This window comes from Mesorhizobium comanense (assembly GCF_005503535.1).
Classification (GTDB): domain Bacteria; phylum Pseudomonadota; class Alphaproteobacteria; order Rhizobiales; family Rhizobiaceae; genus Mesorhizobium; species Mesorhizobium comanense.
In genome coordinates, this window is sequence record NZ_SCNN01000019.1 from 56,090 (window position 1) to 108,743 (window position 52,654).

Annotated in this window: 63 protein-coding genes and 1 tRNA gene (1 of these 64 only partly in view); 30 read left to right on the forward strand and 34 right to left on the reverse strand. The window is 65.0% G+C overall.

Annotation, left to right across the window (positions count from 1 at the left end):
* Window positions 1–90: 90 nt before the first annotated feature.
* Window positions 91–507, reverse strand: a complete 417-nt coding sequence (locus FFS37_RS26380; RefSeq protein WP_137933902.1) for a winged helix-turn-helix transcriptional regulator — start codon at window positions 505–507, stop codon at window positions 91–93.
* 151 nt (window positions 508–658) lie between these two features.
* Here FFS37_RS26380 and FFS37_RS26385 point away from each other — a divergent pair, with 151 nt between their 5' ends.
* From FFS37_RS26385 to FFS37_RS26395, 3 genes are all read left to right on the forward strand, one after another.
* Window positions 659–1,246: a dihydrofolate reductase family protein gene (locus tag FFS37_RS26385; RefSeq protein ID WP_137933903.1), complete on the forward strand. Its 588-nt coding sequence runs from the start codon at window positions 659–661 to the stop codon at window positions 1,244–1,246.
* A 133-nt stretch (window positions 1,247–1,379) separates the two neighbouring features.
* Window positions 1,380–2,324 carry an alpha/beta hydrolase gene (locus FFS37_RS26390; protein WP_137933904.1) on the forward strand — a complete coding sequence of 315 codons (945 nt, stop codon included), beginning with the start codon at window positions 1,380–1,382 and terminating at the stop codon, window positions 2,322–2,324.
* Between the two features lie 88 nt (window positions 2,325–2,412).
* Window positions 2,413–3,348 (forward strand): sigma-70 family RNA polymerase sigma factor, encoded by a 936-nt coding sequence (locus FFS37_RS26395; protein WP_137933905.1) that lies wholly within the window; start codon window positions 2,413–2,415, stop codon window positions 3,346–3,348.
* Between the two features lie 174 nt (window positions 3,349–3,522).
* Here FFS37_RS26395 and FFS37_RS26400 read toward each other — a convergent pair whose 3' ends face one another.
* The 8 genes from FFS37_RS26400 to FFS37_RS26440 all read right to left on the reverse strand — a co-directional run bounded on the left by FFS37_RS26400 (window position 3,523) and on the right by FFS37_RS26440 (window position 9,599).
* Window positions 3,523–4,266 carry a 2OG-Fe(II) oxygenase gene (locus tag FFS37_RS26400; RefSeq protein ID WP_137933906.1) on the reverse strand — a complete coding sequence of 248 codons (744 nt, stop codon included), beginning with the start codon at window positions 4,264–4,266 and terminating at the stop codon, window positions 3,523–3,525.
* On the reverse strand, window positions 4,263–4,814 hold the full coding sequence (locus tag FFS37_RS26405) for a methylated-DNA--[protein]-cysteine S-methyltransferase (RefSeq protein WP_137933907.1): 552 nt from the start codon (window positions 4,812–4,814) through the stop codon (window positions 4,263–4,265). Before FFS37_RS26405 ends, FFS37_RS26400 begins: the two co-directional genes overlap by 4 nt.
* Window positions 4,815–5,117: 303 nt before the next feature.
* Entirely contained in the window at window positions 5,118–5,336 is a 219-nt protein-coding gene (locus tag FFS37_RS26415) for a hypothetical protein (protein WP_232375773.1), read from the reverse strand.
* 21 nt (window positions 5,337–5,357) lie between these two features.
* Complete coding sequence (gene ada / locus FFS37_RS26420) at window positions 5,358–6,485, reverse strand: bifunctional DNA-binding transcriptional regulator/O6-methylguanine-DNA methyltransferase Ada (protein ID WP_137933973.1); 1,128 nt, start codon at window positions 6,483–6,485, stop codon at window positions 5,358–5,360.
* Between the two features lie 88 nt (window positions 6,486–6,573).
* Entirely contained in the window at window positions 6,574–7,644 is a 1,071-nt protein-coding gene (locus FFS37_RS26425; RefSeq protein ID WP_137933909.1) for a phosphatase PAP2 family protein, read from the reverse strand.
* A 303-nt stretch (window positions 7,645–7,947) separates the two neighbouring features.
* Window positions 7,948–8,562: a hypothetical protein gene (locus FFS37_RS26430; RefSeq protein ID WP_137933910.1), complete on the reverse strand. Its 615-nt coding sequence runs from the start codon at window positions 8,560–8,562 to the stop codon at window positions 7,948–7,950.
* A gap of 80 nt (window positions 8,563–8,642) precedes the next feature.
* A complete protein-coding gene (locus tag FFS37_RS26435) occupies window positions 8,643–8,825 on the reverse strand; it encodes a hypothetical protein (protein ID WP_137933911.1) in 183 nt (60 codons plus the stop codon).
* A gap of 324 nt (window positions 8,826–9,149) precedes the next feature.
* Window positions 9,150–9,599: an ester cyclase gene (locus tag FFS37_RS26440; protein ID WP_137933912.1), complete on the reverse strand. Its 450-nt coding sequence runs from the start codon at window positions 9,597–9,599 to the stop codon at window positions 9,150–9,152.
* Window positions 9,600–9,967: 368 nt separating this feature from the next.
* On the opposite strand from FFS37_RS26440, the gene FFS37_RS26445 reads away from it, so the two are divergent.
* The gene (locus FFS37_RS26445) at window positions 9,968–12,064 is read left to right on the forward strand and encodes an EAL domain-containing protein (protein ID WP_137933913.1); all 2,097 of its coding nucleotides are present in this window, start codon (window positions 9,968–9,970) and stop codon (window positions 12,062–12,064) included.
* A gap of 5 nt (window positions 12,065–12,069) precedes the next feature.
* Here FFS37_RS26445 and FFS37_RS26450 read toward each other — a convergent pair whose 3' ends face one another.
* Window positions 12,070–12,264, reverse strand: coding sequence for a hypothetical protein (locus tag FFS37_RS26450; protein WP_171026430.1), 195 nt, complete (start codon window positions 12,262–12,264; stop codon window positions 12,070–12,072).
* Window positions 12,265–12,472: 208 nt separating this feature from the next.
* Here FFS37_RS26450 and FFS37_RS26455 point away from each other — a divergent pair, with 208 nt between their 5' ends.
* The gene (locus FFS37_RS26455; protein ID WP_137933915.1) at window positions 12,473–13,198 is read left to right on the forward strand and encodes a 3-keto-5-aminohexanoate cleavage protein; all 726 of its coding nucleotides are present in this window, start codon (window positions 12,473–12,475) and stop codon (window positions 13,196–13,198) included.
* Window positions 13,199–13,211: 13 nt separating this feature from the next.
* Here the strand turns inward: FFS37_RS26455 and FFS37_RS26460 are convergent, their stop codons facing one another.
* Window positions 13,212–14,732 carry an AMP-binding protein gene (locus FFS37_RS26460; RefSeq protein WP_137933974.1) on the reverse strand — a complete coding sequence of 507 codons (1,521 nt, stop codon included), beginning with the start codon at window positions 14,730–14,732 and terminating at the stop codon, window positions 13,212–13,214.
* 32 nt (window positions 14,733–14,764) lie between these two features.
* On the reverse strand, window positions 14,765–15,580 hold the full coding sequence (locus FFS37_RS26465; protein ID WP_137933916.1) for a p-hydroxycinnamoyl CoA hydratase/lyase: 816 nt from the start codon (window positions 15,578–15,580) through the stop codon (window positions 14,765–14,767).
* 120 nt (window positions 15,581–15,700) lie between these two features.
* On the opposite strand from FFS37_RS26465, the gene FFS37_RS26470 reads away from it, so the two are divergent.
* Window positions 15,701–16,174, forward strand: coding sequence for a MarR family winged helix-turn-helix transcriptional regulator (locus FFS37_RS26470; protein ID WP_232375774.1), 474 nt, complete (start codon window positions 15,701–15,703; stop codon window positions 16,172–16,174).
* A 69-nt stretch (window positions 16,175–16,243) separates the two neighbouring features.
* Here FFS37_RS26470 and FFS37_RS26475 read toward each other — a convergent pair whose 3' ends face one another.
* The 4 genes from FFS37_RS26475 to FFS37_RS26490 all read right to left on the reverse strand — a co-directional run bounded on the left by FFS37_RS26475 (window position 16,244) and on the right by FFS37_RS26490 (window position 21,088).
* Window positions 16,244–16,927 carry a YoaK family protein gene (locus FFS37_RS26475; protein WP_137933917.1) on the reverse strand — a complete coding sequence of 228 codons (684 nt, stop codon included), beginning with the start codon at window positions 16,925–16,927 and terminating at the stop codon, window positions 16,244–16,246.
* Between the two features lie 98 nt (window positions 16,928–17,025).
* On the reverse strand, window positions 17,026–18,123 hold the full coding sequence (locus tag FFS37_RS26480; protein WP_137933918.1) for a serine hydrolase domain-containing protein: 1,098 nt from the start codon (window positions 18,121–18,123) through the stop codon (window positions 17,026–17,028).
* A gap of 177 nt (window positions 18,124–18,300) precedes the next feature.
* A complete protein-coding gene (locus FFS37_RS26485) occupies window positions 18,301–19,905 on the reverse strand; it encodes an ABC transporter substrate-binding protein (protein WP_137933919.1) in 1,605 nt (534 codons plus the stop codon).
* 49 nt (window positions 19,906–19,954) lie between these two features.
* Complete coding sequence (locus tag FFS37_RS26490; protein ID WP_137933920.1) at window positions 19,955–21,088, reverse strand: NAD(P)/FAD-dependent oxidoreductase; 1,134 nt, start codon at window positions 21,086–21,088, stop codon at window positions 19,955–19,957.
* Between the two features lie 134 nt (window positions 21,089–21,222).
* Between FFS37_RS26490 and FFS37_RS26495 the strand changes: the two genes are divergently transcribed.
* Window positions 21,223–21,840: a helix-turn-helix domain-containing protein gene (locus tag FFS37_RS26495; protein ID WP_137933921.1), complete on the forward strand. Its 618-nt coding sequence runs from the start codon at window positions 21,223–21,225 to the stop codon at window positions 21,838–21,840.
* A 74-nt stretch (window positions 21,841–21,914) separates the two neighbouring features.
* Here FFS37_RS26495 and FFS37_RS26500 read toward each other — a convergent pair whose 3' ends face one another.
* A complete protein-coding gene (locus tag FFS37_RS26500; protein ID WP_137933922.1) occupies window positions 21,915–22,475 on the reverse strand; it encodes a type II toxin-antitoxin system VapC family toxin in 561 nt (186 codons plus the stop codon).
* Window positions 22,476–22,486: 11 nt separating this feature from the next.
* Window positions 22,487–22,855 carry a hypothetical protein gene (locus FFS37_RS26505; RefSeq protein ID WP_232375775.1) on the reverse strand — a complete coding sequence of 123 codons (369 nt, stop codon included), beginning with the start codon at window positions 22,853–22,855 and terminating at the stop codon, window positions 22,487–22,489.
* 259 nt (window positions 22,856–23,114) lie between these two features.
* On the opposite strand from FFS37_RS26505, the gene FFS37_RS26510 reads away from it, so the two are divergent.
* A complete protein-coding gene (locus tag FFS37_RS26510; RefSeq protein WP_137933923.1) occupies window positions 23,115–23,819 on the forward strand; it encodes an SDR family oxidoreductase in 705 nt (234 codons plus the stop codon).
* Between the two features lie 171 nt (window positions 23,820–23,990).
* On the opposite strand, the gene FFS37_RS26515 is transcribed toward FFS37_RS26510, so the two are convergent.
* Window positions 23,991–25,244, reverse strand: a complete 1,254-nt coding sequence (locus FFS37_RS26515; RefSeq protein ID WP_137933924.1) for a cytochrome-c peroxidase — start codon at window positions 25,242–25,244, stop codon at window positions 23,991–23,993.
* Window positions 25,245–25,436: 192 nt separating this feature from the next.
* Here FFS37_RS26515 and FFS37_RS26520 point away from each other — a divergent pair, with 192 nt between their 5' ends.
* Window positions 25,437–26,969: an acid phosphatase gene (locus tag FFS37_RS26520; protein ID WP_137933925.1), complete on the forward strand. Its 1,533-nt coding sequence runs from the start codon at window positions 25,437–25,439 to the stop codon at window positions 26,967–26,969.
* Between the two features lie 240 nt (window positions 26,970–27,209).
* Here the strand turns inward: FFS37_RS26520 and FFS37_RS26525 are convergent, their stop codons facing one another.
* Window positions 27,210–27,851, reverse strand: a complete 642-nt coding sequence (locus tag FFS37_RS26525) for a DUF922 domain-containing Zn-dependent protease (RefSeq protein WP_137933926.1) — start codon at window positions 27,849–27,851, stop codon at window positions 27,210–27,212.
* Between the two features lie 55 nt (window positions 27,852–27,906).
* Here FFS37_RS26525 and FFS37_RS26530 point away from each other — a divergent pair, with 55 nt between their 5' ends.
* Window positions 27,907–28,398: a hypothetical protein gene (locus FFS37_RS26530; RefSeq protein ID WP_232375776.1), complete on the forward strand. Its 492-nt coding sequence runs from the start codon at window positions 27,907–27,909 to the stop codon at window positions 28,396–28,398.
* A gap of 238 nt (window positions 28,399–28,636) precedes the next feature.
* Here the strand turns inward: FFS37_RS26530 and pdxR are convergent, their stop codons facing one another.
* Window positions 28,637–30,079, reverse strand: coding sequence for a MocR-like pyridoxine biosynthesis transcription factor PdxR (pdxR, locus tag FFS37_RS26540; RefSeq protein WP_137933978.1), 1,443 nt, complete (start codon window positions 30,077–30,079; stop codon window positions 28,637–28,639).
* A 29-nt stretch (window positions 30,080–30,108) separates the two neighbouring features.
* Here pdxR and FFS37_RS26545 point away from each other — a divergent pair, with 29 nt between their 5' ends.
* From FFS37_RS26545 to FFS37_RS26555, 3 genes are all read left to right on the forward strand, one after another.
* A complete protein-coding gene (locus tag FFS37_RS26545; RefSeq protein ID WP_171026432.1) occupies window positions 30,109–30,837 on the forward strand; it encodes a pyridoxamine 5'-phosphate oxidase family protein in 729 nt (242 codons plus the stop codon).
* A 114-nt stretch (window positions 30,838–30,951) separates the two neighbouring features.
* A complete protein-coding gene (locus tag FFS37_RS26550) occupies window positions 30,952–31,497 on the forward strand; it encodes an NADAR family protein (protein WP_137933928.1) in 546 nt (181 codons plus the stop codon).
* Between the two features lie 208 nt (window positions 31,498–31,705).
* Window positions 31,706–32,158 carry a GNAT family N-acetyltransferase gene (locus tag FFS37_RS26555; protein ID WP_137933979.1) on the forward strand — a complete coding sequence of 151 codons (453 nt, stop codon included), beginning with the start codon at window positions 31,706–31,708 and terminating at the stop codon, window positions 32,156–32,158.
* Between the two features lie 15 nt (window positions 32,159–32,173).
* Here FFS37_RS26555 and FFS37_RS26560 read toward each other — a convergent pair whose 3' ends face one another.
* A complete protein-coding gene (locus FFS37_RS26560) occupies window positions 32,174–32,818 on the reverse strand; it encodes a hypothetical protein (RefSeq protein WP_137933929.1) in 645 nt (214 codons plus the stop codon).
* Between the two features lie 219 nt (window positions 32,819–33,037).
* Between FFS37_RS26560 and FFS37_RS26565 the strand changes: the two genes are divergently transcribed.
* Window positions 33,038–34,207 carry an aminotransferase-like domain-containing protein gene (locus FFS37_RS26565; protein WP_171026436.1) on the forward strand — a complete coding sequence of 390 codons (1,170 nt, stop codon included), beginning with the start codon at window positions 33,038–33,040 and terminating at the stop codon, window positions 34,205–34,207.
* A gap of 19 nt (window positions 34,208–34,226) precedes the next feature.
* Here FFS37_RS26565 and FFS37_RS26570 read toward each other — a convergent pair whose 3' ends face one another.
* Window positions 34,227–35,153, reverse strand: coding sequence for a protein-L-isoaspartate O-methyltransferase family protein (locus tag FFS37_RS26570; protein WP_232375777.1), 927 nt, complete (start codon window positions 35,151–35,153; stop codon window positions 34,227–34,229).
* A 350-nt stretch (window positions 35,154–35,503) separates the two neighbouring features.
* On the opposite strand from FFS37_RS26570, the gene FFS37_RS26575 reads away from it, so the two are divergent.
* The 9 genes from FFS37_RS26575 to FFS37_RS26615 all read left to right on the forward strand — a co-directional run bounded on the left by FFS37_RS26575 (window position 35,504) and on the right by FFS37_RS26615 (window position 43,290).
* Window positions 35,504–36,463, forward strand: coding sequence for an AraC family transcriptional regulator (locus FFS37_RS26575; protein ID WP_137933931.1), 960 nt, complete (start codon window positions 35,504–35,506; stop codon window positions 36,461–36,463).
* A gap of 185 nt (window positions 36,464–36,648) precedes the next feature.
* The gene (locus FFS37_RS26580; protein ID WP_137933932.1) at window positions 36,649–37,371 is read left to right on the forward strand and encodes an outer membrane protein; all 723 of its coding nucleotides are present in this window, start codon (window positions 36,649–36,651) and stop codon (window positions 37,369–37,371) included.
* Between the two features lie 218 nt (window positions 37,372–37,589).
* On the forward strand, window positions 37,590–38,414 hold the full coding sequence (locus FFS37_RS26585; RefSeq protein WP_137933933.1) for a hypothetical protein: 825 nt from the start codon (window positions 37,590–37,592) through the stop codon (window positions 38,412–38,414).
* A 167-nt stretch (window positions 38,415–38,581) separates the two neighbouring features.
* On the forward strand, window positions 38,582–39,010 hold the full coding sequence (locus tag FFS37_RS26590; RefSeq protein WP_137933934.1) for a VOC family protein: 429 nt from the start codon (window positions 38,582–38,584) through the stop codon (window positions 39,008–39,010).
* 59 nt (window positions 39,011–39,069) lie between these two features.
* On the forward strand, window positions 39,070–39,693 hold the full coding sequence (locus FFS37_RS26595; RefSeq protein WP_137933935.1) for a C39 family peptidase: 624 nt from the start codon (window positions 39,070–39,072) through the stop codon (window positions 39,691–39,693).
* A gap of 15 nt (window positions 39,694–39,708) precedes the next feature.
* Window positions 39,709–40,788 (forward strand): D-alanine--D-alanine ligase family protein, encoded by a 1,080-nt coding sequence (locus tag FFS37_RS26600; protein ID WP_137933936.1) that lies wholly within the window; start codon window positions 39,709–39,711, stop codon window positions 40,786–40,788.
* A 246-nt stretch (window positions 40,789–41,034) separates the two neighbouring features.
* Window positions 41,035–41,376, forward strand: coding sequence for a helix-turn-helix transcriptional regulator (locus tag FFS37_RS26605; RefSeq protein ID WP_171026434.1), 342 nt, complete (start codon window positions 41,035–41,037; stop codon window positions 41,374–41,376).
* A gap of 180 nt (window positions 41,377–41,556) precedes the next feature.
* Window positions 41,557–42,942, forward strand: a complete 1,386-nt coding sequence (locus FFS37_RS26610; protein ID WP_137933937.1) for a protoporphyrinogen/coproporphyrinogen oxidase — start codon at window positions 41,557–41,559, stop codon at window positions 42,940–42,942.
* Between the two features lie 117 nt (window positions 42,943–43,059).
* The gene (locus tag FFS37_RS26615; RefSeq protein WP_137933938.1) at window positions 43,060–43,290 is read left to right on the forward strand and encodes a hypothetical protein; all 231 of its coding nucleotides are present in this window, start codon (window positions 43,060–43,062) and stop codon (window positions 43,288–43,290) included.
* A gap of 38 nt (window positions 43,291–43,328) precedes the next feature.
* On the opposite strand, the gene FFS37_RS26620 is transcribed toward FFS37_RS26615, so the two are convergent.
* Entirely contained in the window at window positions 43,329–44,333 is a 1,005-nt protein-coding gene (locus tag FFS37_RS26620) for an aldo/keto reductase (protein ID WP_137933939.1), read from the reverse strand.
* Between the two features lie 132 nt (window positions 44,334–44,465).
* A complete protein-coding gene (locus FFS37_RS26625; RefSeq protein ID WP_137933940.1) occupies window positions 44,466–44,753 on the reverse strand; it encodes a hypothetical protein in 288 nt (95 codons plus the stop codon).
* A gap of 263 nt (window positions 44,754–45,016) precedes the next feature.
* On the opposite strand from FFS37_RS26625, the gene FFS37_RS26630 reads away from it, so the two are divergent.
* Together FFS37_RS26630 and FFS37_RS26635 are read left to right on the forward strand one after the other, a co-directional pair.
* Window positions 45,017–45,244, forward strand: coding sequence for a hypothetical protein (locus FFS37_RS26630; RefSeq protein WP_137933941.1), 228 nt, complete (start codon window positions 45,017–45,019; stop codon window positions 45,242–45,244).
* A gap of 70 nt (window positions 45,245–45,314) precedes the next feature.
* Complete coding sequence (locus FFS37_RS26635) at window positions 45,315–46,373, forward strand: PAS domain S-box protein (RefSeq protein ID WP_137933942.1); 1,059 nt, start codon at window positions 45,315–45,317, stop codon at window positions 46,371–46,373.
* Between the two features lie 172 nt (window positions 46,374–46,545).
* On the opposite strand, the gene FFS37_RS26640 is transcribed toward FFS37_RS26635, so the two are convergent.
* From FFS37_RS26640 to FFS37_RS26650, 3 genes are all read right to left on the reverse strand, one after another.
* Entirely contained in the window at window positions 46,546–46,752 is a 207-nt protein-coding gene (locus FFS37_RS26640) for a hypothetical protein (protein WP_137933943.1), read from the reverse strand.
* 105 nt (window positions 46,753–46,857) lie between these two features.
* Window positions 46,858–46,931: transfer RNA gene (locus FFS37_RS26645), tRNA-Gln, on the reverse strand.
* Between the two features lie 65 nt (window positions 46,932–46,996).
* Window positions 46,997–47,299 carry a hypothetical protein gene (locus tag FFS37_RS26650; protein ID WP_137933944.1) on the reverse strand — a complete coding sequence of 101 codons (303 nt, stop codon included), beginning with the start codon at window positions 47,297–47,299 and terminating at the stop codon, window positions 46,997–46,999.
* Window positions 47,300–47,800: 501 nt separating this feature from the next.
* Between FFS37_RS26650 and FFS37_RS26655 the strand changes: the two genes are divergently transcribed.
* Window positions 47,801–48,334, forward strand: a complete 534-nt coding sequence (locus tag FFS37_RS26655) for a hypothetical protein (protein ID WP_137933945.1) — start codon at window positions 47,801–47,803, stop codon at window positions 48,332–48,334.
* Between the two features lie 24 nt (window positions 48,335–48,358).
* On the opposite strand, the gene FFS37_RS26660 is transcribed toward FFS37_RS26655, so the two are convergent.
* Window positions 48,359–48,841, reverse strand: a complete 483-nt coding sequence (locus FFS37_RS26660) for a pyridoxamine 5'-phosphate oxidase family protein (RefSeq protein WP_137933946.1) — start codon at window positions 48,839–48,841, stop codon at window positions 48,359–48,361.
* Window positions 48,842–49,076: 235 nt separating this feature from the next.
* Between FFS37_RS26660 and FFS37_RS26665 the strand changes: the two genes are divergently transcribed.
* The 3 genes from FFS37_RS26665 (at window position 49,077) to FFS37_RS36500 (ending at window position 50,241) form a co-directional block, all read left to right on the forward strand.
* Window positions 49,077–49,604, forward strand: coding sequence for an MgtC/SapB family protein (locus FFS37_RS26665; protein ID WP_137933947.1), 528 nt, complete (start codon window positions 49,077–49,079; stop codon window positions 49,602–49,604).
* 117 nt (window positions 49,605–49,721) lie between these two features.
* Window positions 49,722–50,015, forward strand: coding sequence for a hypothetical protein (locus FFS37_RS26670; protein ID WP_137933948.1), 294 nt, complete (start codon window positions 49,722–49,724; stop codon window positions 50,013–50,015).
* A gap of 91 nt (window positions 50,016–50,106) precedes the next feature.
* Complete coding sequence (locus FFS37_RS36500) at window positions 50,107–50,241, forward strand: hypothetical protein (protein WP_269750924.1); 135 nt, start codon at window positions 50,107–50,109, stop codon at window positions 50,239–50,241.
* Window positions 50,242–50,351: 110 nt separating this feature from the next.
* On the opposite strand, the gene FFS37_RS26675 is transcribed toward FFS37_RS36500, so the two are convergent.
* From FFS37_RS26675 to FFS37_RS26695, 5 genes are all read right to left on the reverse strand, one after another.
* Window positions 50,352–50,597, reverse strand: coding sequence for a DUF982 domain-containing protein (locus FFS37_RS26675; RefSeq protein WP_137933949.1), 246 nt, complete (start codon window positions 50,595–50,597; stop codon window positions 50,352–50,354).
* 5 nt (window positions 50,598–50,602) lie between these two features.
* A complete protein-coding gene (locus FFS37_RS26680; protein WP_137933950.1) occupies window positions 50,603–50,845 on the reverse strand; it encodes a DUF982 domain-containing protein in 243 nt (80 codons plus the stop codon).
* Window positions 50,846–50,951: 106 nt separating this feature from the next.
* Window positions 50,952–51,374, reverse strand: coding sequence for a GFA family protein (locus FFS37_RS26685; RefSeq protein ID WP_137933951.1), 423 nt, complete (start codon window positions 51,372–51,374; stop codon window positions 50,952–50,954).
* A gap of 213 nt (window positions 51,375–51,587) precedes the next feature.
* Window positions 51,588–51,767 (reverse strand): DUF3606 domain-containing protein, encoded by a 180-nt coding sequence (locus FFS37_RS26690; RefSeq protein ID WP_137933952.1) that lies wholly within the window; start codon window positions 51,765–51,767, stop codon window positions 51,588–51,590.
* Window positions 51,768–52,274: 507 nt separating this feature from the next.
* Window positions 52,275–52,466, reverse strand: a complete 192-nt coding sequence (locus FFS37_RS26695) for a hypothetical protein (RefSeq protein WP_137933953.1) — start codon at window positions 52,464–52,466, stop codon at window positions 52,275–52,277.
* 129 nt (window positions 52,467–52,595) lie between these two features.
* Here FFS37_RS26695 and FFS37_RS26700 point away from each other — a divergent pair, with 129 nt between their 5' ends.
* A protein-coding gene (locus FFS37_RS26700) for a DoxX family protein (RefSeq protein ID WP_137933954.1) crosses the window boundary here: on the forward strand, window positions 52,596–52,654 show its beginning. Its footprint extends 370 nt past the window's final position; the window shows 59 of its 429 coding nt (coding positions 1–59); its start codon is at window positions 52,596–52,598; its stop codon lies beyond the right edge, outside the window.

Genomic DNA, 52,654 nt, shown 5'->3' on the forward strand with positions numbered 1-52,654 from the left:
GCCTCACTCCGCTGGAACACCCCTCATCCGTCTCGGCGCTAGCGCGCCGATCCACCTTCTCCCACAAGGGGAGAAGGAAAGACGCACGCCTCAACCAATATGCTCCGTCCGCAGCGCCGTCTTCATCCGTTCCAGCGCGGGTTCGCCGCCGGCCGCGAGCTCGTCGGCGATGCGGGCAAGCTTGTCTTCGGCCTTGCGGTGCTTGCTGCCCCAGGCGCCAAGCGTGGCGAGCACCGGCAACAGGTCGATGCCGGCTTCGGTCAGCCGGTAGATCGCCTTCAGCGCGTGGGTGGGATCGTCGCCGCGGGTGAGAATGCCCTCGTCCTGCAGCGTCTGCAGCCGCTCGGCCAAAGTGCGCGAGGAGATGCCCTCGTCGGATTGCAGGAATTCGCGAAAGTGCCTTTTCCCGGCGAAGATCATGTCGCGGATGATGAGCAGCGTCCAGCGGTCGCCAAGCAGTTCGAGCGACAGGTTGATCGGGCAGCCTGACTTTTCACGTGTCGCCATTCTGTGGTTCCATTTTTAAATCACTTTACTATTGACATCATTCTCCGGCTTGCGTCAAATGGTTCCAAAAGTAAATCATTATAAAGCCCGGGCGGTTCGCAAAGCGCTGTCGTTCCGTTGCCATCCAGAATCCGGAAACGAGGAGAACCTCATGAAAAAACTCATCCTTCAGATGCAGATGTCGGTCGACGGCTTTGTCGGCGCCGATGCGGATCATTCCTGGCAGCTTTGGGAATGGGGCGACGACAATGGTTGGGACGCCGAGCTGAAGCAGGATTTCAACGCCGTCTTTGCCGGCATCGACACCATCCTGCTCAGCCGCAAGATGGCCGAGGAAGGCTACCTGACGCATTGGGGCAATGCCGCGAAGAAGGTTCCGCGCGATCCTTTCTACGCCTTCGCGCAACGCATCGTCGACGCGAAGAAAGTGGTGCCGAGCGGCAGGCTGAAGACCTCGCGCTGGGAGCGCACGGTGGTGGTCGGCGGCGATCTGCCACGCGAGGTCGCCGCGCTGAAGGCGGGCGAGGGCGGCGACATCGCCGTGTTCGGCGGCGCCGGCTTCGCCTCGGCACTGATCGCGGCCGGGCTGGTTGACGAGTTCCAGCTGTTCGTCAACCCGGCGGTGCTGGGTTCCGGCCGCCGCATCTTCGACCAGGGGGGATTCCGGAAATTGCGGCTCGTCGGCTCCAAAGCCTATGCCAGCGGCATGGTGGTCAGCCGCTACGCGCCGGCGGGATGATGACAGCCGCGCCGCCTTGCGTCCGAGACAATGGCGAAAAAACATCTGGCGGGACGTATCCTTTTTGCCCGCCCGTCCGTCTCTGGTCTTGAAGGGCCGCTTCATCGGCGGCCCGCAACCCAGGGAGACCATCGTGGCGAGCAGGCAGAGCGAGGCAAACAGGATCCACTACGAGACGATAGCCGCCAATGCCGGCAAGTTTACCAGCCCGCAGGAGATCGTCGATTTCAACGACATCAACTGGACGGCGCTGACCGGCGAGCCTCGCGGCGTCGACTATATCGAGGTCGATGCCGGCGGCGTGCCCGCGCTTTGGGTCGTGCCGAAGGGCGCGGACGAGGAGCGGGTGCTGCTTTATGCGCATGGCGGCGGGTTCATCGGCGGCTCGATCTACACGCACCGCAAGCTGACGGGCCATCTCGCCAAGGCCGTTGGCTGCCGGGCGCTGATCTACGATTATCCGCTGGCCCATCAGGCAAGGCATCCGGCGCAGATCGAGGCGGCCATGACCGTCTGGTCCTGGCTCGCGGACAAGGGTTTCGACCCCCGGCGCATCGTGCTTGCCGGCGATTCCTGCGGCGCGGTGCTGATCTATGCCCTGCTGCAGCGGCTGCGCGCGCAGGGCCGGGCGCTGCCTGTCGCCACGCTTGTCATCTCGGGCTGGTTCGACATGGCGCTGACCGGCGCGAGCTACCGGACCAACCGCGACAAGGATCCGGCCTTCGCCCGGGAAACCGTCGACTGGCTGGTGAGCAATTTCATCGGCGATGCCGACCGAAAGTATCCGGAAGTCAGCCCGCTCTATGCCGACCTTGCCGGCTTGCCGCCCGTGTTCCTGCAGGCCGGCGCCGACGAGACGCTGGTCGACGAAAGCCGCATGTTCGCCGAGCGCGCCGGCCAGGCCGGCGTCGAGACCCGGCTCGACGTCTTCGACGGCATGCTGCACTCCTTCCAGATGATGGCCGGCCGGGCGCCGGAGGCCGATGACGCGATCGGCCGCCTGGCGGCGTGGGTGCGGCCAAGGCTCGGCCTGCCGGATGTCGCCGGCGGCAAGTCCGCCGGCCGCCGCGCGGCATGACCGTGTTAGCGCCGATCGTGTCGCGCCTGGCGCTTGTCGAAATGCCCGGCATGCGCGATGCTGCGGCGGCGCTGAGCGACATCCGGCCATGAACCAGCAGATCCGCACCTCTCTTGAAACGGGGCAAGGCGCCGAGCCGCACCTCGACCCCGGGGAGTTGTTCGACCCACGCTACGCGGCGTTCCTGGCAACGGTCTCGCACCTGCGGGCGCGTCTGCACCGCTACTGCGCCCGCATGACCGGCTCGGCTCTCGATGGCGAGGACGTCATGCAGGACGCGCTGTTCGAGGCCTACCGCAAGATCGAGCTTCTCGACGACGCGACGGCGCTGCCGCCCTGGCTGTTCCGCATCGCCCATAACAGGTGCATCGACCTCATCCGCAGCCGCCGCGCGCGGATGCGGGCCGAGGCCGGTCACGCCGGTGACGACATCGTGCTGCCGGCCGAGCCCGTGGGCCAGGCTGTGGGCCGCGCCATCGAGCGGCTGGTCGTCCACCTGCCGCCGAAGGAGCGCGCCTGCGTGCTGCTCAAGGACGTGTTCGACCATTCGCTGGAGGAGATCGCCGATCTTGTCGGCTCGACCACTGGCGGCGTCAAATCGGCGCTCAGCCGGGGCCGCGCCAAGCTCGCCGCCCTGCCGGCGCAACCGGCCGCCGCGCCCGCGCACGACCCGGAGCTGGCGCGGCTGCTCGAGCGTTATGTCGAACTCTTCAACGTCAGGGACTGGGACGGCGTGCGGGCGCTGACCAGCGCCGATGCCCGTTTGCGGGTCTCCGACTGCTACAACGGCCTGTTCTCCCGTTCGCCCTATTTTGTCGAATATGAGCGAAGTGAACTGCCCTGGCGCCTGCGGCCCGGCACGGCCGGCAGGGAACAGGTGCTGGTCGTGGACAGGCAGCATGGGGCGGTCTGGCGGCCGGCCTATCTGGTGCGGGTCCATGCCACTGGCGGGGTGATCGACCGTATCGCCGATTACTATGCCTGTCCCTGGATATTGGAGATGGTGATCGCCGACGAAGGATGAGCGCGGCTTTCCCTTCTCCCCTTGTGGGAGAAGGTGGATCGGCGCGCTAGCGCCGAGACGGATGAGGGGTGTTCCAGCGGAGTGAGACGTTGGTGTTCCCTGGAACCCCCTCATCCGTCGCCTTCGGCGACACCTTCTCCCACAAGGGGAGAAGGGGAAGGCGCTCTCCCGGGCTCACTTCGCATCATGAAAAATGATGCCGACCGTGTGGCGCATGCCGGAGCGCAGCCGGCTGACGCCGTGGCGCAGGTTGACACGGTAATTGCCCCTGGTTCCCTGCACCGGCCGGTTGTGGACGGCGAAGGCAACGGCGTCGCCCTGGCGCAGCGGCACCACCTCGACCCGGCTCTGCATGCGCGGCCGCTGTTCGGTGAGCGCGAACTCGCCGCCCGTGAAATCCTCGCCCGGCTCTGAAAGCAGGATCGCCACCTGCAGCGGGAAGGCGAGATCGCCGTAGAGGTCCTGGTGCAGGCAGTTGAAGTCGCCGGGCACGTATTGCAGCAGGAGCGGCGTCGGCCTGACCTGGCCGGCGGCATGGCACTGCTCGAGGAATTCGCCATGCGCCTGGGGATAGCGGATGGCGATGCCCATGCGCTCGTTCCAGCGGTTGGCGACCTCGGCCAGCCTGGGATAGAGGGCGCTGCGCAGGCCGCCGAGGAGATCGGGCAGCGGATAGAGGAAATAGCGGTATTCGCCCTTGCCGAAGCCGTGCCTGGCCATGTGGACGTGGCTGCGGAAATGCTGCTCGTCGGGGTAGAGGCCGGCGATCTGCCGGCACTCCTGCGGCGACAAGAGCTTCTCGATCACGGCGCAGCCGAAGCCGTCGAGTTCGCCGGCGAGCGCCGGCCAGTCATAACAGGCAATGCGTGCTTCGGCCGCTTCGACCGCCGATGGCGCGACCCTGGCGTGGGCATTCATATCGCGGCCTCCCGGTCGAGCAAAGCGCGCTTGCGTTCAAGGCCCCAGCGATAACCGGACAGCGAGCCGTCGGCGCGCAGCACGCGGTGGCAGGGAATGCCGAGCGCGATAGCGTTGGCGGCGCAGGCAGTGGCCACCGCGCGGGCGCCGTCCGGCATGCCGATCCGGCGGGCAAGGGCCGTGTAGGTGATGATGGCGCCGCAGGGTATGGTGCGCAGCACCTGCCAGACCCGTTGCTGGAAAGGCGTGCCGTGGCGCATGTCGAGCGGCATGTCGAGGCCGGCACCGGGCGTTTCGATGAAGCGCGCGATCGCGGCGAGGTCGTCGCGCAGGCCGGCTTCATCCCTAACGATTATCCTGCCGGGGAAACGGTCGGCAAGGTCCTGTTCCAGCGCTACGGCGTCGTCGCCGATGAGAATGGCGCAGACGCCGACCGGGCTGCGTGCGGCGAGGATCGTGCCGATGGCGGATTGGCCGACGGCATAGGCGATGGTGTCGAGGGCGGCGGCGGAAGCCGTCGCCGGGCTATGGGCTTGCATGAGGTTCATGGTCTTTGCTCCTTGTTGTGGATGAACCCTAGCGAAGCGGTTTGCGCTGCTCACTCCGGTGCTTGCTTTCAAATTCAAATTGCATGGTTGGAGGATGAAGGATGCCAACGTCAGCACCCCACGGCGCCCCCCTCTGTCCTGCCGGACATCTCCCCCACTTGGGGGGAGATTGGCAGCTTTCGCGCCGGCTCTCCCCTTGCGACGACGAAAATTGGCGAAGGCCAAGGCGATAGCCAATCTCCCCACCTGTGGGGGAGATGTCCGGCAGGACAGAGGGGGGGCGCCGTAGAGCGCGAAGTGTGCTCATGCCACACGCGTTACCGACACCTCGCCAAGGACGAACACCTCGCCCGACACCAGCCGCAGCTCGATCTCACCGGTCCCGGTGCGGTGCCATTCGGCCTTGCCTTCGTCGACAAGCTCGCCGATGGCGGCCAATATCCGCGACTTGGCGTCCTCCAGGTCGACGGCCGCGCCGTTGGCGATCTCGATGTTCGCACCGGTGGCGGAAGACCTGGCCATCGCGCGCATCACCGGTCCTCGTCAGGCCCGCGCGGACGGGTCGGGTTTGGCGACGGCCTTCGCCGCGCCGCCCGCCTCGCGGTCGAGCAGCGCGCGCTTGCGCTCCGCCCCCCAGGCATAGCCTGACAAGGCGCCGTCCTTCCTGATCACGCGGTGGCAGGGAATGGCGACCGCATGGGCGTTGGCGGCGCAGGCGCCGGCGATGGCGCGCGTCGATTTCGGCGCGCCGATGCGCCGCGCGATCTCGGCATAGGAGACGGTGCCGCCGGCCGGGATCTCGCGCAAGGCCTGCCAGACGCGCTGCTGGAAGGCGGTGCCGCGCACGTCGAGCGGCAGGTCGAGGCCAAGGGCCGGCGCCTCGACAAAGCCGATGACGCGGGCGACCAGGGCCTCGTAGCCGCTGTCGCCGCCGATGAGCCTTGCCTTGGGGAAGCGGTCCTGCAGGTCGCGCACCAGGGTGTCGGGGTCGGCCCCGAGCAGGATGGCGGCGACGCCCTTGCGGCTCGACGCGACCAGAATGGCGCCGAGCGATGTCTCGCCGACGGCGAAGCGGATTTCCTCATCGAGCCCGCCGGCGCGGTAGCGCGTCGGCGTCATGCCGAGCATGCCGGTGGATTTCTCGTAGAAGCGCCCGCTGGAGTTGAAGCCGGCATCGTAGATCGCCGACGTCACGCTGGCGCCGTCCTCCAGGCCCTGGCGGACCCGTGCGGCGCGGTGCGCGGCGGCATAGTCCTTCGGCGTCAGCCCGGTAATCGCCTTGAAGACGCGATGGAAATAGCCGGGGCTGCGGCCGGCGGCGGCGGCCAGATCGGCCAGCGATGGCTCCGCCTCGCTGCGTTCGATGCCGCGGCAGGCCTCGGCCACCATCGCGGCGTTGCCGGCCTCGAGCGAGGGGCCGTCGGGATTGCAGCGGCGGCATGGGCGAAAGCCGGTCGCCTGCGCCGACCGCAGGCTGTCATGCAGCTCCACATTGGCGGGGTTGGCGCGCCGCGACGGGCAGGAAGGCCGGCAATAGACGCCGGTGGTGACCACGCAATACCAGAACTGCCCGTCGGCCGACTTGTCGCGCGCCACGATGCGCGCCCAGCGCGGATCCTCGGCCACGGGCAGCGGCGTCGACTTCAGGTCCTTGGCCAGGGTGACGAACATGGCCGCATGGAATACGTTGCGGACCGGCGCCGCCACCCGTTTCCTGCAAACCCGCGATGGCAGAGATCAGCCGTCGCGGCAAGCGCCGCTATCGTGAAACCGGTTCGGGGATGGCGGGGGCGATTTCGACGCTGATGCGGCTGGCCCGCGGCAGGACGAAACGCCCCGTCAGATGCCAGAGCAGGGACACGACCAGCACGGAGAGGTAGCCATCCACCGCATAGTGCCAGCCGGTGTAGACGGAGCCGAACAGGATAAGTGCGGCGAAGGACCAGCCGGCAATGGCCCAGCGGCGGCTGAAGCTGCTCAGGAATAAGGCGTTGAGCGTGGCGATCGCGACATGCATGCTCGGCATGGCGGAGATGCCTCCGCCAAGATGCGGGCGGCCGCTTTCATAGGCCGCAAGCAGATAATCGGCATAGACATGGACCGATCCGGCGAAGCCGTTGCGCGCCAGGGCCATCTGCAATCCCGCAAAGCGGTCGCCGCCATGGATCTCATCATAAAAGATCGGCCCGGCGGACGACAGCGCGGTCGCCAGAACAGTGCCGCACAGGACCGTGGTCAGGGCGAAGGCCCAGAGATAACGCAGGCGCCTGGCAGGGCTGTTCCAGAAGGCGACGAAGAGCAGGATGCCGAACCATTGCACCAGCCAACCATACCCGTAATAGGCGAAGATGATGGCCGAGACCGGCCCGGAAACGATGCCGTGCGCCCATGCCCACGGGTCGGTGCCATGCAGCCGAAAGTCGAGCTCAGCCAGCATATGATCGGCATAGAACGGAACGATGTCGGGGATGGTGATCTTGAGCGTGGTGAAGGCGGTGACGCCAAGGAAGAACAACAGGATGACGGGCGCGGCGGCCAGCCAGCGCTGCTTCAGCGTGTCCAGCATGAACCGCGTCGGATGGGGCCGGGCAAATGTCAGCCCGATCACGCCGAGACCAGCCGCCAGAAGCATGGGCAGGAACAAGAGGAAAGGGCGGGCGTAGGACTCCGAGAGATACAGGTAGCGGCCCGGCTGCAGGCAGAGAGCCGTTGCGGCATAGGCCAGGCAGAGCGCCGTCAGCAGCCAGCCGCTCCTGCTTGCCGCTATGTCCAGATCATGGAGATCGGTAAAGCGACGATCCCCGCCGCTCCGCCCGCTGTGCGCACGCATCGAAGGACATCCCGCCATCTGTCCGGTTTTCGATGGTTATTTCGCATGTGATGTATTTCAAGATTATTAAGCGCGGAGAACCCCGCAGTTTCAATATTAGTTGTTTACAATGCAATATTTGTTGGCAGGAATTTGTTGACGAAACATCGCCAAGGCAGATCCATGTTGCCTGTGCTCCCGACCGTCTGGCGCCTGATATCCGCCGAGGCGGAGCGGGCCATCGCCTCGACGGCGATGGCCCGTGGATCAGGCAGCCTTGATCAGGCCGAGCTGGGTGAGGGCGGCGACGCTGATCCTTGCGGTTCAATCGATGGTGGGGTTTTGACGGTAGTCCGTCTTCATCGCGGCCAAATCAAATGTCTTGAGGATGAGGTACAGATCGTCTTGCCGTGGATATTGCTTGGCCAGATAATGGACCATGGCCCGGTAGTAACGGTAGTGCATCGGAGGGTTGCGAAGATCGTATCGAGAATCGATTTTCCGTTGGTGCTGGAGGTCATGGAACATCCAGAAGATACCCATGAAAGAGAAAAATTCATTGGGGTATGCCGTCACTAGGTCACGGGTATCGGGTGGGAGCAGCCCTTTTATCTCCACCAGCTTGATCGGTTCGAGACCGTTCTGGGTCATGGCCCACAAGAGGATGGCGAGGGTTTTTATGAAGCTCAGTTCACCGAAATCGGATTCGAGCACTCCCTGAGCCATAGCTTCGCCCAGAGCCTTCTGGCGCCATACGACGTATGACTCTCGCCAATGGCCCATGACTTCCACCAATGCGGCATCGTCCCAAATTATCAGGCACCCACCAAATCCGGCAGCGTACTCATCCGCATACCATTTGATCTTCTGCCTCGCGAACGCACTGCCTTGAATAAAATGCAGTGAATCGAGGTCCGCATGCGTGACGCGGTTCTCCACCCCAAACTCCCCCATCCCCTATTTCTTCACGTAAAAAAGGGGGCTGCGCGCCCCCTTTCATTTCCCAGAAATACTGTCGTTTATTCTGCGGATGCTGCCTGCGCTTTTGCGTGCTCACGGATATAGCTGGAAAGCTGCGCATCTGTCCACATCTGTACGGTCTCCGACGTGCGATTCGAGCCATAGCCCTGAACGTGCGGCAATTGCCGCGCCGCTTCCTTGGCTTTGAGCGCTTCCGCGTGCGCTTGATCGAACTCGTTCATCATCGTATTCCTTTTCGATGGCAACCAAACCCCTCTGGCTGCACCAGGGCCATAAAAATCCTAGTTGTACCGGCAAGTCAAACGCCCGGCGGATAACCTGATTCCACAAACAAGCGCTTCTTCGACCAATATAGTGAAAATGTGGCGAATTCGCCTTTCTCCGAGACTGAAGTAAGCCTTGTCTCGTCCGATTTCAATCAGAGGTGTGATGTTCTGGCAACAGTGCCGTGAACAATTAAGTGATCGGAGAAGGTCGATTCGGAGGTTCCATCAAACCATCGAGAGTGGCCCGTATTGCGCATGCGAGCCACTCTCACGTTTGCTTCAGGCGGCCTTGATCAGGCCGAGCTGGGTGAGGGCGGCGACGCCGTCGTCAAGGCCGATCTCCTCGACGATCCTGCCGTCCACCACCTTGAGCACCGTCGTGCCGGTGAAGCGCATGGTGCGGCCGGTGGCGGCGGGCAGGGCGCCGGCGAGGAAATCGCCGAAGGCCGGACCGGTATGCGTGCCGCCGCCTTCCCATTGGCCGACGACATAGTCGCCCTCGGCAATGAGATCGGCCGTGGCCCAGAAGTTGAGATCCGGGAAGGCGGCACGGAAATCGGTCATGAAGGCCTTGATGTCGGCGCGGCCCCGGCGCGGCTCATGCAGGGAATAGCTGAGCAGCATGTCGGGCGCGGCGATGTCGTCGACCACGCTGAGATCGCAGGTTTCACCCCAGAAGTCGGTGAACCATCTGACGACGACGGCCTTGTTGTCTTCCTGTTTGGTCATTGGGAGGTCCTCTTCCTGTTTGCGTGAGATCGCCGGGTTGGTTGGCGAACTCGCGCAATCAGTAGGACCGCCGGGCGGCGGCAAAACTCCGGTTCTTGCCGGGCAATCGAAGGTCGGCCAGCCGAAGCCAGTATCGCCCTCTCGCTGCCCTCGCTACTCCTGCGCTTTCCCGGCCTTGGCGCGGGCGGCGGTGTCGGTTATTTCGCGCGGGCTGGGTGCGCCCTCCGGCTGTTTGCCTTTCGCGATCTCGGCGGCCGGTTTTCTCCCCGCGAGCTTTGGCGCTTCCGCCCGTGACGCCACCGGTAACGGTTTCTTGTCTGGTTTTGCCGCAGATTGCCGCGCGGCGGGGATGAGCGAAGACTGAAGAGATGGCGCATCGGCAGAAGAAGAATCGCGATGAAGCGAGATGGGAGCGCGCGCTGGAGCGTGCGCATCTCGGCGTCTGGGACTGGGATCTTCAAACCGGAGACTGCTTCTACTCCGCGACATGGGCGCGGATGCTCGGTTACGAGCAGGATGAACTTGCCAATACCAGCGACCTGTGGCTGCGGCTCACCCATCCCGAGGACCGCGAGCGGGCGCTGGCGAGCGGCGACCGCCACATAGCGGGGCAGACCGATGCCATCGAGACCGAACTCAGGCTGAGGCACAAGCAGGGTCACTGGGTCTGGGTGCTCGACCGCGGCGGCATCGTCGAGCGCGACGCCGATGGACGGCCGCTCAGGCTGATGGGCGTGCAGACCGACATCAGCAAACAGAAGGCGGCCGAAGCCGAGCTCGAACAGGTCAACGTCCGCTTCCGCCTGGCACTCGCCGCCAGCGGCACCGGCATCTGGCACTACGACATTGCCACCAACAAGAGTTACTGGGACGCCCGCACCAGGGACATCTTCGGCCTCGTCGCCGACGCGGACGAGGTCTCCGCCGGCCTGTGGCACACCTATCTGCATCCCGACGACAAGGAGGCCACCGAGCGCGCCCATCAGGTGGACCTGCGGATGGATACGATAACCGCCAGCCAGTATCGCATCGTCAGGCGCGACGGTGAGGTCCGCCATGTGGAATCGCTGGTCCGCTTCATCACCGCCGGCGCGGCCGGGCAGATTCTGGGCACGGTGCGCGACATCACCGAGGACAAACTGCGCGAACAGGAACTGGCCTATGCGGCGCGTCACGACGCGCTGACCGGGCTTCTCAACCGGGCCGCCTTCGACAGGCTGCTGGCCGGCCATATCGCCACCAGCGTGCCGCTGGCGGTGTTTTATGTCGATCTCGACTACTTCAAGGCGCTCAACGATTTCGCCGGCCACGCCGCCGGTGATCTGGCGCTGAAGAACGTCGCCGCCGGCATCGGCCGCTGCCTGCCGCCCTCGGCGCATGCCGCGCGCCTGGGCGGCGACGAATTCGCCCTGCTGGTGCCCAATTGCGATGTCGCGCAGGCCGAGCGGCTGGCCGGCGCCATACTGGCCGCCGTGCGCGGCGCCGACCTGGGGCTTGCCGCGACATCGCGGCGGCTCGCGGCAAGCATCGGCATCGCCATCGTCCATGACCATGCCACCACGGTCGCCGACGCGCTGGCCTGCGCCGACGACGCCTGCTACGCGGCCAAGGCCGCCGGGCGCGACCGCTTCGCCGTGTTCTCGGCCGAGGCCGCCTCGGGCGGTCTGAACGCAGCGCGGCTTGCCGCCGATACGGTCGACGCCATGGAGGACGGCAGGCTGAAACTGTTCGGCCAGCAGATCCACCGGCTGGGCCGGCCCTGGCAGGAAAACCGCCATGTCGAGGTGCTGGCGCGGCTTGTCGGGCGCGGCGGCCAGCTGATACCGCCCGGCGAATTCATCCCGGCGGCGGAACGCTTCGGCATCGCCGCGCGGCTCGATCGCTGGATCATCCGCAGGGCGCTGACGCTCCATGGCGCGGCGATGAAATCGGGCGCGATCACGCTTGGCTTCAACCTGTCCGCACAGACGCTGAGCGATCCAGGACTTTGGGACTTCGTCGACGGCATCATCGGGGAGACCGGGGCGCCGCACCAGGGCATCGGCTTCGAGATCACCGAAACCGCCGCCGTCACCAATTTCGATGCCGCCGAGGCCTTCGTGCGCAAGGCGCGCGCGCGGCGCTGCAAGGTCAGCCTCGACGATTTCGGCGCCGGCATGAGTTCGTTCGAATATCTCAGGCGCTTTCCCGTCGACGCCATCAAGATCGACGGTTCCTTCATCGAACATATCACCGAGAGCCGCTTCGACCGCGAGATCGTGCTGGCCATAGCAAGCATTGCCCGCAGCCTCGGCTGCGCGGTGGTGGGCGAGAAGATCGAGCGGCAGGACAGCGTGGCCATGCTGAGCGACATGGGCGTCGAGTTCGGCCAGGGCTTCCTGCTGCACAGGCCCGAGCCGCTGGAGCAGATCGTGGAGCGTGCGGGCATGGCGGCGGAGGAGACGCTGGTACGCAGGGTCTCCTAGTCCGGTCAAGCGGGTCGCGGCGCTGCCGGCGGGGGGAATTCCAGCACGCCAGCCTCGGGCCGCCTGTGCTGCGCCTCCGCTACAGTCTCGATCAGCAGGTCGAGGGCCTCACATGTCGAGCGGCTCGTCTCGTCATTGCCGCGCAGATAGTGGTAGGCGCGTTCGAGATGGATACGGGCGGCTGAAAAATCGCTGGTCAATGGTCCCTCCATGATCCCGCCCTAATATAGCTTCGCCCGCCTGCCGGAACGCCGGGTAAATATCCACAGGCGCCTTTTAGTCAAATGCCACGGGCTCGTGCCGGAAAGACCGCTTCACTGGTCCCGCTGTCAGGAGAGACACCGCCCAACCCTTTGCCATGCCTTGCCGCACGGCTAGAGTGCCACCTCCTTGTCCGAGGTGGCATCCATGATCGTCCAGGCCTGCATCAACGGCGCGCGTGCGCGCGATTTCCATCCCGCGCTGCCGCTGACCGCGCCGGCGATGGCCACTGATGCGGCGGCCTGCGTCGCCGCCGGGGCGGCCGAACTGCATATCCATCCGCGTGGTGCCGACGGGCGCGAGAGCCTGGCCGCGGTCGACTCGACGGTGCTGGCGGTGCGCCACGCCTGCCCGGGCACGCTGGTCGGCGTTTCGACCGGCGCCTGGATCGAGAACGATGTGGCGCGCACCCGCGCGGCGATCGCGGCCTGGCGCGAACTGCCCGACTATGCGTCGGTCAATTTGTCGGAGACCGACGCGCCCGCCGTCATGGAACTGCTGCGCCAGCGTGGCGTCGGCATCGAGGCCGGGCTTGCCACGATCGCCGATGCCGAGCGCTTCATCGGCCTTGCCGATCATGGGCGGGTGCTGCGCGTGCTGATCGAGATCGACATCCAGGATCTCGCCGCCGCACTCGACGAAGCAAGCGGCATCGCCGCGGTGCTCGAACGCGCCGAAATGCGGCGGCCGATCCTGCTGCACGGTGTCGACGCCACAGTGTGGCCCTTCGTCGAGCTGGCGCACAACAAGCGCTGGTCGACGCGCGTCGGGCTGGAAGACGGCAAGACGCTGGCGGATGGCACGACGGCGAAGGACAATGCGCAGATTGTCGCCGCGGCGGTGTCGGTGTTTCGCCAGCCGCCCGCCGGCTGAACGGCGGTCTGCCTCAGTCCTGCCCTCGGGCCGATGCGGTCCACGCACGCAGAACGTGTTTCTGGATCTTGCCGGACGCGGTGCGCGGCAGGGCTTCGGTCGCCAGGAACTCCTTCGGCACCTTGTAGCGGGCGATGCGGGCGCCGCAGTGGGCCGCCAGCATTGCCGGGTCGAGAACGCGGCCAGGCTTGGCCACGACAAAGGCACGCCCGACCTCGCCCCAGCGCTCGTCGGCGATGCCGATCACGGCGGCTTCCGCGATGTCGGGGTGCTCGAGCAGCACCGTCTCGATTTCCACGGGGTAGACGTTCTCGCCGCCGGAGATGAACATGTCCTTGCGCCGGTCGACGAGGGTAACGAAGCCTTCGTCATCGCGCCGCGCTATGTCGCCGGTGCGCAGCCAGCCATCGGGTGTGAAGGCGCAGGCGGTGTCTTGCGGCCTGTTCCAATAGCCTGGCGTGACGTTGGGGCCGGACAGCCAGATCTCGCCGGGTTCGCCGTCGGCGACGTCGCGGCCGTCCTCGCCGACGATGCGCAGCCCGACCATCGGCGCCGGCAGACCGGCCGAGCCTGCCTTGTCCGCGATCCGGCCGGCCTCGACCGGCATGCCGAGCACGGTGCCAGCCTCCGTCATGCCGAAGCCGTCGGCCATGCGGATGCCCTGGGCCAGCCACCACTTTATATCGACGGCCGGATTTGGCGCGCCGCCGGTGAAGATGGCGGTGAGCGAGGTCCAGCGCGACGGCGTGAAGCCGGGATGATCGCGCAACATCCGCGCCATCTGCGGCACGCAGAAATAGTGGGTGACGCCGAGCGCGGGATCGGCAAGGCGGCGGTTGGTGACGCCGGCATCGAAGCCGGACGAGATCAGCACCGTGCCGCCTTGCAGCAGGGGCGGACGCAGATTGGTGATAAGGCCGATGACATGGAACATCGGCGCGTCGCAGAGGAAGACGCTGGCATTGCCGACCCGACCCAGCACGCCGAAATTGATCGCGGTGGCCAGGGCGTTGCGTTCGGTGACGATGACGCCTTTCGGCCGGCCCGACGTGCCCGACGTGTAGAGGATGATCGAGGGCGTATCGTCGGCGGGCAGGGGACGGCGCGGCGCCGGGTCGTGCGCGACGACCGCTGCCGCGAAGGCTTCGACTTCGACGGGGATGCAGCGCCCCGGCAACGCCGCTTGCAGCGCGGCGTCATGCAGCAGCAGAACCGGATCGCAGTCGGCGAGGATCGCCTGCTGTTCCGCGCTCGCGAGCCGCCAGTTGACCGGCACGAAGATGGCGCCGAGCCGCATCGCGGCCTGCTGCAGGATCAGCAGGTCGGCGCTGTTGCGGGCAAGCGCGGCGATGCGCTGCCCCTGTTCGACGCGATAGCCGTTTGCAAGAACGCCGACGGCACGCTGGATGGCCTCGTCCAAGGCGCGGTAGGTCCAGCGTCGGCCGGACGCCAGGTCGACGCAGGCAAGGCGATCAGGCTGCGCGCGGGCATGCAGGGCCACCGGATCCGAAGTCGTAAAGGCCGGCATGCGCATCTCCTCCCAGATTGCGTCCGTGGCTTGTTGCGTCACCTTGCCTTGTCGTAGGCGGCAAGGCCCGGCTTGTAACTCTTCTCGTCGATGAACTGGCGAATACCCTCCTTGCGGCCTTCATTGTCGTGCGAGTTGGCCGCCTCCTGCGCACGAACCAGATAATCCTCTGCATTGTCGTACGTCATTTCGGCGACGCGGCGGATGGCGTCCTTGGTGGCCTTGAGCGCAATCGGGTTCTTCTTCAACAGGATGTTGGCGACCTCGGTGACCCGGTCCTTCAGCTGTGCCAGCGGCAGGCTCTCATTGACCAGCTTCCAGGCAGCGGCCTTTTTGCCATCGATCAGTTCGCCAGTCAGCGCGTGATACATGGCGTCGCGCATCGACAGGAGGTCGACCACCACCTTGGTGGCGCCGCCGCCGGGCAGGATGCCCCAGTTGATCTCGGACAAAGCAAACTGCGCCTCGTCGGCGGCAAAGGCGAGGTCGCAGGCGAAGAGCGGACCATAGCCGCCGCCGAAACACCAGCCATTGACCATGGCGATGGTCGGCTTGCCGTACCAGCGCAGGCGCCGCCACCAGCCATAGGCTTCCGCTTGGGCCTTGCGGACGGCGCCGAGCCCCTTGGCCTCGGTCTCGCGGAAATACTCCTTGAGGTCCATGCCGGCCGACCAGGCGCTGCCCTCGCCGGAAAGCACCAGCACGCCGACATCGTCATGGAACTCCAGCTCGTCCAGGACCTCCATCATGCGCCGGTTGAGCGCCGGATTCATGCAGTTGCGCTTGTCCGGCCGGTTGAAGCGCACCCAGGCGATGCCGGCCTCGACATCGAAGGCAACGGTCTCTTCGCTCATGACGGACATCCTCCCATGGTATTGCTGAAGAATATAGCTATGCAGCATAGCGATCTGTTTGCTATGTCGCATAGTCTTTTGGGGTTGACAAGGGCGTTGATCGCGGCGATCGCTTGCTGCATGGACAAGATCGACGCCGACGGGGATCTCAACGCACCGGGGACAATGACCGAAGACGCGCTCGACGCGCAGATCGGCTATAATCTCAAGCGTGCTTCGGCTTTGGCGATGAACGATTTCGCGATCGAGCTGGCCGATGCCGGGCTGCGTCCGGTGACCTACGGCATGCTGGCGCTGATCGATGAGCGGCCCGGCATCCGCGCCGCCGAACTCTGCCGCCGGCTCGGCATGAAGAGCGCCAACATGGCGCCGCTGCTGGCCGAACTCGAGGAGCGCGGGATGGTCGAACGCGACGACCACGCCGAGGACAAGCGCGTACGGGTGCTCACCCTGACGCCGGCCGCAAGGGAGGCCATGCCGGGCTGGCTGCAACAGGTTCGCCGGCACGAGGACCGGTTTTTGCAGCGGCTGACGAAGAAGGAACGGGCGACACTGCTGCGCCTGCTGCGCCTGATCTGGACGGACGAAGGCTGAGCGCGGCCTAGAGCGTTTGTTTGACGCAATTCCAGACGGAAAACCGCTCACACTTTTCCTGAAATTGCTCTAGCTGGTTTCCGCCTCCGGCGTGGAAAGCCTGAGCACCAGCGCCGCCAGCGCGATCACCGGCGGGACGACGAAGCACCAGACATTGGCGAAGGCATAGCCGAGAGCGGCGGCTGCGCAGCCGGCGGCGAAGACGGCGACCGCCGCCGCCATGCGCCGCAGGCGCGTGACGAGCGCCGTGCGGGCGTCCGGCGATGTGCCGCCGATGAGGTCAGCGATGTCGATCATGATCTGGGTGGTGGTGCCGGTCATCAATGTCGAGGGCGGCGCCGCCGCGAGGTGGACGCGATGCACAGCGTTCTGGATCGCCATGGCGGCGACCAGGACCATACCGGTAACGATCGCGGCCAGGCTGTCGCCATTGGCGAAAGGGCCGAGGCGGATCGCCAGCACGGCGCCGACGACGAGCAGCGCCAGTTTGGTCCCAAGCAGGACCACCAGCGCCGGCCACCCATGCCTGCGCAGGCGTTCGCCGGCCAGCCTGGTCAGGATGACGACGATGCAGAACACCGGCAATGCCAGCAGCTTCGCCAGCACGCCCGAAATGCCCAGCACCAGCGAAGCCCCCAGCGTGACGAAATTGCCGGTCACATGGGCGGTGAACAGGCCCTGAAGCGCCAGAAACCCCGCCGTGTCGACATAGCCGCCATTGAGGCTGAGCAGCAGCGGCAGTGTGGGTTTCATGGCGGCGTCTCGCGTCCCGGGAGGCGCCAGCCTCTCACATCCCGGGACCGTATTCCACTTGCGCCTGGCTCTTACCGCCGTTCGGTCTTGACCCGGCCCTATCCCAGAATGATCCGGATTGCCTGATCGACCACCGGATGCAGGCCGCTGGCCTGGAAGGAGAGGCGGTTGCCGGAGCCGACATTGCTGGTCATGGCGATGGTGAGATCCGTTTCGGGGTCGTGCAGCATCACCGCGACGTAGCCCGGAATGCTGCCCTGATGACCGTAGAAGGCGCGATCGGCATAGGCGCTCTGGAACATGCCGGCGCCGGTTTCGCGCATGCGCGTGCCCGGGAAACTCGCCGGCACGCGGTTATCGAACATCTCGGCGAAGAAGGGCGGCGACAGGAGTTTTCCCGAAAACAGGCCGCGCATGAAGTCCACCATGTCGGACGGGGTCGACACCATGTCGCCGCAGCCATAGGCGGCGCCGAACGGGAAGGAGTCGGAGGAATCCTGCAGGTCGTCGGAGTAGGGCAGCACGCCATCCATGCGCCACATCTCGCCGCCCGAGGCGATGTCGGTCGGTGCGTTCGGCGCCGGCGGCGGGCGATGGTAGTAGCCGCGCACCATCGATTTTTCCGGAAAGGCCTCGGTCGCGGGCGACCATGTGTTCTTCAGCCCGAGTGGCTCGAGGATGGCGCTCCTGACATAGGCGCCCAGCGACCGGCCCGAAACCGCCTCGATCACCATGCCGGCCAGGACATAGCCGGTGTTGTTGTAGACGGCGGGTCCGCCCGGGGCCTTCTGCTTGTCGGAGGCAAAGGCGATGTCGACCAGCTGTTGCGGCGTCCACTGCCGGGTCGGGTCCATCGGAATGTAATATTCGAACTCCGGCAGGCCGTTGCGATGATTGACGAGCTGGCGCACGGAAATGGTTTTCGCGCCCGGCAGGTCCGGGAACCAGACGGAGATCGGCGCGCCAAGATCGAGCTTGCCGGTCTCGGCGAGTTTCACGAGCGCCGCCGCGACAAAGGTCTTGGTGCAGCTGCCGATCTTGAACAGCTGGTCCGGGGTGACTGGCGTGCCGTGCTTGCGGTCGGCGAGACCTGCGGTGAGGGCGGTTGGCGTCGCGCCTGTGGAGTAGGCGAGCGAAGCGCCCACGGCACCGTCGGCGAGGTAGGCGGCGAGGAGAGAGGTCAGGTCTTTAGGCATGATGGTCTCGCTTTCTTTTCCCTTCTCCCCTTGCGGGAGAAGGTGGATCGGCGCGCAGCGCCGAGACGGATGAGAGGTGTTCCAGCGGAGTGAGGCGTCGGCGTTCCCTGGAACACCCCTCATCCGTCGCCTTCGGCGACACCTTCTCCCACAAGGGGAGAAGGGGAGCAGCGCCCCTCACTCCGCCATGTCGACGGCGGCGAAGTTCTGCCGGCCGAACGGGTCCAGCACGTAGTTGAGCACGCTCTTGCGCACGGGGATCGCCACCACCGAATGGGCGATCGGGGCCACCGGCACTTCCTCCTTCAGGATCGCCTGCGCCTTGCCGTAGATCGCGGCGCGTTCTTTCGGGTCGGCGGCGACGCGGCCTTCGTCGAGCAGCTTCTCGAAATCCTTGTCGCACCAGCGCGAGCGGTTGGAGCCGCCCTTCACGCCGTCGCAGGACAGGAGATAGCTCAGCATGTTGTCGGGATCGCCATTGTCGCTGCTGCCGCCGAGCAGGAACGTGTCCTGTTCGCCGGCCGCGGTGCGCTTGAGATATTCGCCCCATTCGAAGGAGACGATCTCGGCCTGAACGCCGACCTTTGCCCAGTCTGCCTGGATCATCTCGGCCATGCGCTTGGCGTTGGGATTGTAGGGGCGCGACACCGGCATCGCCCACAGGCTGACCTTCAGGCCGGTTTCGTGGCCGGCCTCCTTCAGCAGCTTCTTCGCGCCATCGGGATCGTAGTCGATGCCGGCGTCGGTAACCGCGCCGAGCTGGGCCGGCGGCACCACGCTGCCGGCCACTGTGCCGGCGCCGGCATAGACGGCTTCCACGATCGCCTTGCGGTCGATGGCCTTGGCCAGCGCCATGCGCACGCGCTTGTCACCCAGCGGCTGGTGCTCGACATTGAAGCCGAGGATGCCGATGTTCTGGCCTTTCAGGTCGAGCACGTTGATGTCGGGGTCGGAGCGCAGTTCGGCGACAGCGCTTGGCGGCGGTGGCGCGGCGACCTGGCATTCGTTCGCCTTGATGCGCTCGACGCGGGTGGTCGGCTCGGGCGTGATGGCGAAGACCAGCGTGTCGATCTTCGGCGCGCCGCGCCAATAGTCGGGGTTGGCGGCGTAGCGGACCTGGCTGTCGGGCACATAGGCCTGGAGCACGAACGGGCCGGTGCCGACCGGGGCGCTGTCGATCAGTTCCGGCGTGCCGGCGGCGACCATCTTTTCGGTCTGCTCCAGCGACAGGATGGAGAGATAGTCCAGCGCCAGCCCGGCGAGGAAGGTGACGTTGGCCGAGGTCAGCGTGAAGCGCACCGTGTTGTCATCGACCTTCTCGATCTTGTCGATCAGCGTGCCCATGCCCAGCGCGTTGAAGTACTCGTAATTCCCGCCGCCGAGCTTGTGGTAGGGATTGTTGGCGTCGCGCTGGCGGTTGAAGGTGTAGAGCACGTCGTCGGCGTCGAAGTCGCGCGTCGGCGTGAAATGCTCGTTCGACTGGAACTTGACGCCGTGGCGCAGATGGAACGTGTAGGTCTTGCCGTCCGGCGAGACATCCCAGCTCTCGGCCAGCGCCGGCCCGACCTCGGTCGTGCCGGGCTTGAACTCGACCAGCCGGTTGAAGATCGTCTTGGCTGCGGCGTCCATGGTGGAATCGGCAATGCCGATCGCCGGATTGAAGGTCTCGGGATTGGCTTCCGAGCAATAGACCAGCGTCTTGGCAAGGCCCTCTCCGCCGGCAAGGGCGGACGAGGCCAGAAGGGTCGAGGCAAACACTGCGCGCAGAATGGTGGATTTCATCGCAGACGCTCCTGATGACACTATCGGGGTTGAGAGAGGGAAACGAACGTCATGGCGTCGCCGCCGGGACAAGAAAGCGATCGGGCGCCAGCGCCGCGGCGGTGACGCCGAGCGCGGTGACATCGTCGGGCAGCGGCGCGCCGCGCATCAGCGCCGCGCCCAGCCTGGCCAGCGCCAGCGACACCTGAAACCCGTAGCCGCCCTGGCCGCCGAGCCAGAAGAAACCGGGCAGGCGCGGGTCGAAGCCGATGACAGGCGTGCGGTCGGGCGCGAAGGTGCGCAGGCCCGCCCACGGCGTCGAGGGACGGCCGATGCGCATCGACGTTGCCTGCTCGATGCGGTCGACGGCGATCGCGACGTCGATGTCTTCGGGGTACGCGTCGCACGGTTCGGTGTCGGTCTCGTCGGCGAGCGAGCCAATCAGCCTGCCGGCATCGGGCTTGAAGTAGAATTGTTCGTGCAGGTCGACCACCAGCGGCCAGCCTGATATGTCGGCGCCGGCGGGTGGATCGAACAGGAAAGCGGTGCGGCGCTTGGGCTGGAAGCCGAGGCCGGAGAGGCCCGCCAGGCTGGCGACGGTATCGACCCAGGCACCGGCCGCATTGACGACGATGTCGGCGCTGTGGACGCCAGCGTTCGTCTCGACCCGAAAGGCGCCGCCGTTGCGCGATATGGCGCGGACTTCCTCCCCGGTGCGGATCAAGCCGCCGCCGGCCTTCAGCGCCGAGGCGCAGTCCGCCAGCATCTTGCCGGTGTCGACATCGACCGCGTCCGGCTCATAGACGCCGCCGCAGGTTGCTTCAGCGGCAATGACGGGAACCAGCGCGTGCAGCTCGGCCGCCGACAGGCGGCGCACGCTGGGCACCAGCGCCTGCAAGTCGCCGGCCAGCCGGTCGATCGCTGCGTCGTCGCCGTTCCAGCCGACATGCAGCGCGCCGCGCCGATGGGCGACGAAACCGCCATCGACGATTTGCCGCCGGCTGGCCAGCGTGAGCGCGCGCACCAGCCGGTTGCCATAGGTTTCGGTGAAGAGAGCGGCGGAGCGGCCGCTGGCGTGGTAGCCCAGATGCGGCTCGCGTTCGAGGACGGTGATTTCGGCCCAGTCGCGCATGGCGGCCGCCAGGGAAAGGCCGGCGATGCCGCCGCCGATGACGACGATTTTTGGGGAGGATTTCGACTGCATCCGCCAGTCGTAAAAATAATTTCGTATCCAGTCAATATTTAGCGTATAAGAAAATTATTGATGTTGTTGATGGGGGCGGGGAGTTCGACTACCTAGGACCGAAAGCGGGCTGATCGCCGCGCATGGAGCTGACAATGTCGGAGCAACCGAACCTCGGTGATTGCCTTCGGTCTTTGAGAAAGACGCATGGCTGGACCTTGCAGGAGGTCAGCGCGCTCACCGGTGTCGCGGTGTCGACGCTGTCCAAGGTCGAGAACGACCAGATGTCGCTGAGCTACGACAAGCTGCTGCAGATCTGCGAAGGGCTCGGCATCCATGTGACGGAATTGCTCAGCGGCGACCGCAAGCAGCCGGCGGCGCGCACGCGCCGTTCCGTGACGTCGCCAGCCAACACGCTGCGCCAGCTGACCCGCAACTACGACTACCGCTATCTCGCCACCGATCTCGTGCGCAAGCGCATGGTGCCGATCCACGCCTATGCGCGCGCCCGCACGCCGGAGGAATTCGGCCCGCTGACCAGGCACGCCGGCGAGGAATTCCTGATCGTGCTCAAGGGCGAGATCGAGCTGCACACCGACCAGTACGCGCCGGTGCGGCTGAAGGCGGGCGAGAGCGTCTACATCGATTCCACCATGGGCCACGCCTATCTCTCGGTGGGCGAAGGCGAGGCCGAGATGCTGTGTGTCTGTTCCGGCGACGAGCCCGACATGGAAGGCACGCTGCTGAGCGTGCTGGATGTGGTGGAGGGGTAGGGCGCGTGCCAATCGCGTCGGCTTCGATTGCCGGACGTTTGCGTTACCCTCTCAGAGGGTCGTGATCAGGGGCGCTACCTGTAGAAAAGGACTTTGCCACCAGGAACGAGTTGTTGGCAGAAGTCGTAGTCGGCAATGTTCCGGGTCAAAAGGACAAGCCCCGATTTCAATGCCTGCAGGTACAAGGTGCAGTCATGCAGGCAGCGCAGCTTCTGGTCATCCTGGTAACCCTGCAGGCGGCAGAGCACGCCATTGAGAACAGCAGCGCGGCCGAGGACGTCGGCATCGGGCGTCAGGATCCGGTGTCCGGGCATGGACCGGATTACCTCGCTCACAGCCTTATGCGCCCCCGCGGTGCGAGGATCATCCGGATGCAGGACGCCAAGCGTATGGGCCAACTCCTGGATGCAGATGGCTGAATGGTTGTTGTGCCGGCCGTCCATGATCTGCCTGACCAACGCAGGCGCTTTGCCTTGCAGCCTGTCGATGTAAACACAGGTGTCGAGCAACAGGCTTTGCCCGCCGACCTCGCCCTCGTTCACGAAGGGCAACTGATCATCTGGCCGGCGAGCACGTGTTTTGGCCGGGAGGCCCCGGAGGAAGCGAAGGGCCGCTTCGACATCGAATTCCGACACTCGAACCCCAATCAGAAGCCAAGCTTGATGTCTGGATCGATGGTTCCCTCAAGCTTGTTCATGGTCGCGGGGAAATTGTCCTCGAGCGCAACATTCGCGAGCGCGAACTCAAGCAACTCCGTGTCACCCTTGATGCCGGTCTGGCGCTTGGCCTGTTCAATGAGAGCATGGCTCAGACGAGCTGTGATCCGCTCGTCCTTGGAACCGATCAGGCCCTTGCGAATGGCGGCGCGAAGCGTCTGCCGAACGACAAACGTCTGCTCGCCCGGCACATTCCTGTCGGCGTCCTTGCTGATCCGGCTCCGCAGGCGCTTCTTTTTTGCAGCCAGGCGCTGTTGCGGATCCGTCGGTGACGACCGCACCCTTGGCGTCTTCGTCATATCGCGATCCTCCTGCTGTTAGCCAAATTTGGCACTTTGTCGAACATAGCAGGTGCCAGCGGCGCTGTCACTTGGAAGCTCAATCAGATTGCAGGCCCTGCCAGCCCAGTAGCGGAGAAGATATCCGGCAGGGCAATGAGGGGTAGCGCGGCCCGACCAAGTTTTCTGCAGGTCGATTCAGTCTTTCTGGTTCGAACTGGCCGGCGAAACCGGCTATATGACCCGCTGAAAACTCCCGCCAGCCAATGAGGAAAACCCGATGAGTTCAGAAAAGACAGCCGTGATCGTGGCCGGAGGCAGCGGCATGGGGGCGGCGGCGGCCAAGCGGCTGGCGGCGGACGGGTTCAAGGTCGCCATCCTGTCTTCCTCCGGCAAGGGCGAGGCGCTGGCCAAGGAGCTTGGCGGCATCGGCGTCACCGGCTCCAATCAATCGAATGACGATTTGCAGCGGCTCGCCGATGCGACGCTCGAAAAGTGGGGACGCATCGACGTGCTGGTCAACAGCGGCGGCCACGGGCCGCGCGCGCCGATCCTGGAGATCACGGACGAGCAGTGGCACACCGGCATGGACGTCTATCTGATGAATGTCATCCGGCCGGTGCGCATCGTGGCGCCGCAGATGGTCAAGCAGAAGGGCGGCGCCATCATCAACATCTCGACGGCCTGGGTGGCCGAGCCGAACGCGATGTTCCCGACCTCGGCCGTGTTCCGCGCCGGCCTTGCCGCCTACACCAAGGTTTTTTCAAACACCTACGCGGCCGACAATGTGCGCATGAACAACGTGCTGCCCGGCTGGATCGACAGCTTGCCCGCAACCGAAGAGCGCCGCGACAACGTGCCGATGCAGCGTTACGGCACGTCGGAGGAGATCGCGGCGACGATCGCGTTCCTGGCTTCTGACGGGGCGGGGTATATTACGGGGCAGAATATCCGCGTGGATGGGGGTGTCATTCGGGCGCTGTGACACGGCGCGGCTTCCCTTCTCCCCTTGTGGGAGAAGGTGGCCTCGCGAAGCGAGGTCGGATGAGGGGTGTTCCAGGGAACACCAACGCCTCACTCCGCTGGAACACCCCTCAACCGTCTCGGCGCCAAAGCGCCGATCCACCTTCTCCCACAAGGGGAGAAGGGAAGAGCGTCACCGCTGGTCAGCATCCGTCAACGTTTGCAGGAAAGCCACGATGTCGTCGATCTCGGCATCGTTCAGCGCCGCCTTGCCGCCGGGCTTCTTGCCATCGAAAGGCGGATCCTGATTCAGGTTTGCCCAGTAAGCCTTTGGCAGGTCGTCGAATTTGTCGATCGTGCCGTCGGCGTTTTTCGGATACCAGCGACCCGGGTCGGTGTCGCGGCTGGCGTAGAAGGCCACCGCATCGCGCAGCGTGTGGAACTCGCCATTGTGGAAGAAGCTCTTGCGCAGCGCCACGTTGCGTAGCGTCGGGGTCTTGAACAGGCCGCAATATTTGGTGCGGCCCTTGAAGTCGGTGCGCAGCGGGCCGCACAGGCCGAGGTCGAAATAGGCCGGATCGGCATTGGCGGGAATCGCCGCATTGCGCGGCACGGCGATGGCGATCAGGCCGAAATCGGTGAATTGCGGCGGCTCGCCGTCATTGGCGGGTTCGCTGAGATGGCAGCTGGCACAATTGCCTTTCGTCTCGTCTTCGAACAGCGCGCGGCCATGCAGTTCCTGAGCGGTGAGGGTTGCCTTGCCGGCCAGGTATGTATCGTAGCGGCTCGAATAGGGGTAGAAGTCTGCCGCGCTTTGCTCGAACGTGCCGAGCGCCTCGGCGGCGGCATCCAGCGCATCGTCGGGATGATCGAAGACATCGTCGCCGAAGGTGGCCTTGAAGTCGTCGGCATAGGCCGAGCGCCGCAGGCCGGCGGTAACGGCGGCGGCATCCTTGTTGGCCATCTCGAAGGGCGAGAGCAGGGGGATCTTGGCCTGGTCCTTGCCATGGTCGGCCCGGCCGTCCCAGGTCAGGCCGCCGGTCGGGCCGTTGTCGACGCTCTCGTCGCCTTCATCCTCGGAATCGTAGAAGTGCTCGGTGAAGGCGGGTGCTGCCTGAAGATAGCGCAGCGACGGCACGGCGCGCACGCCCGGCTGATCCAGGTTCGGCCCGCCCATTTCGACCGGAGACGCCGAGGCCGGGCCGAAGGCGTGGTGCGGATCATGGCAGGACGAGCAGGCCTGCTTACCGGAGGCCGACAGCGCCGGATCGAAGAACATTTTCCGCCCGAGCGCGGTCAGTGCCTCGGCGCGCGCGAAGGCTTGCGCGCGCGACAGCGGGCCTGGATTGACCCCGTCCGCTCCCGCCGTATTCGCCGGCGCGGCAAAGCCGGCTATCGAGATCGCGGCGATCGCGATCACCGGGTTTTTCCATCGTCTGGCTGTCATGGAACATGTTCCGCTTTGCTCCGCAAATAGGAATGCAGTGCAACGGATTGATGACCGGCCCGGGCGTTCACGAAACCGTGTTCGATCGGACTGCAGGTGTCACAAAGGTGACAAGGCATCGACGTTAGCTGCGCTGTATTGTTCGCAGCGCCATAGCCCTCCAGCCATCCTCCAGCCACGAGGCGTCTTCCCATGACCAGGTCCTTTCTCTCGCTTTGCCTCGCCTCGACGGCGCTGGCGTCGTTGGCCGGCACCGCTCACGCCGCGCCTGCCGGCTTCGACAAGATCGACACCGTCGTCGTCATCTACGCCGAGAACCGCAGCTTCGATAATCTCTATGGCGGCTTCCCCGGCGCCAACGGGCTGGCCAATGTCTCGGCCGATCAGGCGCGCCAGCTCGACCGCGACGGCAAGCCGCTGACCGAATTGCCGCCGGCCTGGGGTGGGCTGACCGGAAAGGGCGTCACCCCGGTGGTGACAGAGGCGCAGACCGCGCATCTGGCCAACGCAGCCTTTGCCATAGACGATCCCAAGGGGTTCAACGAAGGCACCAACGTCATTACCCATGATCTGTGGCACCGCTTCTACCAGGAGCAGATGCAGATCGATGGCGGCAAGAACGACAAGTTCGTCGCCTGGGCCGATTCCGGCGGGCTGGTGATGGGCCATTATGACGGCTCCGGCCTGCCGATGTGGGCGGTGGCGAAGAAATACGTGCTGGCCGACAATTTCTTCCAGGGCGCCTTCGGCGGTTCCTTCCTGAACCATTTTCAGCTCGCCTGCGCCTGCACGCCTTTCTATCCGCATGCAGACACCAGCCCGATCAAGGGCCAGATCGCGGCGGTCGAGGCCGATGGCACGAGCTTGAAGGTCGCGGACAATTCGCCGGCCTCGGCGCTGGGCGGCGTGCCGAAATTCGTCAATGACGGCGCCATCACGCCCGATTTCTACGCCGTCAACACCATGCAGCCGCCTTACCAGCCAAGCGCCAACAAGCCGGCCGCGGACGGCGACAAGGCGCTGGCCGATCCGGCCGCGCCGACAACGCTGCCGCCGCAGCACGATGTCACCATCGGCGACCTGCTGTCGCTGAGAGGGGTTAGCTGGGCCTGGTATGGCGGCGCCTGGCAGGCGACGCTGGACGGCAAGAACGCGACGCCGGTGCCGAACTTCCAGTTCCACCACCAGCCGTTCAACTACTTCGCCGCCTATGCGCCCGGCACCGCCGCGCGGGCCGAGCACCTTAGGGATGGCGGCCTCGACGGGGCCGAGTTCATCAAGGCGATCGACGACGGCAAGCTGCCGCAGGTCGCCTTCTACAAGCCGCAGGGCAACCTCAACGAGCACTCGGGCTATGCCGACGTGACGTCGGGCGACCAGCATTTGGCCGACCTCGTTTCGCATCTGGAGAAGAGCCCGCAATGGGGCCACATGCTGGTCGTCGTCACCTATGACGAGAATGGCGGTTTCTGGGATCACGTAGCGCCGCCCAGGGCCGACCGCTGGGGGCCGGGCAACCGCATCCCGGCCTTCATCATCTCACCCTATGCGAAGATGGGCACGGTCGACCACACGCAATACGACACGACCTCGATCCTGCGCTTCATCACCGCCCGCTACGACCTGCCGGTGCTTGCCGGCATCGTCGCCCGCGACAAGGCGCTGGCCGCCAATGGCGAGCCGCCGATGGGGGATCTGAGCGCGGCGCTCGATTTGACGCGCTGACGCTCTTGCCGCCGGGTGGCTGCGCGGCAGCGATAGCGCTCTACGGCGCCCCCCTCTGTCCTGCCGGACATCTCCCCCACATGGGGGGAGATCGGGCAGCTTGGGCGCCCCACTCGCTCCTGCGACATCAACAATTGGCGAAATGGTCGATGACAGCCAATCTCCCCCCTCGTGGGGGAGATGTCCGGCAGGACAGAGGGGGGCGCGAAGGAATGCGACGCTCAGTGCCTCAGCGAGCCCTCAGCCGCCGTTTACCAGGGCAAGGATAAGCTTCTGCAAATTGCCGCCCTTGCCGAGTTCGACGCGGTCGAAGTCGCGGCTTGCCTGGCGTTGCGCCTGCGAGAGTTCGGACAGGCGTTTGGTCATCTCGGTGCGGATCTTGCTGCATTTCGGGTCGTCGGCCACGGTGAGACCGACGGTCGCCGCCTCGATCTTGCGCACCATGTCGACGATGGTGGCGCCATGCACCTTCTCATGGGCGCTGACGCCGGCGAGGAAAACCTCCCAGTTCTTCTGGATCGCCGGAGGCAGCGGCGCGGACGGGCTTGGCAAGGTGTAGGTGATGATGAGCTTCGGCCTGGCCGAGACCAGCACACACGCTCCGGCGCGGGCCTGATAGTCCCTGGTCCAGGTCAGCTTGAAATTGGTGTGGGCGATGGCGCGCGCGACGCCGACATTCGGTCCATTCTCACCGATCGAGCGATAGAGTTCCGGTCCGGACTGGCCTGAGATGGCGTAGGTCTCGACCTTCTCGACCGGCTTCCACTGCGCATGGGCGGCGAGCGGCGAGACCAGCAGTGCGGCTGCCGAGACACAAAGACGAAGACCGATACTCAACACCGCTCTCTCCAAAGCGCGGCCCTGCCGCACAGGCAATGCCATTGAACGGCTTTTCCTATATGCTGGCGGCCGGTGCTGCAAATTTCGGGGGGAAGTCATGGGAAGATATTTCTTTGCCGCTGGTGTCCTGGCGATCATGCTCGGCGTGCAATCGGCGCATGCCGCTTCATGCGGCAGCTGGAGCGCCAAGATGGAGGAGGACGAGGGCGGCAGCGTGCTGACGGCTTCCGTCTGCGGCGGAGCGAAGGGCGATGCGCATCTGATGCTGACCTGCTTCGACAAGCCGGTGCTGAGCTATGATCTCGGCGAAAGCGGTCCGGAGCTGCAGCCCGGTGTCAGCGACTTCGACTTCAAGGCCGACGGCAAGACGGTGACGAAGACGCTCCAGCTCGAAGAAATGTACAATTATCTCGTGGCCGATCTGGAGAAGGACGACCCGCTGCTCGACCTTCTGCGCGGCAAGGGCGATGTGACGGTCGGCTCGGCCAAATACGGCGCCAACAGTTTTCCGCTGAAGGGCTCGAGCGGGGCGATCGGCAAGGTTCTGGCGCAATGCGGCAAGGCGAAGCCGGCGGCCGATGGGGATTGAGGGGGCAGTCTCCGCATTCGATGTTGGCGGGACAGCACCCCCCTCTGTCCTGCCGGACATCTCCCCCGCAAGGGGGGAGATCGGATGCAGCATCGTCTTTCGCCAATTTCCAACGTCGGAAGGTCGGCGGAACATCAACGCTGCCAATCTCCCCCCTTGCGGGGGAGATGGCCGGCAGGCCAGAGAGGGGTGCGACGGATCGCTGCGGAACTGATTTCTATTCCATGCCGCCTGCAGTCTATCGCATCACCCGGCCCAGCCGCACGGTCGCCGCCCACAACTCCTCATCCGAGAATCCTGAGAAGCCCAGCACCAGCCCGTGCTTCGGCGGTCCGGCTATGTACATGCCCGACAGCGAGCGGGCGCCGACGCCGACGGCCTTCGCCGCTTCCACGATTTCCGTGTCCACGCCGCCGCTCTTCAGCGTCGCCACGAGATGCAGACCTTGCTCGGGCACGGTGGCGTCGAGGGCGTCGCCGCAATTGGCGCGCAGGCCGGCGATGAGCGCGTCGCGCGCGGCTTGCACGCGGCGGCGCACGCGCCTGAGATGCGCGGCGAAGTGGCCTTCGGTGAGGAGGTCGGTCAAGGCGCCCTCGGCCAGCGTCGAGGGGTAGCGGTCGGCGCGCGCCCGGACCGCCATGACGGCATCGAGCAGCGGTTCAGGCACCACGGCATAGCCGATGCGCAGGCCGGGAAAGAGCACTTTGGAAAAGGTGCCGAGATAGGCGACGCGGTTCGCGCCATCCATGCCTTGCAGCGATGTCAGCGGCGGGCCGGCGTAACGGAACTCGCTGTCGTAATCGTCCTCGATGATCCAGGCATCGTTGCGCCGCGCCCAGTCGAGCAGGGCAAGGCGGCGGCGCATCGTCATGGTGACGCCCGAGGGATACTGGTGCGAGGGCGTGACATAGGCGGCGCGCGCATGCGGGCACAGGCGCTCGCCGACAAGGGGATCGAGCCCCTCGGCGTCGACCGGCACGGCGGCGATGCTGGCGCCGCCGCCGGCCAGCGCGGCATGCGCCATCGTATAGCAGGGATTTTCCAGCCACACGGCGTCGCCGGGGCGAAGCGCGGCGCGCACCAGCAGGTCCAGTCCCTGCTGCGTGCCCGAGGTCAGCACGATCTGGCCGGCATCGCAGCGCACGCCGCGCGCCGTCCTCAGATAGGCCGCGATCGCCTCGCGCAACGCAAGCCCGCCGCGCGGATCGCCGTAGCGGAAATGCTCCGGCCCGGGGCGGGCGAGGTGACGCGACAGGAGGATGCGGAACAGGTCGAGCGTGCGCGGATCCGATACCGCGACGCCAAGGCCGCAGGGCAGGGCGGCGGCGATGTCGATCTCGGGCGGGCGGGGCTTGGCCAATGTGGTCGGCAGGAACGGCACGTCGAGCGCGACGAAGGTGCCGGCGCCGACCCTGGCCACAGCGAACCCCTCCGAGATCAGCATTTCGAAACAGGCGACCGCCGCCGAGCGTGACAGGCCGAAGCGCCGGGCAAGGTCGCGGGTGGTCGGCAGCTTGGCGCCGGCGGCCAGCGCGCCGGTCTCGATCAGCCGGCGGAGCGCCGCGTAGAGCTCGCGGCTGCGCGGGCCGTCGCCCGGCAGCACGGGGATGAGTGCCGACCAATCGGGTTGATTGGTCTGATTTTTCTCACCCTGATTGGTTCTTTTCTCGACCAATGTCATTGCATAGGGTTGGCGCATAACAGCCAAGGATGCAAGCCGTGAACGACGTCGCCGCCAGCTTTCCCACCACCAGCCGCAACCGCGTCAAGCGCGTGCACGAACGCGGCAGCTATGACCACGCGGCCGTGTTCGCGGTGCTGGATGCCGGCATGCTGTGCCATGTCGCCTATACATTCGAGGGCCAGCCCTATTGCACGCCGACCATCCACTGGCGCGAGGGCGACTTCCTCTACTGGCACGGCTCGTCCGCCAGCCGCATGCTGCGCCAGCTGCGCGGCGGCACGCCGGCCTGCCTGACGGTCTCGCATCTCGACGGGCTGGTGCTGGCGCGCTCGGGTTTCAACCACTCGGTCGACTACCGTTCGGCAATGTGCTTCGGCACGGCACGCATCGTCGAGGACCCCGCGGAAAAGCTGAAGGCGCTGGCCGGCATCGTCGACCGCTTCTATCCCGGTCGCAGCGAGACCTTGCGGCCGATCTCGGCGCAGGAAGCCAAGGCCACGACGGTGATCGGCATGCGCATCGAGGAGGCCTCGGCCAAGGTGCGGGCCAAGGGCGTCGGCGACGACGAGGAAGATTACACGCATCCGGTGTGGGCCGGCGTCATCCCGGTGCGCATGGTGATCGGCGCGGCCGAGCCATGCCCGAGGCTGATGCCCGGCATCGAGCGGCCGGTCAATCTGGATGGTTATGCCGAAGGCGAGAGGCTGGACCGGGCGCTGACGCGGGCGCAGCGGGTTTATGAGGGCGGGGTGTAATCAGCGCTTCTTCCTTCTCCCACAAGGGAGGAAGGAAGAGCGCGCCCTTGCCGATGCCAGCACAGCATGGATGGGTATTGACAAGCTGTATTCCCGCTCTGTTCTGTCGCGTCCATGATCTATGATCGTTCGACACTCGAAGACGCCTTCCGGGCAAAGTCCCGGCTTAGGTTCCTGTTCTTCTGGGGGCATCAGCCCTCCAAGGACGGCAGCATTACCGCATCCTGCTTCAGCCAATGGTGGCCTGCCCAGTTCACTGTGGCTGGTCGGCGCTATCCGACAGCAGAACATTGGATGATGGCCGAGAAGGCTCGGCTTTTCGGTGATGCTGACACGGCGGCGCAGATTCTGCAGGCGGGAAGCCCCAAGCAGGCAAAGCAGTTCGGCCGGCAAGTGCGCGGTTTCGACGAGGCCAGATGGGACGCCGAGAAGCGGCGCATCGTTGGCGAGGGGAGTTTTGAGAAATTCCGGCAAAATGCGCTGTTGCGGGACTATCTGCTGTCGACCGGCGAGCAGATCCTGGTCGAGGCGAGCCCCATGGACCGGGTGTGGGGCATTGGCCTCGCTGCCGACGACAAGAAAGCGGCAAATCCGCTTTTGTGGCGCGGCGACAACCTGCTGGGATTTGCGCTGATGCAGGCACGCGACCGGCTGCGTTGAGGCGGGCGTCTTGCCTTCTCCCCTTGTGGGAGAAGGTGGCCTCGCGAAGCGAGGTCGGATGAGGGGTGCTCCAGTCTGGCGCCAACGCCTCACTCCGCTGGAGCCCCCTTCATCCGTCTCGGCGCTGAGCGCCGATCCACCTTCCCCACAAGAAGGGAAGGAAGAGCGCTCCCTTGCCGATGCCAGCGCCTCGCGCTATCCCGGCGCCATGATCACCTTCCGCAAGGCTGTTGCCGCTGATCTGCCCGCCATCGTCGCCATGCTGGCCGACGATCCGCTGGGCGCTTCCCGCGAGGACGCTTCCTTGCCGTTGGCGCAAGGCTATCTCGATGCCTTTGCCGCCATCAGCGCCGATCCCAACCAGTTGCTTGCCGTGGCCGTTGACGGCGCCGAGGTGGTCGGCACATTGCAGATCACCTTCCTCGCCGGGCTTTCGCGCAAAGGCGCCTTGCGCGGGCAGATCGAGGCGGTGCGGGTTGCCGCCGGCAGGCGCTCCGGCGGGATCGGGCGGAAAATGTTCGAATGGGCGATCGAGCAATGCCGGGCACGCGGCTGTGTCCTGGTCCAGCTCACCACCGACAAGGGACGGGCGGACGCGCACCGCTTTTATGACAGCCTCGGCTTCACCGGCAGCCATATCGGTTACAAGAAGGCACTTTAGACCTCGTGCTGAAAGTTACCGTGGTCGTTCGGCGTCTTCCTCGTTGTACAGACTGAACACGTTGCCCTTGCCATACTCTTCCTCCAATTGCCTTTTCGCCTCATCGAGGTTCTCGGCAAGGATGCTGACGCGCTCTCCCGGTTTGTCGGGATCTACCGTCCGTATGATCGCCTTGTATACTTTCACCCATCTCGGCCCCGGTGCTTCCAGGCAAGCCATCTGATGCCGCACGTCTATATGCCTCACTTCGGCAAAGCCCGACGCGGTGAACTGAATTGCGGCCGCGGCCGATGCCAATTCCGCCGGCAAGGCTCCAAGATTGGTAGGTGTCTCCGGCGTCGCAACAAGCTGATATGATCCAAACTTCGCGTCAGCCACTCTGTACTTGAACGTCCAATCGAAGACATGGAAACCACGGCCGGCCAATTCCAGGTAACTATCTGGACGCGGTACCGTGCCAAGAAGGTGCACTTTTGAAACTGTCGGCAGCTCCACGAGCTTCGCTTCGATGCCCGGGATGTCCATCAGGTCACTGCGAAAGGCGTCGATGGGAATGGGGCCTTCGCCAGCTGTGATGAACGCAGCCACCTGACCGGTGGAGTCGGCTGCGATCCATACGCAATCGATCTGCGAAGGGTATCGTCTGCTGCCTGTAGTCATTGGGATTATCCGACTGGAAGTGATTGGCCCAGTATATAACAGTAGCGGATTTTATTCGGTCGCAGCTTTCTGCAGGGCTGGCGCATCGGCGAAATCTTTCAGGCTCTATTCAATTTGCCGGCAAGAGCGGATATAGGTCAGCTAGGTTGACCTATATAAAATCGTCGCGGGAGGCGTGACTTGACCCTTTTGAACCTCTTGGCTTCGCGCTCCTCGCGAATGAAAGCCTCCGAAATCCGCGAGCTCCTGAAGCTGCTCGACCAGCCCGACATCATTTCGTTCGCCGGCGGCATTCCCGATCCGTCGCTGTTTCCAGCCGACGCCATCCGCGATGCCTATGCCGATGTGCTCGGCGGCTCCGAAGCCGGTGCGGCACTGCAGTACCAGGTCTCGGAAGGCTATCTGCCGCTACGCCGCTGGATCGCCGGCCAGATGGGCAAGCTCGGCGTCGCCTGCGACGAGGGCAACATCTTCATCACCTCGGGATCGCAGCAGGCGCTGGATTATCTGGGCAAACTGTTCCTGTCGCCGGGCGATACCGCGCTGGTGACGTGGCCGACCTATCTCGGCGCGCTGCAGGCCTTCAATGCCTACGAGCCGCGCTACGACCGGCTGCGGCCCGAGGGCGGCAACATGACGCCGGTGGCCTACCATGCTGCCGCCGCCGCAAATGGCGGCAAGGTCAAGTTCGCCTATCTGGTGCCCGACTTCGCCAACCCGACCGGCAACACGCTGGACGAGAAGCAGCGTGAAGCGGTGCTCGACCTTGCCGGCGAACTCGACATCGCCGTCATCGAGGACGCTGCCTACAGGGCGCTGCGCTATGACGGGGAGGGCGTGCCGCCGATCCTGGCGCTGGATTGCGCCCGCTCGGGCGGTATCGACAAGGCGCGCACGCTCTATTGCGGATCGTTCTCGAAAATCCTGTCGCCGGGCATGCGCGTCGGCTGGGTCTGCGCGCCGCGCCATGTGGTGGAAAAGCTGGTGCTGATGAAGCAGGCCTCCGACCTGCACAGCCCGTCGATCAACCAGATGGTCATGCACCGCGTCGCCGAATCCGTGTTCGACGGCCAGGTGGAAAAGCTCATCGGCGCCTATCGCGAGCGCCGCGACGGCCTGCTTGGCGCGCTCGAGGCGCACATGCCGGCAGGCATCACCTGGAGCCGTCCGGAAGGCGGCATGTTCGTCTGGGTGACGCTGCCGGAAGGCAGCGACGCCACCGAACTGCTGGCGCGGTCGGTGAAGGAGGCGCGCGTCGCCTTCGTGCCGGGCAATGCCTTCTACGCCGACGGCACCGGGCGCAACACGCTGCGGCTGTCGTTCACGCTGGCCGACCGGCGCGCCGTGACCGAGGGCATTCCGCGGCTGGCGGCGCTGCTCAAGGGATAATCCCGCCGCCCCAAGCGGTTCAGGGGCCGCTATGCGTGCCTTTGATCGTGTTGCCCTCCAGCTTGGTGAACGGCACGAAGGACAGCGTGCCGCCATTGTAGATGTCAGCGCGGGTAACCTGGAACGTGCCGTCGGCTTCCTGGTGCTTGGTGACCTTCAGCACATGCTGGGCACCGGGCGGGCCGACCGGAATGACCATCATGCCGTTCGGTTTCAGCTGCTGGAGCAGCGGCGGCGGGATGTGGTCGATGCCGCAGGTGACGATGACCTTGTCGAACGGCGCTTCCTCCTGCCAGCCATAATAGCCGTCGGCATTGCGGGTGGTGATGGCCTTGTATTCGGAATAGCCCCTGGCGATCAGCGCGTCGTAGAGCGCGCGGGTCCTTGCCGCCAGCGGCTTGATGATCTCGATGGAGAACACCTTGCCGGTGAGGTTGGCGAGATAGGCCGACTGGTAGCCGGAGCCGGTGCCGATCTCCAGCACCTTGTCGCCGGGTTTTATCTCCAGCGAATTGGTCATGCGCGCGACGCTGTGCGGGCCGGTGATGGTGACGCCATAGCCGATGTCGAGATAGTGCCACTCATAGGCGCGGCCGAGATTGGCCTTGGTGACGAACTCCTCGCGCGGCGTCATCAGATAGGCGCGCTTGTCGCGATCGTCCCAGACATCCTTGTGGGCGATCAGGGCCTGGAAACGGTCCCAGCGCTGGCCGAGGAAACCGGCATCCTCGCCGCGGTTCTTCTTCATCCAGTCGATGAAGGCGGCGCGGCTGTCCATTGGCGGCATGGCGCCGGGATCATAGGGGACAGGCACGTCGGCCATGGCGGCCGGCGGGCGCGCCAGCAGCGCGCCGGCGGCGGCGAGCAGGAATTGGCGGCGGGGCAGGTCGAGGCGCGGATGGTCCGCGTCCGCTCCGACCTCGATGCGCATCTGGCGATCCTTCATGGCAGGATACTCCCGCGGCTGACAGGTCCGGCGAAGCATCGCTCGCGAGCAGCGGTTTGACAACCGGCTCGGCCCATACATTTCGGTAAGATCGGCGAAGGCCGCGAGGCCGGGCTTGAAACGCTGGAGTGTTCAAAGTCCGGACAGGTCCAAGCGGCGGCGCTGATTCCCGCCTGCTGTATTTTCCCGAGTACTTCGCAATTCCGATGTCGATCCGGCGAATCTAGACTGAATTATTGGTCCCGGCGGCAATGAAATTGTCCTGTAAGGCATAAATGTCGACAGCTCTGGACAAGACGCAAGCAAGTTCCATACGGTGCGTTTCTTGGAGCAGGCGGGGGCGGCTACTCTTGAAGAAGAACGTCTTCTCATCGGTCGATCTGCCGGGGCATCTCGACGACGGCGCGCGGTTCTCGCTCTGGCAGGATATCCATGTCGCCGAGATCTGGTCGGTCGAATATGCGATTTCCCGCAAACTGCCGTTCGCGGCGGCCATCGAGGCCACGGCGATCGGGCCGCTGGTGCTCGGCCAGATGGCCGGAACGATCCAGCATGCCAGCCGCAAGGCGCGCAACATCGCCGATGACGGCCGCGACGGCTATCTGCTGTTGATCAACAATGGCGACACCAGGCTGAGCGGTGCCCAGGCCGGCCGCGACTACAGCGTCGGCAGGGGCGAGGCCGCGCTGGTTTCGGCCTCGGAAGCGCTGGAAATGAGCGGCGGCGACAGCAATATTTGGGCCAACATCGTGGTGCCGCGCGACATCCTGGAGAGCGCCTTCGCGCATGTCGAGGACCGGCTGGCGCTGACCATTGCCGCCGACAATGAGGCGCTCGGCATGCTCAGGCGCTACTGCAACTTCCTGGAGGCGGGGCCGGCCCTGGTCTCGCCGGACCTTGTCGCCCATGCCACGCAAACCATCGTCGACCTGATCGGCCTGGTGACCGGCGCCAAGGGCGAGCCGGCCGAGCTTGCCGGCCTGCGCGGCCTGCGGGCGGCAAGGCTGCAGGCCATACTCGACAAGATGCGCGATAATTTCGCCGATCCCGCGATATCGGCCCAGCAGGTCGCCCACCAGTTGCGGCTCTCGGTGCGCTATGTCCATGACATCCTTCAGGAAAGCGGGGCGAGCTTTGCCGAGCGCATCCTGGAATTGCGCCTGCAAAGGGCGCTGCGCATGCTTTGCGACAGGCGCAACGACCGCATGCGTGTCAGCGAGATCGCGCTGCTGAGCGGCTTCTCCGACATCTCCTACTTCAACCGCTGTTTCCGTCGCCGCTTCGGCTCGACGCCGAGCGGCGCCAGGTAGCGCATCCGGGCTGTCCGCCGGCTGGCGCAAAGGCCACACCGGGCGGGAAAGCGCGATGGCGCGCGCGTGGACAAGTCCGGTGCGGTCCAGCCCAAGACGTGGCGCGACGAACAATGCGAGACCGCGAAGTATCGCCGCGGAGCCTGTTCGCGGCGGCCAACATTTCGGGGATCGCGGACAAGCACATGAAAACAGCTCTTCTCGCCACAGCCTTCATATTCCTGTCTGCCGGCATGGCTTCAGCAGCCGACGCCGGCGCAACCTTGCCGGTGGCCGCCGCATACGACTGGTCCGGCGCCTATATCGGCACGCAGGCCGGGTACGGATGGGGTGACGCACGGGTTGGCCAGACTTTCCTGCCGGACAGTTTTGGTGGCTATGGCTGGGATTACGGCAGCCTGTCGGGCGGCTTCGGCGGCCTTTACGCGGGCTATATGAAGCAGTTCGGCAGCGGCGTGGTTGTCGGCGTCGAAGGCGATTACAGCTTCGCGAACTTCAAGGACACGACGCTCTATCAGGCGCTGGGTGTCGATGATCCGGCCTTCGGCGGCTTGCTCGAACTGAGTGCCGTCGGATCCGTTCGCCTGAGGGCGGGCTACGCGATGGACCGGTGGCTGCCCTTCGTGACGGGTGGCCTGGCGCTGGCGAAATACAGGCATACGACCGTCGATCTTCCAAGCGGAGACGCCTATGCCGAGGCTGCGGACACCGTCACCGGCTATACGCTGGGCGGCGGCGCCGAATATGCCGTCACCGACAATTGGGTGGTCCGGGGCGAATACCGCTTCGCCGATTTCGGCCGCCACACTTCGATACGGCACTCGACCTTCGATGGAAGCGAGGTCAAGCCCGACGCGATCGAGCTGAAGACGCACGATATCCGGTTCGGCATCGCCTACAAATTCTGAGACGGCCCTTGCTGCCGGCCTCAGTTCGCACTGGTGCCGAAAGGCGACACCGGCGCTGCAAGCGCGGCGGCGCATTCCAGGACAATTCGGATGCGGTCCTGCCCAAGACGCGGAGGGCGGACAATGCAACACCGGGCGGGTCGGCCGTGGTGGCGGCCGATCTGACGGTCATCTTTCGCCGGACGCGGGGTCCGGGACGCATTTTTCAGGGGCTCTCAATGCATCGCTTTACGCTCGCCGCGGCATCGCTTGTCGTCACGACATCGGCTTTCGCCGCGGACGCCTTGCCGCCGCTGGCCGGGGAGGCGGCGGGGGCGCCGCATGTATCCGGTTACGGCGAAGCCTATCTCGGCGGGGTCCGCTTTGTCGGCGACGACTACACGACCCGGGTCGGTGGGGGTGCGGCGCGCGTCAATATCGCCTTCGCGCAGCGCTGGAACCTGCAGGGCGACGTGAGCTACGACCGCATATGGGGCCACTACGACCCGCTGGACGCCACGCGCGGCGCGATCCACGGCTTCTATCGCGATCCCGACCGTTTTGCCGCCGGCATCTTCGGCGCCTACACGACCTTCGGCTTCGGCGACGGCGTAAACGTGTACAATCATGCGGTTGGCCCGGAAGCCCAGCTCTACCTCGGCAACCTGACCCTTTACGGCCAGGCCAGCGTCGGCCAACTCGCCGTGAACGATTTTCGCGGCGACCAATGGGGCGTGCGCGCCGTGGCGCGTTATTTCGTCCACCAGAACCTTCGCCTCGATGCGGAGTTCGCCTTCAACCGGACCGACTATAACGACGCCTATGAGGACTTGGTCGGCGCCGCCGTGCAGGCGATGTACCGGTTCGACGAAACACCGTGGGCGGTGTTCGGGCGCTACGAGTTCGAACGCAGGAAATTCGAAACGTCCACCGAGGACACCAGGGCCAACAAGTTCGTCATCGGCCTGCGCGCCAGCTTCGGAAGCAGCACACTGTTCGACGAAGACCGCAATGGCGCGACCATGGACACCTACCGGCCCGCCTCGGTAATCAGCACCAAGTGAGGCGGCGGTTCGTGCGGCTGAGGCTGTCCGGAAATGTGCCAGCCGTCGCCCAGGGCGGCTTGCCGGATATCTGGCGAAGCCGGACAGGGGATGTCAGCTGACATCGCCGCGCGCATTGACGATGCCCCCGCCGAACCTAGATTGGGCACCTTCGAGGAGGTGTCTTCATGGAAACCCAGGAACTGCATCGCGGCCGGCTCATCGACCACATCCATCTGGTGGTCGCGGATCTGGCCGCCAGCCGGCGTTTCTACGAGGCGGTGCTGCGTGTGCTCGATGTGCCGATCGGCGGCACGGCGGCGGATTATTTCTGGTGCGACGAGCTGTTCATCTCCAGTGCCGACAGCCGGGCAGCGCTGGGAAAACTGACTGGCCGCCATCATCTGGCGTTCCAGGCAAAGGACCGCGCCATGGTCGATGCCTTCCATGAGGCCGGGCTCGCCGCCGGCGGCAAGGACAATGGCGCGCCGGGCGAGCGGCCGTATCACCCCGGCTATTACGCCGCTTTCCTGCTCGATCCCGACGGCAACAACATCGAGGCCGTTTATCACGGGCCGGCCAACCGAAGCGCGGCTTCGGTCAAGATCACGTTCTGATCGGCTTTCCATTTCTCGTATCCTCGTATACGAGATTGTAAGCCGCCGTGAGGAATCGTATGCGCCCGTTGCCTGAAGCCGTGCCGTTTTTCAGCCAGTGGGAAACGCCCGATATGACCCTGGCCGTGCTCGCGGACGGGGCTGATATGGCGCTGAGGCGCGACCCCTTGTGGCGGGGATCGGGTGCGGCAACGCTGGACGAATACGCGGTCTGGGCCGCCAATATCTGCGGCATGGCCTGCCTGAAGATGATCCTGGCGACGCGTGGCGAGATCGTGCCGACGATCGAGCTGGCACGGCGATGCACCTCGTATGGCGGCTATGTCGTCAATGAAGCCGACCAGTCGATCAAGGGGCTGATCTACGCGCCCTTCGTCACCTTCGTGGAGGAAGCCTTCGGCCTGCGGGCGCAGGTGATGACAAGCGTGGCGACGGCGGACATTCCGTCGATCCTTGAACGGTCGCGCTTCTTCATCGCTTCGGTCAGCAGTTCGATCCGCTGGCCCGAGCGCGAGCCGCCATCGAAGGGCGGCCATCTCGTGCTGGTCACTGCGGCTTCGGACGAAGCTTTCCGCTTCCACAACCCTTCCGGCCATACCGCCGCCACACAGGCCAACGCAGTGTTGGCGCCTGCGGATTTCGACCGTTTCTTCGCCAATCGCGGCATTGCCGTCACCATTTGAGCTTGAGGGATTTTCATGAAGGACAGGATCAGGGTTGCCATCCTCTATGGCGGGCGTTCGGCCGAACATGACGTGTCGCGCCTCTCGGCCGCCAATGTGCTGAAGGCGATCGACCGGACGCGCTACGAGGTGGTGCCGATCGGCATTGCCAGGGACGGCAGATGGCTGCTGCAACCATCCTCCGACATCGCCGCCGACGGCGCGGGGGCGCCGCTGTCGCAGGATGGCGCCGAGGTCGCGCTGCTGCCTGGGGGCAGGGGCAGGCTCGTGGCCGTGCCGAACGGCGACACGCGCCTGGACCTTTCGCCGGTCGATGTCGTCTTTCCCGTGCTGCACGGGCCGTTCGGCGAGGACGGCTCGGTGCAGGGTTACGCTGAGGTTGCCGACGTCGCCTATGTCGGCTGCGGCATCCTGGCTTCGGCCGTCGCCATGGACAAGGATGCCGCCAAGCGGCTGATGCGCGATGCCGGGCTTGCCGTGGCGCGCTCCGTCACCGTGCACCGTAACGGCGTCGGCTCGTTCCAGGAGGTCGCCGGGACGCTCGGCCTGCCTTTCTTCGCCAAGCCGGCGCGCCAGGGCTCTTCCTTCGGGGTGAGCAAGGTCAATGACCGGGACGGGTTCGATCAGGCCGTCGAAACCGCGTTCGGCTATGACGGCAAGGTGCTGATCGAAGAGTTCGTCGACGGCCGCGAGATCGAATGCTCGGTGCTGGAGCGGGCCGACGGTTCGCTGACGGTCTCGCTGCCCGGCGAGATCATCCCGGCCGGCAAGCACGGTTTCTACACCTATGAGGCGAAGTATCTCGACGCCGACGGCGCCCTGGTGAAGGTGCCGGCCGATGTGCCGGCCGGTGTCGCCGACAGGGCGAAGGAGATGGCCGCGCAGGCTTTCCGGGCGCTCGGCTGCGAGGCCATGGCGCGCGTCGACTTCTTCCTGCGCGCCGATGGTTCGCTGCTGGTCAACGAGGTCAACACGCTGCCCGGCTTCACCGATATCTCGATGTACGCCAAGGCGCTGGCGGCGATCGGCATCGCCTACAGCGAGATCATCGACGCGCTGATCGAGCACGCGCTGGCCAGGCATGCGGCAGGCTGATCCCGTTCGGGAGCGCTCTTGATTTGTTCCCGTACGGTATCGTTTGTCCCTGATCTGATCCCGATCGGGATCAAAAATGGCTTGAGCGTTGCCGCGAACAATGTCATGCACCCGTTCAGGATCAATCATGCCGGGATCAAGATGATACAAGGCGATTTGTTCGGACCACCGGCCGCTCCGGCCAGCGAGCCTCCAGCCAACGCTCCGGAACGTGTCGGGGCGTCGCCGGCGCATCTGCCGCCGTTGATGGATGAAGCGGAACAGCCTGGCGAGCAGGCGGGAGGCGGGGACAGAGAGGCGATCGGTCGGCAATCGATCGACGATCAATGGCAAGATGCCCCGCCGGCAGATGACCAACAGGCTGGCAAACCGCAGCCGGGCGCGATCGGCTCGCCGGCGGATCTCGGCCGGCTGGTGCGCGCGGCCCGTAAACGCAGGGGTATCGCGCAACAGGTCTTCGCCGATGCCGCCGGGGTCGGAAGGCGCTTCCTGTCCGAACTGGAGAACGGCAAGCCGACACTCGAACTGGGCAAGGTGCTGACGGTCGCCAGCGCCGCCGGCATCGTGATCTTTGCCGGGGAGCGCTGACCGAAGGCCGGCCGATGCGACCTGGCATCATCTCCAAACAAAGCCTGCTCACGACAATGTGAGCGGCCGGCGCGCTCTGTTTGCCGGCAAAAGCTCGGATTTTAGCAAATCGGTTTCAGCGGCCGTAAATCTTGCCGCCTAGTCCTCGGCGAGAGTTCATCTGCCGGGGGGACGCTCACGATGAAACCGATTGCTGTGCTTGGCGCCGGCATTGCCGGCCTGACCGCCGCGCTGGACCTGAACAGGCGCGGCCTGCCAGTGATCGTCTTCGAGACCGGCAAGTCGATCGGCGGCATGGCCTCGTCCTTCAAGGACGCCGAGGGCTTTTCCTATGATTTCGGGGCGCATTTCGTCTCCAACCGGCTGGCCGACGAACTCGGCGCCGGCGGCGTCTGCCGCACCGTCAAGCACTATGGCGAGGCGGTGCATCTGCGCGGCAAATCCTACTCCTATCCGTTCGGGCTGATGCTGTCGCCCCGCTTCGCAGCGCCGGCGATCGCCGAACGCTACCGCGAACGGCAGGTCTTCTCCGCCGCCGACTGGTTCCGCAAGAAGTATGGCGAGACGCTGGCCGAGGAGGTCGCCATCCCGCTGGCGGAAGCGTGGTCGGGGGCGGCGGCCGACGAACTGTCGCCGGCGATCGGCCAGAAATTCGGGCCGCGCATCCTGAAGTCGCTCTATCTCAACGCGGCGGCCATCGTCACAAGGCGCGCGGTCTGCAACGGCTATTCGCACGAAATGCCCGAGAGCGCCGACGTCTACCACGTCTATCCAGAAGGCGGCATGTCGAAGCTGCTCGAACCCATGGCCAACGAGGTCAGGCACCTGATCCGTCTGGAGTCGCCGGTCGAGAAAATCCTGGTCGAAGGCGACCGGGTCAAGGCGGTCCGGGTCAATGGCGAGGTTACGGAAGTTTCCGCCGTGGTCAGCACGGCGCCGGTCCATGTGCTGCCCCGGCTGGTCAGCGGCAGCGCCGCGCTGGAGCCGATGGCGGCCTTCCGCTACCGGCCGATGATCTTCGTCAATCTGCGCTTTACCGGCCGTGGCCTGTTGCCCGACACGATGCTGTGGGTACCGGACCGTTCGCTGCCTTTCTTCAGGCTGACCGAGACGCCGATCTCGATGCCTTGGCTGGCGCCGGAAGGCAAGACGCTGATCACCTTCGACATTGGCTGCGAGGTCGGCGACGGCAACTGGACGATGCCGGACGACAAGCTTGCCGAAGCCTGTCTCGACGGCATCTGCGCGCTCTATCCGCAAATGCGCCGCCACTTCATCAGCGCCGGCGGCGTCATCCGCACGCCGATCTCCTATCCGGTCTATCTGCTGAAATATGAGGAGCAGCGCCAGCGTTTTGCCGCCGCGACCGGCATTGACGGCCTCTACAGCATCGGCCGCAACGGCGAATTCGCCCACAGCCTGATGGAGGATGTCTACTGGCGCACGCTGCGGCGCATGGGCGATGTCGCCGACTATGTCGGCAAGATGCCTGGAGAGTTGCCCTTCGCGGCCGAGATCCAGCGGATGATGAGCCCGTCCGAGGAAGAGCATTTCCGCGCCGCGTGAGGCGGTCCTTCTTTCCCAAGGGGTGGCGACCCATCCCTTGCCATGGCGCTCCGTCCGGTATTGCGGCGCGGCGAATCTGTGCTAAGCCGCCGCACGACCAATCTGAGGACGAAAAAAGTGAGCGAACCGACCGTGGCCGAGGCGACCGACAACATCTATGCGTCGCTGCGCGCCGACAATGCCGACCTCGACGCGCATATCGCGGCGCTCAAGGCGGCGCTGACGCGGGAGGGCGTCAAGCAGGCGGTGTTCGATCCCGCCAAGCTGGCGCAGAACAACCGCCAGGGCCGCAAGTTGATGCAGGCCTATTTCCGCCAGCGTGGCGTGAGCGTTGCGTTTTCAGCCTAGAGCCATTCAGCGCTTCACGGTCGGGTTGAATTGACCCCCTACCGATCCACCATGGCCATGCCGCGCTCGCCATAGCGCGGCCCGGCAATCTTCTCCGGCGCCAGCGCTTCATCCAGCGCGGCCATTTCCGCGGCGTCGAGTTTCAGTGACGCGGCGGCGATGTTTTCTTCCAGATATTTTCGGCGCTTGGTGCCGGGGATCGGCACGATGTCGATGCCGGAACCGTTGCCCTTTTCCAGGAGCCAGGCCAGCGCCACCTGTCCCGGCTTGACGCCGCGCGCCGTGGCGACGTCGCGCACCGTGCCGGCCGCCTCGACATTGGCATCGTAGTTCGCGCCCTGGTAGCGCGGGTCGTTGCGGCGGTAGTCGCCTTGCGGATAGTCCTCGGCGCGCTTGACGTCGCCGGTCAGGAAGCCTCGGCCGAGCGGCGAGAACGGCACCAGGCCGATGCCGAGTTCACCCAGCAGGGGAATGATCTCCGGCTCCAGATTGCGCTCCCACAGCGAATATTCGCTCTGCACCGCCGAGACCGGGAAGACGGCATGCGCCCGGCGGATGTTGGCCGCACCCGCCTCCGAGAGGCCGAAGAAGCGCACCTTGCCCTCGGCGACGAGTTTCCCGACGGCACCCGCGACATCTTCCATCGGCACCTTAGAGTCGACACGGTGCTGATAGAGCAGGTCGATATGGTCGGTGGCGAGCCGGCCGAGCGAGGCTTCCACCACCGCCCTGATATGTTCGGGCCGGCTGTCGACGCCGTCGAGCTGCTTGCCGTTTTCGATGCGGAAGCCGAATTTGGTGGCGATGGTCACCTCCTCGCGCCGGCCTTTCAGCGCGCGGCCGAGCAGCGCCTCGTTGGTGTGCGGGCCGTAGACTTCGGCGGTGTCGAGGAAGGTGCAGCCGAGTTCGATGGCGCGGTGCAGCGTGGCGATCGATTCGGCCTCGTTCGCCGGCCCATAGGACTGGCTCATACCCATACAGCCGAGGCCGATGGCCGAGACCCGCAGCCCCTGGCTGCCGAGCTTGCGTGTCTTGAGGGTCATTGCGGCGCTCTCCGGTTGGGACTCTGGAGAAGTATATAGGCGCCCGCTCAATTCCCACAGCCTCCGGCGCCGTCCCGGCCGGCAATGCGTCCTGCCGCAGGACGTTTTTCCGCCGCGGCTGTGCAACGGTACCTAGTGGAGCGGGGCCGGCTGCGGAAGCTCGGGGAGGGCGATCGAGGTGCCCACGACGAGGGCGGCGCCCGGCAAGGCCAGGCTATCGAACTCGATGGCCGCGCCAACAAGCTGGGCTGCCTGCATGACCAGGGATTCGACGTCCTCCAGCGCGATGTTTTCCTCGATGTTGGCCCGCCTGACTTCTTCGGCAACAGCGCTGATCTGGACGATGCCATTGATTTGAAAGGATTTCAGCGTCAACGCGGCGACGTCGTTGTGCAACTTGATGGAGCAGTCACGTCTCATGGCGACCTCCCGAAGGTTATTTTTCTTTGTCGCCACAATGCACCAGGGATCCGTGAATGGCAAGGTTGATCTTGAAAAAATAATGTAAAATCAATTAGTTAGTATAGTGACGCTAATATGCCTCCAGCGTTTCATCCACCTTGTTTGCCTGATGCCTCTTTTGCCCACGAACAGGTCTTGACGCGTTGGGGGTATATTCCTAATTGATAGGGTAGTTAGACAAATACTAACTTGATGTCGCGGCATCGTGTGGAGACGGCCCGATGGCTGAGCTTGAGCGTCCGGAAAGATTGCAGATCATGCTGTCGGCCGAGGAACTGACGGCGCTGGAGAACTGGCGCTACGACAAGCGCATGCCAAGCCGATCCGCGGCCGTCCGCGAGCTGCTGCGGCGTGGCCTTCTGGCCGATGGATTTCTTTCCGCGGAGCAGGGGATCAAGTCGCAGGATTTCGGCGTGCTGTCGCCCGACAAGGCGCCCGGCAAGGATTGACTTTACGCGGGCCGGCTGATGGCCGGGCGGCCGCATTGCCTTGGCCGGGTTTCGCTCTAATTAGGGCAGGATGACGGTGGCAGGGGAAGACCAGAGACTGGACGCGTCCGCCGATGCGCGGCTGGCGGCAATTGTCGATTCTTCCTTCGATGCCATCATCAGCAAGGATTTGAACAGTGTCATCCGCAGCTGGAACCTGGCGGCCGAGCGCATGTTCGGCTACAGCGCCGAGGAAGCCGTGGGGCAGTCCATCCTCATGCTCATCCCCGATCCCCTCAAGGGCGAGGAGGCCGAGATCATCGGCCGGGTCCGCAATGGCGAGCGGGTGGCGAGCTATGAGACGACGCGGATGCGCAAGGATGGCACGCTGATCGCGGTTTCGCTGACGATATCACCGATCAAGAACGCCGATGGCAAGATCGTCGGCGCCTCCAAGATAGCCCGAGACATTTCCGCGGCCAAGGAGAGCGAGCGCCGCATCAAGCTGCTGATGCGCGAGGTCAACCATCGCGTCAAGAACCAGTTCGCGGTCATCCTGTCGATGGTGCGGGAGACGAGCAAGCGTTCGAGCGATCCGCGCGAGTTCGAGGAACTGATCCGCGCCCGCATCATGGCGCTGTCGCGCTCGCACGACCTGCTGGTCACCTCGGAATGGGCGGGCGCGAGCCTGTTCGACCTCATCCAGGAGCATCTGAAGCCGTTCGGCCGCGAGGAGCAGATCCTGCTGTCGGGACCCGTCCTGACATTGCAGTCGAACGCGGTGCAGAATCTGGGCATGGCTTTCCACGAACTCGGCACCAACGCGTCCAAATATGGCGCGCTGCGCGGCGATGGCGGCCGGGTTGAGATCAACTGGACGATCGGCACCGACGCGAGCGGTGGGCGTGAATTCCAGCTTGTCTGGGAAGAAAAATCCGCTCCCTATGCCGACGACCGCCGAGACGAGACCACGCGAAAAGGGTTCGGCACGGTCGTGCTGCAGCGCGTGGCGCCCCAGTCGCTCGGCGGTTCCGCCACGCTGGAACGGTCGGCCGGTCATCTCAGCTGGCGCCTGGTCGCGCCGCTGGCATCAATCAGCGTGCCGCAAAGCGGCGCCGAGGTGGAGGACGCGGTGGGGTTCGGACTCTGAGGGGAAGCGCCGCGCGCTTCTCCCGGAAAACCGCGTTCCCTGCTGCTAGCGCGTTTCACCGTTTCACGAAAACGGCGAAACGCTCTATCTCTTTGTTTTTACGCAATTCCCAAGGGCAAAGCGCTGTGCGCTTTGCCCAGGAAAAACCGCTCACACTTTTCCTGGAATTGCTCTAGAGGATGTTCGTCGTCACCTCGACGATGATCGCGGCTCCTTCCGGCGATCCATCGGGGACATGCACGACACGCGAAACCCGCAAGTCCTGCGCGCTGCCGTCGACCGCGAGCGAGACGCTTTCGCCTATCCGGGGCACCGCCTGGAAAACGGCATTGGTGGCGTCCGGCCGGTTGTCGATGGATACGCGGCAGTTGACGGTCATCGGATTTCTCCCTGTTGGCTGCTATGCCCCGCCCGTCAACGCTGGGTCGGCGAAATGGTTTCAGGAAGACCGGCGGCGAAAGCCCGACATGGCTTGCCGGAAGCCTGGTTCCCGCTCATGGGCTCGAACCACGATTCACGCCTTCAAAGGGCGCTGTCCTACCATTAGACGAAGCGGGAATGGCAGGATGCTTATGGCGTCGGCGCGCCCGACCGTCAATTCGCCCGACCGTCAATTCGGGAGACTAGTCCATCCCCGAGAAGGCGCCGACCGGCTCCTGGCAGCGATAGACCGGACACTTCCCGTCGCGTGAGGGGATATAGGCCGACATCGGCACCTCCGGCCAGTCGCACTCATTGCCGAACTGCCTGACATAGCGGTCATAGGTGTTCGGGCCGGTGGTCAGCACCACGGCACGATGGCTCTGGATCGTCGCCTGGACCTGGGCGCAGCTCATGGCGCGGCTGTCGGGGCGGGCCTCGGCCACGCTGGTTGCCGCAAGCACGGCACCGATTGCTGTCAGCAAGGTTATACGACAAATGGACATGGCGCTTTCCGGTCTCCAGCCCCTGTTCAGGGGGCGATTACGAGCATCGCACAACTTCCCATATAATACGCGTCCTGTCCCGGTGGTTCCGTCACAGTCTCGTCATTGCGCGGCGGGTGGCCGCCGGCTGGCGCAACCAAATCGCGCGTCGCGCATTGCTGGGCATGGACGACAGGAAACCCTACGAAACTCCGCAATGGTGGCCTGGAAACGAGGGCCGCGAAGCGATGTGCTGTTCGTTCTGCGGCGGCCGCGACCACCGTTTCGAGGACTGCCCGCGGCGGGACGTTCTGGCCGATCGGGCGCCCTTGGGGCAACGCAATGACCCCGAGTTCCAGCCGGACTGAGCGGCTCCTGGCGCGGTCGTCGGTTCCGGCGCAATGACGTTAGGAAAATCTACACCATGTCGGTTCAAAACAAGGCGGTTCGGGGCATGATGCCTTGGCTCGGGTTCCCGGTTCGCCGTTCGATGTGGAACGCGGCCGGCCAGCGAGGCCAGGCATGCCCATAGCGCCAGTCAACAGTTCGGCCCTGCTTATCCTGCAGCAGCCTCGCAGCCCAGGCGGAACGGCGGACGATGGTTCCACTGGCATCCTTGGCGTTTCGGGTTTTGCCGGCGCCTCGGCCGGTTCACCCTTCACGCAGGCGCGAGCAAAGATTTCCGACGCCATGTTCAGCGTCAACAATGTCGACGCGACGGAAATGAAGGTCAAGCTGATCGAGCGCCTGGGCGAGCAGTTCGGCATCAAGCGAAGCGACTACAAATCAATGACGCAGTATGGCGCCGACATCAAACGGGCCGTGGATGCGCTGAAGGCCAAGCCCGACTCGGCACTGGCCATTGCCCGGATCGAAAAGGAACTCGGGCTGGACAAACTGGGTGTCACGCTCGACGATCTCGTCAACGCCGCCGTCGACCCCGATGGCAAGGGCAGCGAAAAGCTCGATGCAGCGCTGAAGAAGCAGGCTGGCGACGCCAACAAGGGCACGGCCGGCCCCCTGCATCAGGACGAGATCGGGATCTACAGCCGCTGATCCGATTGTCAGCGCGCGATCCAGTCACATGCTGACCTTGCCGCTGTCGCCGATCGCCGGTCGGGTGTCGCTCACCGCCGCGGCCAGCATCTTGACATAGCTGACCACGGTGCCGGGGCTGTTCCAGTACTGGGCGTCCTTCGGCGTGATCTTCAGCACGCGGATCGAGGGGTCGTCGGCGCTCTTCCACCAGGCTTTCGCTGGCGTCGACCACAACTGCCTGATCTTGGCCCGGTCATTGGAAACCTCGGCATGGCCGCTGACCGACACGTATTTCTGGTCGCCGGCATCGGCAAAGGCGAGGCACACGTTAGGGTCCGCCTCGATGTCCTCGTCCTTGTGGCTGCCTGCATCCGTCAGGAAATACACGGTGTTTTCCGCGCGCACCGCATGCGCGGCCATCGGGCGCGAGCGAATATCGCGGCTTTCGCGCGTCGCGAGCATGCAGAAGCCGATCTTTTCCATCAGCGTCCAGACTTGGTCGAGATCATTTTCGCGGTCGTTCATGGCCAGCTTCCTCGTTGGTCGATCAAGGAGGCAACTTCGGTACCGGCGCATGGTTCCAGCTTCGGTTCGCGAGGGTCGGTCGTCCAGGGAAGGCCGGCTTCGGAGACTGGTCCGGCCCTCGGTCAATCCTGCGATCCAACCGCTGCAGTCCGGTGCGGGCCGCTGTTCGACAGCCGTCGGGGAACCAGAAATGGCCGATTGCGTTTGCAGCATTCACGTCCACCCGGGGAACATCATGGAACAGCTCGTCGAGGAATTCGGCCATCCCACCTACACGTCGTTTCCGGTCATCGCGGCGCGGCTTTTGCTGGCGACGCTCTATGGAGCGGTCATCGGCTTCGAGCGGGAGTGGCGCAACCGGCCGGCCGGATTGCGCACCCATATCCTGATCTGTGTGGCGGCTGCCACCTTCGGCATCCTGACGATCGAGATCATCCACGCGCCGATGTTCGCGCAATCGTCGGTCAAGGTCGATCCGATCCGCGTGGTGGAGGCGGTGACGGCGGGTGTGGCCTTCCTTGCCGCCGGCTCGATCCTGTTTTCCCGCGGAGAGGTCCACGGGCTGACGACCGGCGCCGGCATGTGGCTGGCCGGTGCGATCGGTGTCGCCTGCGGCCTGGGGTTGTGGCAGGTGGCCGGGTTCGCCACGCTGATCGTGCTGGCCGTGGCCGGGTTGCTGCATCGCTTCCAACTTCCGGCTAACCTGGCCGGGGAGGGCAGGAAGGGTTCAAGCCCGGCATCCCCCAAAAGGCCGCGGAAATAGATAGATCACGGCTTTCCAGACCTGCACAGCTCGGCCGACAACCTTTTCGCTCCGCTGGCGTTGTCCCTGCGGAGGGAATTTGCCGCCACGGCGGCTGCGTAACAAAAGGAGGCCGGGATGAAACCTCTCGCCATTGCATCATACGCCTTGATCCTGTCGCTGACAGGGCCGGCGTTGGCCCAGACGGGTCAGCAGCAGGCCGAGCCCACCGACAAATGCCGGGTTGAGACAGAGCAGAGCGGCAAACAGCAGCCCGGTAACGGTAATCTGAGCGAAAAGCTCAATTATTGCGGCGGTGTGTTGAAGCCGCCGGCCACCGGCGACCAGGGCATGGCGGCGCCCGCGCCGGACGAAGGCAAGACGCCGGTGATCAAGCCGGGGCAGGTGCCGGCCCAGCCACCCAAACAATAGGCGGGGTCAGCGATACATTAGCTGGGTCCCATGGAACCCGGCATTGCGGGAAACGTTTTCTTTACGAATTGAATTCGAAAGGACGGGACCCGTGAGAGACATCGCCAGCACCGCCACATTTCTTGCTTCGATCGCGATCGTGATCGCCCTGATGCTGATGGCGCCGAAGAGCTTCGGGTTCGAAGCCTCGCACCCCATCGTGGATGGTGACCTGCCCGCCAAGTAGTGGGAGCAAACAATCGCAATCAGGTCCGACAAACGAAAGCCAGGCGATGATGTCGCCTGGCTTTTTGTTTGCGCGTTAGGAGCCTAGACCCGGCGGAGAAGCTGCCGGCTTCAGCGGACCAGGACGCCGGCGTGATCGCACAGCGCCGTGAATGCCTCCTGGGCGTGGGCGGCTGCCTGCCTGTCTTCCAGCGCGGCCTCGATCTTTTCGCGGGCCGCCTGGTAGAAAGGCCCGCGCTTTGCATGCGGCCAGTCGATGAGGATCTGGCTGGCGTCCTCGAGGGTCGCCACGTCACGGATGGTGTCCGAACCATGTGGCCTGATCCGTATCGGTGCCGACAGCATCGAATGGGTCATGAGTTTTACCCCTGTTGAAGGATCCGTGCCTGGCGGGCGGCGTCGATCATCGCCCGCATCGCCTTTTCCGGCGGTGTCCAGCCGTCGAGGGCGTCGCGGCAGCTGCGCAAGGCCGCCCGGTACTCCCGGCCCTGGCCGGCCGGCCAGTCGCCGAGGCATTCCAGTCCTTCCCAGGCGCTGCGCACGATGCGCTCGCGCTCCGGCGCGAATTTCAGCCGGATCGGTCGGGGAAACATCTTGTCGTTCAACGGTCGTCTCCATGATGGGGGCGCCGGTTAACGTCGCTGGCGGGGGAGGGTTCCAACCCGCGAAGGATCACTTTTCAGTCGCCGGAAGCCTGGCCCGGCAAAGGCCTCATCCGGCTCTGGGCGTGGCCGGACCGGAGGCCTCTCCAGCCGGCCGGTCCCGTTCGAACTGTTCGGTGTCCGGCAAGGCATGCAGCCAGGGTTCGCGCCGGACGATCCACAATTCATAGTCCGGCACGAGGTCGGTCGGTGCCACATCGAGGCTGCCGAGCATCACCTCGGCCTCCTTGCCGTCGAGCCAGGCGACGCGGCTACCGCAGGTCGGGCAGAAGCTGCGCGTGCCGTAGCTGGCGACCTCGCCCGAACTCTCGAAGGCCTCGCGCGGCCACATGGCAAAGGCCGAATAGACCGAGCCGCCGGCCTTGCGGCAATCCTTGCAGTGGCAAAGGCCGACCCGCGACGGCTGGCCGGTGACGACGAAATGCACGCCGCCGCACAGGCAACTGCCGGTCCTGCGGATGGTGTCGGACATGGTTCGGCCCTCCATTGTCGCCAGTCTGGCCTCAGCCACCTCAGTGGTCAGTCTGGCATGCCGTGGGCCGGGCGGGACAGATGCTCGTCTGCCATTTCGTTGGCCAGGATGAGAAACCGGGAAAAAGACATCCTGTTCACCGTACCGCCGGGCCCGGTTGACGCGGCCCACAGCATTCGTCGCCGCCTTGGAGGCGAATGGCCGGCGGCCGCCTCACGTGCGGGCGGCCATGTGGTTGTCGAGCTTCTTGCGCGAGGGGCCGTAGCGTTTGATGATGGTCTGCGCCTCGCTTTGCGGAATGCCGTATTTGCGGGCGAAGGCGGCGACTTCGTAAGTCTCCTCGCTCGAAACAAGCTTCCGGTCCTGTCTGGTCTTCGATTTGTCGTCGGGCATGACGGGCCTCGCTTTCAGCGGCAGGCTGGCGCAACCGCTGTGGTTGCGCGCACGACGCCGCGATCAGCCATAACAGCGATCGGCGCTGCCGGTTCCATCAATGCGCTGACGGCGCGTCAAAACGGGCAGTCAGACCTGTGGATGGAGCGGCTGGGCCTGGCTGCCGGCGGGGTCGCCGCATTCCGCGCAAGGGGCGCTGGCGCCCGGACAGCCGCGCTGATGCGTGCCGGCCGGACAGCACTGGCCGTTGGAGCTTGTCCAGCGCGGGCATTGGAAAACCTGCCCGGTTCCGCCGCAACCCTCGCATTCCAGCACCGGTGACCGGACCAGATAGGACTTCGTCCCCAATCTGACGCTTGCGCCCAATTTCTTACCCACCCAGATCGCACACCGAACATAGCGGTGTATTAGCCCCAGCTAACAATAGCACGATCAGGGTTACGGACAAGTTTCGCGATCATTAAAGATTCGTAAAGGTGGCCGGATGCGAGGGCGCCGCGGCCCGCATCAGGCCGGCTTCAGCCGTTTGGCCGAGAGATACATGAGGGCCGTCGCTGCCTGCGCGCGGTCCCAGCCCGCGGCCTCGACCTTGTCGAGCAGCGCGTCGATATGGGGCGTGAGCATGTCCCTGCAGTCCTGTTCATAGGCGGCGCCGGTCACCGGATGCTGCGGCGCGCCGATGGTCAAGGTCTTGGCCATGCCTGATTCCCCCCTGGAACGGTGCGGCACTATACCATCAGCCGGCAAACGGTGAAAAAACTTCAGCCGGCATGTCGGATGCGTGTCCGACGGCACGTCCTTGGGGCACATGAAGCTGGAGAACACCCCATGTCGTCGCAAATCGCTCAATCGCCCTGGCAGACCGCGGCTCTTCTCGTCGCCCGCCT

Coding starts and splice junctions, on each gene's coding strand:
- FFS37_RS26380 (WP_137933902.1), bottom strand. CDS start 507: ATGGCGACACGTGAAAAGTCAGGCTGCCCGATCAACCTGTCGCTCGAA.
- FFS37_RS26385 (WP_137933903.1), top strand. CDS start 659: ATGAAAAAACTCATCCTTCAGATGCAGATGTCGGTCGACGGCTTTGTC.
- FFS37_RS26395 (WP_137933905.1), top strand. CDS start 2,413: ATGAACCAGCAGATCCGCACCTCTCTTGAAACGGGGCAAGGCGCCGAG.
- FFS37_RS26400 (WP_137933906.1), bottom strand. CDS start 4,266: ATGAATGCCCACGCCAGGGTCGCGCCATCGGCGGTCGAAGCGGCCGAA.
- FFS37_RS26405 (WP_137933907.1), bottom strand. CDS start 4,814: ATGAACCTCATGCAAGCCCATAGCCCGGCGACGGCTTCCGCCGCCGCC.
- FFS37_RS26415 (WP_232375773.1), bottom strand. CDS start 5,336: ATGGCCAGGTCTTCCGCCACCGGTGCGAACATCGAGATCGCCAACGGC.
- ada (WP_137933973.1), bottom strand. CDS start 6,485: ATGTTCGTCACCCTGGCCAAGGACCTGAAGTCGACGCCGCTGCCCGTG.
- FFS37_RS26425 (WP_137933909.1), bottom strand. CDS start 7,644: ATGCGTGCGCACAGCGGGCGGAGCGGCGGGGATCGTCGCTTTACCGAT.
- FFS37_RS26435 (WP_137933911.1), bottom strand. CDS start 8,825: ATGAACGAGTTCGATCAAGCGCACGCGGAAGCGCTCAAAGCCAAGGAA.
- FFS37_RS26440 (WP_137933912.1), bottom strand. CDS start 9,599: ATGACCAAACAGGAAGACAACAAGGCCGTCGTCGTCAGATGGTTCACC.
- FFS37_RS26445 (WP_137933913.1), top strand. CDS start 9,968: ATGGCGCATCGGCAGAAGAAGAATCGCGATGAAGCGAGATGGGAGCGC.
- FFS37_RS26455 (WP_137933915.1), top strand. CDS start 12,473: ATGATCGTCCAGGCCTGCATCAACGGCGCGCGTGCGCGCGATTTCCAT.
- FFS37_RS26460 (WP_137933974.1), bottom strand. CDS start 14,732: ATGCGCATGCCGGCCTTTACGACTTCGGATCCGGTGGCCCTGCATGCC.
- FFS37_RS26465 (WP_137933916.1), bottom strand. CDS start 15,580: ATGAGCGAAGAGACCGTTGCCTTCGATGTCGAGGCCGGCATCGCCTGG.
- FFS37_RS26470 (WP_232375774.1), top strand. CDS start 15,701: ATGGACAAGATCGACGCCGACGGGGATCTCAACGCACCGGGGACAATG.
- FFS37_RS26475 (WP_137933917.1), bottom strand. CDS start 16,927: ATGAAACCCACACTGCCGCTGCTGCTCAGCCTCAATGGCGGCTATGTC.
- FFS37_RS26480 (WP_137933918.1), bottom strand. CDS start 18,123: ATGCCTAAAGACCTGACCTCTCTCCTCGCCGCCTACCTCGCCGACGGT.
- FFS37_RS26485 (WP_137933919.1), bottom strand. CDS start 19,905: ATGAAATCCACCATTCTGCGCGCAGTGTTTGCCTCGACCCTTCTGGCC.
- FFS37_RS26490 (WP_137933920.1), bottom strand. CDS start 21,088: ATGCAGTCGAAATCCTCCCCAAAAATCGTCGTCATCGGCGGCGGCATC.
- FFS37_RS26495 (WP_137933921.1), top strand. CDS start 21,223: ATGTCGGAGCAACCGAACCTCGGTGATTGCCTTCGGTCTTTGAGAAAG.
- FFS37_RS26505 (WP_232375775.1), bottom strand. CDS start 22,855: ATGACGAAGACGCCAAGGGTGCGGTCGTCACCGACGGATCCGCAACAG.
- FFS37_RS26510 (WP_137933923.1), top strand. CDS start 23,115: ATGAGTTCAGAAAAGACAGCCGTGATCGTGGCCGGAGGCAGCGGCATG.
- FFS37_RS26515 (WP_137933924.1), bottom strand. CDS start 25,244: ATGACAGCCAGACGATGGAAAAACCCGGTGATCGCGATCGCCGCGATC.
- FFS37_RS26520 (WP_137933925.1), top strand. CDS start 25,437: ATGACCAGGTCCTTTCTCTCGCTTTGCCTCGCCTCGACGGCGCTGGCG.
- FFS37_RS26525 (WP_137933926.1), bottom strand. CDS start 27,851: ATGGCATTGCCTGTGCGGCAGGGCCGCGCTTTGGAGAGAGCGGTGTTG.
- FFS37_RS26530 (WP_232375776.1), top strand. CDS start 27,907: ATGGGAAGATATTTCTTTGCCGCTGGTGTCCTGGCGATCATGCTCGGC.
- pdxR (WP_137933978.1), bottom strand. CDS start 30,079: ATGACATTGGTCGAGAAAAGAACCAATCAGGGTGAGAAAAATCAGACC.
- FFS37_RS26545 (WP_171026432.1), top strand. CDS start 30,109: ATGCAAGCCGTGAACGACGTCGCCGCCAGCTTTCCCACCACCAGCCGC.
- FFS37_RS26550 (WP_137933928.1), top strand. CDS start 30,952: ATGATCTATGATCGTTCGACACTCGAAGACGCCTTCCGGGCAAAGTCC.
- FFS37_RS26555 (WP_137933979.1), top strand. CDS start 31,706: ATGATCACCTTCCGCAAGGCTGTTGCCGCTGATCTGCCCGCCATCGTC.
- FFS37_RS26560 (WP_137933929.1), bottom strand. CDS start 32,818: ATGACTACAGGCAGCAGACGATACCCTTCGCAGATCGATTGCGTATGG.
- FFS37_RS26565 (WP_171026436.1), top strand. CDS start 33,038: ATGAAAGCCTCCGAAATCCGCGAGCTCCTGAAGCTGCTCGACCAGCCC.
- FFS37_RS26570 (WP_232375777.1), bottom strand. CDS start 35,153: ATGAAGGATCGCCAGATGCGCATCGAGGTCGGAGCGGACGCGGACCAT.
- FFS37_RS26580 (WP_137933932.1), top strand. CDS start 36,649: ATGAAAACAGCTCTTCTCGCCACAGCCTTCATATTCCTGTCTGCCGGC.
- FFS37_RS26585 (WP_137933933.1), top strand. CDS start 37,590: ATGCATCGCTTTACGCTCGCCGCGGCATCGCTTGTCGTCACGACATCG.
- FFS37_RS26590 (WP_137933934.1), top strand. CDS start 38,582: ATGGAAACCCAGGAACTGCATCGCGGCCGGCTCATCGACCACATCCAT.
- FFS37_RS26595 (WP_137933935.1), top strand. CDS start 39,070: ATGCGCCCGTTGCCTGAAGCCGTGCCGTTTTTCAGCCAGTGGGAAACG.
- FFS37_RS26600 (WP_137933936.1), top strand. CDS start 39,709: ATGAAGGACAGGATCAGGGTTGCCATCCTCTATGGCGGGCGTTCGGCC.
- FFS37_RS26605 (WP_171026434.1), top strand. CDS start 41,035: ATGGATGAAGCGGAACAGCCTGGCGAGCAGGCGGGAGGCGGGGACAGA.
- FFS37_RS26610 (WP_137933937.1), top strand. CDS start 41,557: ATGAAACCGATTGCTGTGCTTGGCGCCGGCATTGCCGGCCTGACCGCC.
- FFS37_RS26620 (WP_137933939.1), bottom strand. CDS start 44,333: ATGACCCTCAAGACACGCAAGCTCGGCAGCCAGGGGCTGCGGGTCTCG.
- FFS37_RS26625 (WP_137933940.1), bottom strand. CDS start 44,753: ATGAGACGTGACTGCTCCATCAAGTTGCACAACGACGTCGCCGCGTTG.
- FFS37_RS26630 (WP_137933941.1), top strand. CDS start 45,017: ATGGCTGAGCTTGAGCGTCCGGAAAGATTGCAGATCATGCTGTCGGCC.
- FFS37_RS26635 (WP_137933942.1), top strand. CDS start 45,315: ATGACGGTGGCAGGGGAAGACCAGAGACTGGACGCGTCCGCCGATGCG.
- FFS37_RS26640 (WP_137933943.1), bottom strand. CDS start 46,752: ATGACCGTCAACTGCCGCGTATCCATCGACAACCGGCCGGACGCCACC.
- FFS37_RS26650 (WP_137933944.1), bottom strand. CDS start 47,299: ATGTCCATTTGTCGTATAACCTTGCTGACAGCAATCGGTGCCGTGCTT.
- FFS37_RS26655 (WP_137933945.1), top strand. CDS start 47,801: ATGCCCATAGCGCCAGTCAACAGTTCGGCCCTGCTTATCCTGCAGCAG.
- FFS37_RS26660 (WP_137933946.1), bottom strand. CDS start 48,841: ATGAACGACCGCGAAAATGATCTCGACCAAGTCTGGACGCTGATGGAA.
- FFS37_RS26665 (WP_137933947.1), top strand. CDS start 49,077: ATGGAACAGCTCGTCGAGGAATTCGGCCATCCCACCTACACGTCGTTT.
- FFS37_RS26670 (WP_137933948.1), top strand. CDS start 49,722: ATGAAACCTCTCGCCATTGCATCATACGCCTTGATCCTGTCGCTGACA.
- FFS37_RS26675 (WP_137933949.1), bottom strand. CDS start 50,597: ATGACCCATTCGATGCTGTCGGCACCGATACGGATCAGGCCACATGGT.
- FFS37_RS26685 (WP_137933951.1), bottom strand. CDS start 51,374: ATGTCCGACACCATCCGCAGGACCGGCAGTTGCCTGTGCGGCGGCGTG.
- FFS37_RS26690 (WP_137933952.1), bottom strand. CDS start 51,767: ATGCCCGACGACAAATCGAAGACCAGACAGGACCGGAAGCTTGTTTCG.
- FFS37_RS26695 (WP_137933953.1), bottom strand. CDS start 52,466: ATGGCCAAGACCTTGACCATCGGCGCGCCGCAGCATCCGGTGACCGGC.